46 protein-coding genes and 1 tRNA gene (2 of these 47 cut by a window edge) are annotated in these 57,671 nt (G+C 37.0%); 27 read left to right on the forward strand and 20 right to left on the reverse strand.

Translation table 11 applies throughout. The annotated features are described in order from the left end of the window. From C3K47_RS04025 to C3K47_RS04045, 5 genes are all read left to right on the forward strand, one after another. Window positions 1-461, forward strand: the 3' portion of a protein-coding gene (locus C3K47_RS04025; RefSeq protein WP_103787828.1) for a DUF4136 domain-containing protein. Its footprint begins 196 nt before the window's first position; 461 of the gene's 657 nt are visible here — the last part of the coding sequence; its start codon lies off the left edge, out of view; it ends in the stop codon at window positions 459-461. Window positions 462-479: 18 nt separating this feature from the next. Further along, a complete protein-coding gene (locus tag C3K47_RS04030; protein ID WP_103787829.1) occupies window positions 480-1,091 on the forward strand; it encodes an outer membrane beta-barrel protein in 612 nt (203 codons plus the stop codon). 76 nt (window positions 1,092-1,167) lie between these two features. Then, entirely contained in the window at window positions 1,168-1,497 is a 330-nt protein-coding gene (locus tag C3K47_RS04035) for a tRNA-binding protein (protein ID WP_103787830.1), read from the forward strand. A gap of 228 nt (window positions 1,498-1,725) precedes the next feature. Continuing rightward, window positions 1,726-2,367, forward strand: a complete 642-nt coding sequence (locus tag C3K47_RS04040) for a hypothetical protein (RefSeq protein WP_103787831.1) — start codon at window positions 1,726-1,728, stop codon at window positions 2,365-2,367. Window positions 2,368-2,502: 135 nt separating this feature from the next. Then, a complete protein-coding gene (locus tag C3K47_RS04045; protein WP_103787832.1) occupies window positions 2,503-3,135 on the forward strand; it encodes a peroxiredoxin in 633 nt (210 codons plus the stop codon). A 128-nt stretch (window positions 3,136-3,263) separates the two neighbouring features. Here C3K47_RS04045 and C3K47_RS04050 read toward each other — a convergent pair whose 3' ends face one another. After that, window positions 3,264-3,506 (reverse strand): DUF6952 family protein, encoded by a 243-nt coding sequence (locus C3K47_RS04050; RefSeq protein WP_103787833.1) that lies wholly within the window; start codon window positions 3,504-3,506, stop codon window positions 3,264-3,266. Window positions 3,507-3,531: 25 nt separating this feature from the next. Next, window positions 3,532-3,855, reverse strand: coding sequence for a thioredoxin family protein (locus C3K47_RS04055; RefSeq protein ID WP_103787834.1), 324 nt, complete (start codon window positions 3,853-3,855; stop codon window positions 3,532-3,534). A 205-nt stretch (window positions 3,856-4,060) separates the two neighbouring features. Here C3K47_RS04055 and C3K47_RS04060 point away from each other — a divergent pair, with 205 nt between their 5' ends. The 5 genes from C3K47_RS04060 (at window position 4,061) to C3K47_RS04080 (ending at window position 7,991) form a co-directional block, all read left to right on the forward strand. Further along, window positions 4,061-4,987 carry a DUF2167 domain-containing protein gene (locus tag C3K47_RS04060; RefSeq protein ID WP_103787835.1) on the forward strand — a complete coding sequence of 309 codons (927 nt, stop codon included), beginning with the start codon at window positions 4,061-4,063 and terminating at the stop codon, window positions 4,985-4,987. A 243-nt stretch (window positions 4,988-5,230) separates the two neighbouring features. Then, the gene (locus tag C3K47_RS04065; RefSeq protein ID WP_103787836.1) at window positions 5,231-5,455 is read left to right on the forward strand and encodes a hypothetical protein; all 225 of its coding nucleotides are present in this window, start codon (window positions 5,231-5,233) and stop codon (window positions 5,453-5,455) included. 145 nt (window positions 5,456-5,600) lie between these two features. Beyond that, window positions 5,601-6,278: an endonuclease III gene (nth, locus tag C3K47_RS04070; RefSeq protein WP_103787837.1), complete on the forward strand. Its 678-nt coding sequence runs from the start codon at window positions 5,601-5,603 to the stop codon at window positions 6,276-6,278. 75 nt (window positions 6,279-6,353) lie between these two features. Further along, window positions 6,354-7,373, forward strand: a complete 1,020-nt coding sequence (gene recA / locus C3K47_RS04075) for a recombinase RecA (protein WP_103787838.1) — start codon at window positions 6,354-6,356, stop codon at window positions 7,371-7,373. 90 nt (window positions 7,374-7,463) lie between these two features. Beyond that, window positions 7,464-7,991, forward strand: coding sequence for a uracil-DNA glycosylase family protein (locus C3K47_RS04080; protein ID WP_133159325.1), 528 nt, complete (start codon window positions 7,464-7,466; stop codon window positions 7,989-7,991). 57 nt (window positions 7,992-8,048) lie between these two features. Here the strand turns inward: C3K47_RS04080 and tsaD are convergent, their stop codons facing one another. After that, window positions 8,049-9,050 (reverse strand): tRNA (adenosine(37)-N6)-threonylcarbamoyltransferase complex transferase subunit TsaD, encoded by a 1,002-nt coding sequence (gene tsaD, locus C3K47_RS04085; protein WP_103787840.1) that lies wholly within the window; start codon window positions 9,048-9,050, stop codon window positions 8,049-8,051. A gap of 92 nt (window positions 9,051-9,142) precedes the next feature. Here tsaD and C3K47_RS04090 point away from each other — a divergent pair, with 92 nt between their 5' ends. Then, window positions 9,143-13,651, forward strand: a complete 4,509-nt coding sequence (locus C3K47_RS04090) for a translocation/assembly module TamB domain-containing protein (RefSeq protein ID WP_103787841.1) — start codon at window positions 9,143-9,145, stop codon at window positions 13,649-13,651. 15 nt (window positions 13,652-13,666) lie between these two features. Here C3K47_RS04090 and C3K47_RS04095 read toward each other — a convergent pair whose 3' ends face one another. The 3 genes from C3K47_RS04095 to C3K47_RS04105 form a co-directional block, all read right to left on the reverse strand. Next, entirely contained in the window at window positions 13,667-14,878 is a 1,212-nt protein-coding gene (locus C3K47_RS04095) for a bifunctional 3,4-dihydroxy-2-butanone-4-phosphate synthase/GTP cyclohydrolase II (RefSeq protein ID WP_103787842.1), read from the reverse strand. 69 nt (window positions 14,879-14,947) lie between these two features. Continuing rightward, window positions 14,948-16,381, reverse strand: a complete 1,434-nt coding sequence (locus C3K47_RS04100; RefSeq protein ID WP_103787843.1) for an LptF/LptG family permease — start codon at window positions 16,379-16,381, stop codon at window positions 14,948-14,950. Window positions 16,382-16,419: 38 nt separating this feature from the next. Continuing rightward, window positions 16,420-16,800: an START-like domain-containing protein gene (locus C3K47_RS04105; protein ID WP_103787844.1), complete on the reverse strand. Its 381-nt coding sequence runs from the start codon at window positions 16,798-16,800 to the stop codon at window positions 16,420-16,422. Between the two features lie 120 nt (window positions 16,801-16,920). On the opposite strand from C3K47_RS04105, the gene C3K47_RS04110 reads away from it, so the two are divergent. From C3K47_RS04110 to C3K47_RS04140, 7 genes are all read left to right on the forward strand, one after another. Then, window positions 16,921-16,994, forward strand: a tRNA-Met gene (locus C3K47_RS04110). A gap of 1,215 nt (window positions 16,995-18,209) precedes the next feature. After that, window positions 18,210-18,983 carry a hypothetical protein gene (locus C3K47_RS04115; protein ID WP_103787845.1) on the forward strand — a complete coding sequence of 258 codons (774 nt, stop codon included), beginning with the start codon at window positions 18,210-18,212 and terminating at the stop codon, window positions 18,981-18,983. A gap of 527 nt (window positions 18,984-19,510) precedes the next feature. After that, complete coding sequence (locus C3K47_RS04120; protein ID WP_103787846.1) at window positions 19,511-19,975, forward strand: JAB domain-containing protein; 465 nt, start codon at window positions 19,511-19,513, stop codon at window positions 19,973-19,975. Window positions 19,976-20,351: 376 nt separating this feature from the next. Continuing rightward, window positions 20,352-21,722: a kinetochore Spc7 family protein gene (locus C3K47_RS04125; RefSeq protein ID WP_103787847.1), complete on the forward strand. Its 1,371-nt coding sequence runs from the start codon at window positions 20,352-20,354 to the stop codon at window positions 21,720-21,722. Between the two features lie 72 nt (window positions 21,723-21,794). Next, the gene (locus tag C3K47_RS04130; RefSeq protein ID WP_103787848.1) at window positions 21,795-22,283 is read left to right on the forward strand and encodes a hypothetical protein; all 489 of its coding nucleotides are present in this window, start codon (window positions 21,795-21,797) and stop codon (window positions 22,281-22,283) included. A gap of 159 nt (window positions 22,284-22,442) precedes the next feature. Next, entirely contained in the window at window positions 22,443-23,201 is a 759-nt protein-coding gene (locus tag C3K47_RS04135) for a formylglycine-generating enzyme family protein (protein ID WP_103787849.1), read from the forward strand. Window positions 23,202-23,266: 65 nt separating this feature from the next. Next, entirely contained in the window at window positions 23,267-24,049 is a 783-nt protein-coding gene (locus C3K47_RS04140) for a DUF2971 domain-containing protein (protein ID WP_103787850.1), read from the forward strand. A gap of 203 nt (window positions 24,050-24,252) precedes the next feature. On the opposite strand, the gene C3K47_RS04145 is transcribed toward C3K47_RS04140, so the two are convergent. Further along, window positions 24,253-24,681, reverse strand: coding sequence for a hypothetical protein (locus C3K47_RS04145; RefSeq protein ID WP_103787851.1), 429 nt, complete (start codon window positions 24,679-24,681; stop codon window positions 24,253-24,255). A 217-nt stretch (window positions 24,682-24,898) separates the two neighbouring features. On the opposite strand from C3K47_RS04145, the gene C3K47_RS04150 reads away from it, so the two are divergent. After that, window positions 24,899-25,426: a VOC family protein gene (locus C3K47_RS04150; protein ID WP_207765230.1), complete on the forward strand. Its 528-nt coding sequence runs from the start codon at window positions 24,899-24,901 to the stop codon at window positions 25,424-25,426. A 176-nt stretch (window positions 25,427-25,602) separates the two neighbouring features. Here C3K47_RS04150 and C3K47_RS04155 read toward each other — a convergent pair whose 3' ends face one another. From C3K47_RS04155 to C3K47_RS04190, 8 genes are all read right to left on the reverse strand, one after another. Further along, window positions 25,603-26,964 (reverse strand): TlpA family protein disulfide reductase, encoded by a 1,362-nt coding sequence (locus tag C3K47_RS04155; protein ID WP_103787852.1) that lies wholly within the window; start codon window positions 26,962-26,964, stop codon window positions 25,603-25,605. A gap of 135 nt (window positions 26,965-27,099) precedes the next feature. Further along, window positions 27,100-28,638, reverse strand: a complete 1,539-nt coding sequence (locus C3K47_RS04160) for a PKD-like family lipoprotein (protein ID WP_103787853.1) — start codon at window positions 28,636-28,638, stop codon at window positions 27,100-27,102. 24 nt (window positions 28,639-28,662) lie between these two features. Beyond that, the gene (locus C3K47_RS04165) at window positions 28,663-29,409 is read right to left on the reverse strand and encodes a DUF4843 domain-containing protein (protein WP_133159326.1); all 747 of its coding nucleotides are present in this window, start codon (window positions 29,407-29,409) and stop codon (window positions 28,663-28,665) included. A 105-nt stretch (window positions 29,410-29,514) separates the two neighbouring features. Then, window positions 29,515-30,951 carry a RagB/SusD family nutrient uptake outer membrane protein gene (locus C3K47_RS04170; RefSeq protein WP_103787855.1) on the reverse strand — a complete coding sequence of 479 codons (1,437 nt, stop codon included), beginning with the start codon at window positions 30,949-30,951 and terminating at the stop codon, window positions 29,515-29,517. A gap of 13 nt (window positions 30,952-30,964) precedes the next feature. Continuing rightward, entirely contained in the window at window positions 30,965-34,312 is a 3,348-nt protein-coding gene (locus tag C3K47_RS04175; RefSeq protein ID WP_165784624.1) for a SusC/RagA family TonB-linked outer membrane protein, read from the reverse strand. 225 nt (window positions 34,313-34,537) lie between these two features. Then, on the reverse strand, window positions 34,538-35,959 hold the full coding sequence (locus C3K47_RS04180; RefSeq protein ID WP_103787857.1) for a M60 family metallopeptidase: 1,422 nt from the start codon (window positions 35,957-35,959) through the stop codon (window positions 34,538-34,540). A 140-nt stretch (window positions 35,960-36,099) separates the two neighbouring features. Continuing rightward, window positions 36,100-37,257, reverse strand: coding sequence for a FecR family protein (locus tag C3K47_RS04185; protein ID WP_103787858.1), 1,158 nt, complete (start codon window positions 37,255-37,257; stop codon window positions 36,100-36,102). A 69-nt stretch (window positions 37,258-37,326) separates the two neighbouring features. After that, window positions 37,327-37,893, reverse strand: a complete 567-nt coding sequence (locus C3K47_RS04190; RefSeq protein WP_133159327.1) for an RNA polymerase sigma factor — start codon at window positions 37,891-37,893, stop codon at window positions 37,327-37,329. Between the two features lie 758 nt (window positions 37,894-38,651). On the opposite strand from C3K47_RS04190, the gene C3K47_RS04200 reads away from it, so the two are divergent. The 5 genes from C3K47_RS04200 to C3K47_RS19445 all read left to right on the forward strand — a co-directional run bounded on the left by C3K47_RS04200 (window position 38,652) and on the right by C3K47_RS19445 (window position 47,226). Then, entirely contained in the window at window positions 38,652-40,289 is a 1,638-nt protein-coding gene (locus C3K47_RS04200) for a tetratricopeptide repeat protein (protein ID WP_165784625.1), read from the forward strand. Between the two features lie 41 nt (window positions 40,290-40,330). Then, the gene (locus tag C3K47_RS04205) at window positions 40,331-41,992 is read left to right on the forward strand and encodes a tetratricopeptide repeat protein (protein ID WP_103787862.1); all 1,662 of its coding nucleotides are present in this window, start codon (window positions 40,331-40,333) and stop codon (window positions 41,990-41,992) included. A 314-nt stretch (window positions 41,993-42,306) separates the two neighbouring features. Beyond that, on the forward strand, window positions 42,307-42,672 hold the full coding sequence (locus C3K47_RS04210) for a response regulator transcription factor (RefSeq protein ID WP_103787863.1): 366 nt from the start codon (window positions 42,307-42,309) through the stop codon (window positions 42,670-42,672). Window positions 42,673-42,877: 205 nt separating this feature from the next. Further along, a complete protein-coding gene (locus tag C3K47_RS04215; protein WP_133159328.1) occupies window positions 42,878-43,780 on the forward strand; it encodes a HEAT repeat domain-containing protein in 903 nt (300 codons plus the stop codon). Then, window positions 43,777-47,226 (forward strand): sulfatase-like hydrolase/transferase, encoded by a 3,450-nt coding sequence (locus C3K47_RS19445; RefSeq protein ID WP_165784626.1) that lies wholly within the window; start codon window positions 43,777-43,779, stop codon window positions 47,224-47,226. The genes C3K47_RS04215 and C3K47_RS19445 overlap by 4 nt, the downstream gene beginning before the upstream one ends. Before the next feature lie 199 nt (window positions 47,227-47,425). Here C3K47_RS19445 and C3K47_RS04225 read toward each other — a convergent pair whose 3' ends face one another. Beyond that, window positions 47,426-48,679, reverse strand: coding sequence for a YaiO family outer membrane beta-barrel protein (locus tag C3K47_RS04225; RefSeq protein WP_103787865.1), 1,254 nt, complete (start codon window positions 48,677-48,679; stop codon window positions 47,426-47,428). A 21-nt stretch (window positions 48,680-48,700) separates the two neighbouring features. Further along, complete coding sequence (locus C3K47_RS04230; RefSeq protein ID WP_103787866.1) at window positions 48,701-51,598, reverse strand: hybrid sensor histidine kinase/response regulator; 2,898 nt, start codon at window positions 51,596-51,598, stop codon at window positions 48,701-48,703. A gap of 176 nt (window positions 51,599-51,774) precedes the next feature. On the opposite strand from C3K47_RS04230, the gene C3K47_RS04235 reads away from it, so the two are divergent. Both C3K47_RS04235 and C3K47_RS04240 read left to right on the forward strand, forming a co-directional pair. After that, window positions 51,775-52,158 carry a hypothetical protein gene (locus tag C3K47_RS04235; RefSeq protein ID WP_103787867.1) on the forward strand — a complete coding sequence of 128 codons (384 nt, stop codon included), beginning with the start codon at window positions 51,775-51,777 and terminating at the stop codon, window positions 52,156-52,158. 165 nt (window positions 52,159-52,323) lie between these two features. Next, complete coding sequence (locus C3K47_RS04240) at window positions 52,324-53,259, forward strand: AraC family transcriptional regulator (protein WP_103787868.1); 936 nt, start codon at window positions 52,324-52,326, stop codon at window positions 53,257-53,259. 305 nt (window positions 53,260-53,564) lie between these two features. Here C3K47_RS04240 and C3K47_RS04245 read toward each other — a convergent pair whose 3' ends face one another. After that, entirely contained in the window at window positions 53,565-54,719 is a 1,155-nt protein-coding gene (locus C3K47_RS04245; RefSeq protein ID WP_103787869.1) for an acyltransferase family protein, read from the reverse strand. Window positions 54,720-54,831: 112 nt separating this feature from the next. Continuing rightward, a complete protein-coding gene (locus tag C3K47_RS04250) occupies window positions 54,832-57,051 on the reverse strand; it encodes a glycoside hydrolase family 3 C-terminal domain-containing protein (RefSeq protein WP_103787870.1) in 2,220 nt (739 codons plus the stop codon). Between the two features lie 137 nt (window positions 57,052-57,188). Here C3K47_RS04250 and C3K47_RS19450 point away from each other — a divergent pair, with 137 nt between their 5' ends. Further along, window positions 57,189-57,362, forward strand: coding sequence for a hypothetical protein (locus C3K47_RS19450; RefSeq protein WP_165784627.1), 174 nt, complete (start codon window positions 57,189-57,191; stop codon window positions 57,360-57,362). Window positions 57,363-57,402: 40 nt separating this feature from the next. On the opposite strand, the gene C3K47_RS04255 is transcribed toward C3K47_RS19450, so the two are convergent. Then, window positions 57,403-57,671 carry the final stretch of an endonuclease/exonuclease/phosphatase family protein gene (locus tag C3K47_RS04255; protein ID WP_103787871.1) on the reverse strand. Its footprint extends 553 nt past the window's final position, so the window shows 269 of its 822 coding nt (coding positions 554-822); its start codon lies beyond the right edge, outside the window; the stop codon is at window positions 57,403-57,405.

Here is a 57,671-nt window from a genome sequence, read left to right on the forward strand (position 1 = left end):
ATGATGACATTCCACTTCCAGGAGACACCTTACCCGCAGCTGTAGCCAATCCAATTCTCGAAAAAATACGGGCAAATATGACGGCAAAAGGTTACACCGAGATTAAACCGGGAAGTCCTACAGTTCCAGATGTGGCCCTAACCTCTTATGTGATCCAAACAACTTATACCGGTGCCTATTATCCATATTGGTGGTACTACTGGGGTTATTATCCATGGGGCAGCTGGGGCTACCCTTGGGGACCTGGATGGTATCCTGGAGGTGCTTACTACTATTCATTTGATGTTGGTAGTTTAATCATTTCAATGAGTTCACCCGACAGTAGACAGGACAACCAGATCAACACGGTTTGGATATCAGCTATAAGAGGTGTACTAAATGGAACCACCTCAAATGTTCAACGGGCAACGGCGGGAGTTGATCAAGCTTTTGCTCAATCTGTTTATTTGAAAACAAATTAACCCCAAAGCCACAAAGTCATGAAATACATTTATAAACTACTTAGTCTGGCCTTCATTGTCTGTTTGCTTAGTGCCAAAGCTAATGCTCAATATAAATACTACACCAATTTCTCTTGGAACACAGCCCTGCCTATGTCACCTACAAGTGATTATATAAGTAAATACAGTGTTAGAGGAGCAGGATTTGAATGGGGTGGATTTGTAAAACCGCGCGTAAGTTTATCAGGATTTATAGGATGGAACGTGTTCTATCAGGCCAAAGGACATCAAACCTATATTTCACCAGAAGGCGGTGCGGTAACCGGTACTCCTTACAACTATATTAACGCTATTCCGATTTTTGCAAAAGCAAGTTATTACTTTAAAGACCCTACATCTGAAAAAATTGCTCCTTACTTTGGTATAGGAGTAGGTACCACCTGGCAAAAACAAAATACCGATTTTGGTTTGTATTCATTTTATCGCGATGGATGGATGTTTGGATTGTTTCCTGAACTTGGATTGGAATACAGTGTAAACCCCATTTCAGCTATCAATTTTAATGTGCGTTATAATCAGAGTTTTGAAACCGATCAGGTGGATAAACTTGGTTATTTAGGATTCAATATCGGCTTTGTTTATCGGTATTGATTCAACTCTTGCCTTTTCTTTATATAACTAATAATTAACTTGGTCTGTCGTGAGACACGCCAAGTTTTTTTATTTTATGATAACATACCACGATTTTGAAAAAATAGACATTAGGGTAGGAACAATTATTAAAGCCGAAGAATTCCCAAAAGCTAACAACCCTTCATATCAGCTTACAATTGACTTTGGACCATTAGGTATCAAAAAGTCTTCAGCTCAAATCACTAAACATTATCCTCTTGAGTCGCTAATTAACAAACAAATTATTGCTATTGTTAATTTCCCTCCTAAACAAATAGCCAATTTCATTTCCGAATGTTTGGTCTTAGGAGTTTTGGGAGAAGAAAAATCGGTTACCTTATTGACTCCTGACCAAATGGTTGAAAACGGTCAAAAAATAGCTTAATGTCTGTTTCGTATAATCAGAAAATAATAATCGAAGAAGCTACAAATCATATCTTAAATCCATCTGGCTTCTGCAAAAGCATACACAAGTTTGCTAAAAAACACTCATAAACAGCTATTGTACAGGGATTTTATCATAATTTTCGAACTATCTTAAGGCGGAATGATTTATGTATAGCATAAACCGATACTTATTATTTTGATTTAATCTTAATACGCTTTCTATTTTATGCGACAGCTTTTTAAGCTATTGGCCCTATTTCTATTTGCCCTTGCAGTGCTTACAGTTTGTTCCAAAAGTCAGTTGAAACCGAATAACGACATTAGGATAGTAAAATACCCCCTTGACAATTCAAATGGGATACTGACTTTTGCACTAGCGGATGGCTTTTATATAGCTTTTGATACTGTTCAATGTGGCCTATATAAAGTTTGGCGTGGAGGATTAGCGGCGAACGACTCAACGATTACTGCCGTTGGTGATCTGTATTATGAAAACTATTTATTAAACAGCGACATAAAACTGATCGATACCAGCGGACAAGGATACAGTCCTGTTGTAAAATTCAAGGGGTTTAAACTCTCAGATAACACCATTAAACTTTTTTACCAGGTAACCGATGAGGACATAGAATTTACGCTCGAGGAAAGCATTGATGGAGAATCTGAAAAAAGCGCTTATAATCTACATCGCAACTATATTTCAAACAATCTCCCTGATAATACTCGAATTGGCATTTACATTCCCAACTCATCTATTAGAAAACCATTAACTATTGATGCAATAAAGGGAGAGGTGGCTTCAGGCATTGATAAGCTGTTGCTTCCGCAAAAAGGCAAGTCCAAATTCATTTTATCGTTTTCGGAATAGGCATAAAAATCGGAGTATCTTTTAAACTGTGTGCCATTTTTGTTATCAACTGTTTTTTTAAGGCGTTTATTAGTATGTTTGCGCTGCTTTTAAAACAAGCATAACAAGGTAATAATCAATAAAAACACATAAAAGATGTCAGTATTAGTTGGAAAAAAAGCGCCTAAATTTGTTGCTCCTGCTGTAATTAACGGCGAAGAAATTGTTGAAGATTTTTCATTAGAACAATACATTGGCAAGAAGCACGTCTTGTTCTTCTTCTACCCTAAAGATTTCACTTTTGTTTGCCCTACCGAATTACATGCTTTCCAGGAAAAATTAGCTGAATTCGAAAGCCGCAATGTTGCTGTTGTTGCTTGTTCAACCGATACAGAACAATCACACTGGGGTTGGTTACAATTACCTAAAAAACAAGGTGGCATTGAAGGAATCACTTATCCACTTGTAGCTGATACTTCAAAAGCTATTTCAACTAACTTTGGTGTATTAGCAGGTGAATATGAGTACAATGAAGAAGGTTTTTTAACTGCTAAAGGCCCAATGATCGCCTACCGTGGTTTATTCTTAATCGACAAAGAAGGTGTGGTTCGTCATCAAATCGTAAACGATTTACCTTTAGGCCGTAATGTTGATGAAGCAATCCGTATGGTTGATGCTTTACAATATTTTGAAACCAAAGGTGAAGTTTGTCCTGCAAACTGGAAACAAGGTGAAAAAGCAATGGACGCTACTTTTAGTGGAGTTGCTTCTTATTTCTCAGAAAACTAATTAGGATTTCACAGATATTGAAATTCATTTCACTGATCTAATCTTGGTCATAAAAAAACGGGACTCAACCATGAATCCCGTTTTTTTATTATCTGTGTAATCTTTTAGAATCAGATGAATCATTCACTTTACGATATCGAAGTACGCACTCTGGATGTATACGCTCGCAAAGCCAACGGAAAAGCATCGCCGGTTTTCTCTATTTCCTGTTTGATCCAAATAGCGGCCAAAATATGGGTAAGTTGTTCGCCTTCATCATCCCCCTCAATTTCAATGGCAGGCATTTGCTCTTCCATCAATGCCTCTTCAGCCAATTGCAATGAAGCCAAATCATAAGCTTCAACCAGTTTTTTAATTACAGGTATTTTCATCTTATCTGAATTTCATCCCTATGGATTATTTCTCTAAAAGAGTTTCAATCATTTTAACCACCACTTCTTCTTTTGAAGATGCTGAGCTTTCAACCAATTCGCCATTGCTAAAGGTGGCAAAAAAAGGAAGATTATCTACTCCTGCCAATTTACGGGCAGCTTCATTTTCTTCGGCATTAACATCCAAAAAAGCAACGTCCGAAAAACGCCCGTCATTTGAAAGACGTTTATACTTAGGCGCAAACAACTTACAAGAGCCACACCAATCGGCATAGTACTTTACTATTACTTTACCGCTAGCGGCTAAGGTATCTTTAAAATCCTGGTCGGTACTAACAACTACTGCCATATTTATTAATTTAATTTTTGAGCTGCAAAAATAGGCATTACACTTAGCTTAGCGAAAAGTGTTTAACATTGCCTATCATATCATCTTCTCCATGTTATCGCTAATTCTAAATGCGTTTATCCTTAAACTTGAAAATAAATTTATATTAGCCCATACAATTTAGGCTCTACCGTTTTCGGCTATTAAAACACACAACTAAGAATAAATGAAAAAATCTGTACTACTATTTCTTGGCTTAATGCTTACCACATTTGCCTATTGTCAGTCAGCCGATGAGCAAAAGAAGATCGATTCGATTGAAAACGCTTTCACCTACCAGCATGGAACAATTACACTAAAAGGCGGCATCGGCATCCTTACCGTTCCTAAAGGCTTTAAGTACCTAGATCCTGAACAGGCTGAAAAAGTAATTGTTGATCTATGGGGAAATCCTGGAGGCGAAAATGTTACCTTGGGATTACTACTGCCGGAGAACCAAAAAATCCTTGCCAACAAGGGTTATGTTTTCAACATTCAATACGATGAAATTGGATATGTAAAAGATGATGATGCTGATGATATTGACTATGCCGACCTACTAAAAGAAATGCAGGAAGGCAGTATTGAAGAAAATAAAGAACGGCAAAAAAACGGCTATGAACCTATAACCGTTATCGGCTGGGCCAACCAACCTTTTTACGACAAGGAAAACAAGATTCTCCACTGGGCTAAGGAGCTAAAGTTCGGCGATCAAAAAGTTAATACCCTAAATTATAATGTAAGGGTTTTGGGCCGAAAAGGTGTTTTAATTTTAAACGCCATTGCTACCATGAATGATTTACCGCAGGTTAAACAAGATATTTCGCAGGTATTAAACATTGTTCAGTTTTCTGATGGTTACGCTTATAAAGATTTTGATCCAAAAGTGGATGAAGTTGCAGCGTGGACAATTGGCGGATTAGTGGCAGGTAAAGTATTAGCCAAGGTTGGTTTTTTTGCCATTATAGCCAAGTTCGGTAAAATTATTGTTTTCGGCATTATTGCCTTTTTCTCCGCAATATGGAAACGGTTAAGAGGAAAGAGAAATGAAGAACCAACAACCGAACCTGAAGAAGAACCTGTAACACAGGAATTTACAGAACAAAATTCATAAGTCTATAACTCCGGTAATAATTACCGGAGTTTTATTGTTCCCATCGGCTTTCATGTTATTACAGCCATCATCCCTCCTACAGCAACAATTTCTTTATGGCTAATTTGCATTCTCTGCTTTTTGTTTGAATACGCTTATAATCAACTCTTTCAATATTGAAAAGGTTTATTTATTTTTTATAATTCTATAAAATAAACTGCAACAAGGGTCGTTAATAAAATAATCACGCTAACAATATTTTATATGACCGAAACCTTTACCCAGCAAAACCCAAAAACCGAATTGCATACTCAAGAAACATCCGAAGAAGCTGAAATGATGGAGAAATCCCTGGCAGCGGAAGAGGCTTATACCGAAGGATATGAAAATCTTGTAAGTATAAAAGAAGCCTTAAACCAATTTTTGGTAGAACCTGGCCAGCACACGGTTGAAAACATTTTGAAATATTCGAATTCAACTCGCAAGTAGTTCAGCTTTCTTATTATTCGTAGAAGGTTTAAGTCATAAGATGGCTTAAACCTTTTTTAGTAAAGCCCCCTTCATTCAAGATCCTTCACATGGCACTTTACGTTTCATTTATATGAACTATATCTCCTAAGACTTATCTTTGACCATGCTCAAAAAAGACCGTTATAAAGCTTTTATCGATTATTTTTCAGAACATCAGCCTAACGCAGAAACAGAATTGCATTACACCAACCCGTATGAATTGTTGGTTGCTGTTATTCTTTCAGCCCAATGCACCGACAAGCGCGTGAATATGGTAACGCCTGCTTTGTTCGAACGCTATCCTGCTCCAGAAGTTTTGGCCGAATCAACCTCGGATGAGGTTTTCGGTTTTATCCGTAGTATAAGCTACCCCAATAATAAAGCGAAGCATTTGGTAGGTATGGCCAAACTATTGGTTGAAAAATTTAAAGGCATTGTACCCTCGAGTGTTAATGAGTTACAGGAGATGCCTGGCGTTGGACGAAAAACGGCCAATGTTATTGCATCAGTAGTTTACAATATGCCAGCAATGGCTGTTGATACTCATGTATTCAGGGTTTCGGCTCGAATAGGCTTAACCAGCAATGCTAAAACTCCCTTAGCAACAGAAAAACAACTGGTTAAATATATACCTAAAGAATTGATACATATAGCGCATCACTGGCTGATCTTACATGGACGTTATATTTGTTTGGCTCGAAGTCCTAAATGTGAGTCTTGTGCCCTAACTTTTTTTTGCAAATATTTTGAGCAAAATCATCTTAAAAAGTCTAAAAAGAGTAGCGCTGCTGAAATATTTTGAAAAAATTTTTAGCATTTTTCAAAAATAATATTCTATTTTTATCTCACTATTTTCAACAAAAGAAACTACTTGATAATGAGCGATAATAAACTTGAAAAGCTAAAAGCTTTACAACTTACCTTAGATAAACTAGAGAAATCATACGGAAAAGGAACCATTATGAAATTGGGCGATACGGCAATTGAGCCTATCGAAGCTATTTCAACCGGTTCTTTAGGCTTAGACATTGCCCTTGGAATTGGCGGTTTACCAAAAGGTCGTATCATCGAAATTTACGGTCCTGAATCATCGGGTAAAACTACATTAGCTATTCATGCCATTGCCGAAGCGCAGAAAAAAGGTGGTATTGCCGCTATCATTGATGCGGAGCACGCTTTTGATAAATTTTACGCAAAAAAATTAGGCGTAGATGTTGACAATTTATTGATCTCTCAACCTGATAACGGTGAGCAGGCGCTTGAAATTGCCGATAACCTGATCCGTTCGGGAGCCATTGACATCATTGTTATCGACTCGGTAGCAGCCCTTGTTCCTAAAGGTGAAATTGAAGGCGAAATGGGTGAATCGAAAATGGGTTTACAAGCCCGTTTAATGTCACAAGCGCTACGTAAACTTACCGGTACCATCAACAAAACAGGTTGTTGCTGTATTTTCATCAACCAGTTGCGCGAGAAAATTGGTGTAATGTTCGGTAACCCTGAAACTACTACAGGTGGTAATGCTTTGAAGTTTTATGCCTCTATCCGCCTTGACATTCGCAGAACCGGACAAATTAAAGACGGAGAAGAAGTATCAGGTAACCGTGTGAAAGTGAAAATCGTTAAGAATAAAGTAGCTCCTCCTTTCCGTTTAGCCGAGTTTGATATTATGTATGGCGAAGGTATTTCAAAAGCCGGAGAGATCATTGACTTAGGAGTTGAATACGAGATCATTAAAAAATCAGGCTCATGGTTCAGCTATGGCGATAGTAAATTAGGCCAGGGTCGTGATGCGGTTAAACAACTGATCTTAGATAATCCGGAATTAATGGAAGAACTGGAAACCAAAATTCGCGCTGTGGTAACCGGTGAAAATATGGCAGATGCCAATGAATAATAGTTTTAAGGAACTTCAAAGATTCTAAAACGATTATAACGATAACGACTCCGGAAGATTAGATTTTCCGGAGTTTCTTATTTTAAAGCTATGTTAAGAGAATATCATCCATTCCCGGCTTTTATACCTGTCAATGCCCGTTTTTTGATAATGGGTAGTTTTCCAGGTCGTGACTCGACAATGAACCCACGGCCCCAGATATGGACCTATGAAAGTGAACGCAACCAGTTTTGGAAATTATTCAGAGCAGTTTATAATCGCTCTTTAAGTAATAAAGATGAAAAACAGGAATTGTTCGCCGACTTGAAAATGGCTAATACCGATATCATTTTAAGTTGTTCGCGTAAAAACGGGGGCAATCTCGACAGTAATCTGATCAATAAGATTTATAACACGGATGTTATTACGGCAATTTTAAAAGAAAACCCTATTGAGAAAATATTCTTTACAGGCAAAGGAGTGGAACTAGAGTTTCGGGCGAAATTTAAAGAACTATTATCTGTTAATTCTCATGTTGCAATTGTGGCTTTACCCTCTCCTTCTCCAGCCTATGCCAGCTTAAGCTTTGAAAAGAAACTGGAAATTTACAAAGCAGCGTTGCCTGCCTTAACTGGTTAAGAACAAATTGATAAACCGTTATAACAATGTCAATATAACCCTATATCAATTGTATTATTAAACACTCCATCTTGCCAACGGACTTACTTCTTGTCCTACAAATTCACCTTTCAGATATTTATGATAACCGGCAATAGCAATCATGGCGGCATTATCGGTACAGTATTCAAACTTTGGAATAAACACTTTCCATTTCCACTTTTTCTCAGCCTCCAATAAGGCATCTCGTAACCCTGAATTTGCCGAAACCCCTCCTGCAATAGCCACCTGATCAATTCCAGTTTCCTTGACCGCTTTTTTTACCTTATTAATTAAAACCGTGACAATACGATGCTGGATAGACGCACAAACATCTGCCATATGTTCCTCCAGAAAACTCGGATTTACCTTTTGTTTATCTCGCACAAAATAAAGAAATGCCGTTTTTAAGCCACTAAAACTGAAATCAAGTCCAGGTATTTGAGGTTCGGGAAATTGATATGCTTTGGGATTTCCAAGCTTGGCATACTTGTCGATCAATGGGCCGCCGGGATAAGGCAATCCCAGCATTTTTGCCGCTTTGTCAAATGCTTCACCTGCTGCATCATCAGTAGTTTGGCCAATTAGTTCCATATCAAAGTAATCATTCACCTTTACTATTTGAGTATGACCACCGGAAACTGTGAGGCATAAAAATGGAAATTTCGGCTTTGGATCATCGATAAAATGAGCAAGAATATGCGCCTGCATATGATTTACATCAATTAGTGGAATATTCAAACCTAAAGCAAAGGATTTAGCAAACGAAGTTCCGACTAAAAGTGAGCCTAAAAGCCCCGGACCACGGGTAAAAGCAACAGCATTTATATCTTTTTTACTTACTTTAGCATCAATTATGGCCTTGTGAACGGCGGGAATAATATTTTGTTGATGAACACGAGAAGCTAACTCAGGCACAACGCCTCCAAATGCTTCGTGAACTGTCTGATTAGCAATCACATTTGACAAAATGTGACCATCAACACAAACTGAAGCAGAAGTTTCATCACATGATGATTCGATTCCCAAAATCACTGGCATAACTATAACAAAAACTTAAAAAACAACGTTAAATAAAGGATATCGGCAAAGTTATTAAAATATTAGGCAAAACGCTGCTATACCTCTTCAGCTTGATCATCATCTTGCTGGTGGCTTTGTATTTTGCCGGCCAAACCAAATGGTTTCAAACTAAAGCCGCCAAATATGGAGCCGAATATCTTTCTGAAAAATTAAAAACCAAGGTTCAGATCAAGGGCCTATATATTAAGTTTATTAAATCAGTTGTTATAGAGGGCCTTTACATTGAAGATCAAAAGCAAGACACCTTGCTTTATACTGGTCTTTTAGAAGTGGATGTGAATAAATTGAATCTGAAAGGCGGAAAGATAGAGGTAAACGATCTAAAACTTCATGATGCATATTTTGCCTACAAAGAACTAAAGAATAAAAAGACCAACCTCAGTTTTATAATCGATTTCTTTAGTGGCAGCCCAGATACAACACAAAAACCACCCTCAGAGCCCCTTAAACTGGGTGTTAATAATGTAGATATTAAGAATCTCACTTTTATTTACTACGATGAAGCCGATACCTCTAAAACAACAGGTATGCATTATGGCGATATTAAAGCGTCGAATGTGAATCTACAGGCCAGAAATGTAAGTATTGATGGCAATGTGATATTGGCTGATTTAAAACACCTGAGCGCTCGCGAAAAATGTGGGTTTGTGCTTAATAAGTTAGCCGGACAGGTGAAATATACGCCCAAAGAAATCGAAATAAATCACCTGAAAATAGTAACACCTAACAGTAACATTGGAAATTATTTAGCCTTCCGGTTTAATAGAATTGGCGATTTTAAGCACTTTGTGAGCAAGGTGTATATGGATGCCGATTTTAAAAACTCGCATCTCGATTTTAAGGATATTACCTATTTCGCCCCAGAAATAAAGAAATACACCTTAAAGGTTAATATGAACGGCAGTGTTAAAGGAACGGTTACCGACCTGAGAACCAAAAACATAACTATTGCAGCAGGAAAAGAAACGCTGATAAAAGGTAATGTTTCAATAAAAGGCTTACCTGATATTAATCAAACGGACATGAATATGGAATTTGCCCGTTTGATTACAAACAGGGAAGATATTAACCGAATTTTGGCGAGCATTGACCAGGAAGAAGTAGCCTTGCCAGAGGTTCTATCGACTATTGGCACTGTGGATTTCAAAGGAACTTTTAAAGGGCAATACAATAATTTTAAAGTAAAAGGAGAACTTATAACCGGTGCCGGTTCGGCACTTACCGACCTTTCAATGGACATGCGCAACATGAAAAAACCATTGTATAAAGGTTTTGCCAGCACTACGAATTTGGATCTAGGCAAATTAACAGGTAATGCTGATTTAGGAAAAACTACATTTAAAGCAAATGTCGACGGTAATGGCTTTAAAATGAGCGAAATGAAGGAAGACCTTACCGCACAAATTGCATATTTTGACTTCCATGGTTATCGATATCAGAATATAACTATCGATGGCAATTTAGATCGTAAAAAGTTCAATGGCTCATTTGATATAAACGATAAAAATATTGCCATTGACTTTGACGGCAAGTTTAATCTTGCCACTCAAGATCCTTCTTGTGATTTCACTGCTGATGTAAAACATGCGAATTTCAAGGCTTTAAAATTAGTAAAAGACACCCTTTCTGTTTCGACTTATATTTCAAGTAATTTCTCCGGAAACAACCTTGACAATATCCTAGGTTCATTACTTTTAAAAGACACCCGCTTAACTACTGATAAAGGCCTATTTAATATTGATACTGTAAGTTTAATTTCGGGGATGAAGAGCGATACGGCGAAATCATTGGAACTAAAATCCGACATGCTCGATGCCACATTTACCGGTAAATATAAATTAACTCAACTCGAAGGTGCTTTAAAAGGAATGCTTTCTGCTTATTTACCATCGTTCAAATGGAAAAGCACTAAAACCGCTGTTTATCAAAATTTCACTTTTAAGATCGATCTAAAAGATATGGAGCCCATTACCTCCATTTTTATTCCTGATCTTCAAATACCTGAAAAAGCTATGTTGGTTGGAGGGTTTAATAGTTCTGAAAACCAGATGTCAATTAACGGTTTTTTTCCAAAAATTAAATTCAAAAACTTTGAGACCAACAACCTTATCATTGACCAGGGAAACAGCTCGGAATCATTGTTTTTGAACTTGGCCTTTGGAACTTTTGCAATGGACAGCCTGAAGTTTAACGATGTAGCCATGTCGAACTTCATGAAAGACGACCGGGTAACGTCCAACTTAAAACTGGTTGATCCATCAAAGTTGAATGCGCTCGACCTGAACTCGGAAGTACTTTTCTCCAGAGATTCCACCATATTCAGTGTTTTACCATCGGAATTGAAGCTTAATAATGAGAGCTGGAAGATAGACGACCGATTCAGGATATTATTTGAGGAAGAAGGTTATAAGATCGAAAACTTTACGTTGCATAATAACGAGCAGCAATTAACTGTTGAAGGAGCTATTTCAAAAAACGATAGTGAGCCGCTAACTGTAAATCTCCGCAATCTTAATCTCAACATATTTAATCCGTTTATAAAAGGTGAGGGGATTGAGTTAAAGGGCTATGCAACAGGAAATGCAAGTACCACGGCGGTATTAAAGGCTCCCAAAGTTAGTTCAGATTTGATGATCCATGAGCTGGGCTTGAACAATAATTTGCTTGGGGATGCTGAGATTTCGTCACGTTGGTATAGTGAGTCAAATGATGTTAACTTTTCGATGAACGTAACCAACAACAATATTACCACCATTAGTATTTCAGGTAACGTACAACCCACCAAAAAGGAAGATAATTTATTTGCCGATATAGAACTGAACGAAACCAGTTTAGTCATATTCCAACCATTTTTAACGGGGCTCGTGTCTGATCTAAGCGGACAAACTTCGGCCAATTTATTAGTTAGAGGAAGTACCTCTAAACCCCAGCTTAATGGTTTCATTAGTTTTAACAATGCCGGTGTAAGGGTTGATTACCTGAATACCCATTATACCATTAATGATAAAGTGGGGGTTGAAAATGGAAAGATTTTATTTGATGGCTTTACGCTTAATGATGTAAACAAGAACAAAGCTACCGCCACCGGATCATTAGACCTTTCTGATTTAAATAACCTTAAGCTCGATATTCGTTTAAATGCCACCCGTTTTCAAGCGCTGAATACCACTTTTAAAGACAATGAGATTTATTATGGAACGGCTAATGCTACCGGCAACTTCCTGTTTAAAGGTACACTAAGAGATATGCTCATTGATATTAAGGCAACTACTACCGAAGGAACCAAATTCTTTTTACCAATTTCAAGTGAGAGTAGTATAGGCAGTGATGACCTGGTAACATTTTTAACCCGCGATACAATTGCCAGCCTGAACAAAAAACAGGACTCGGAACGTAATCTCCGTTTGAACTTTGATCTTACCGTAAATCCTACTGCCGAAGTTTCCATTCTTTTAGGAGATAATGAAGGGGGTACAATGACCGGTAAAGGCAATGCCAGCCTGCAGCTTCGTATTAATACCTTAGGCGATTTTCAAATGTTTGGTTTATATAGCCTTACTGAAGGAAAATATGACATGAGCATTCCGGGCATTAAAAAAGAGTTCCTAATTAATAACGGAAGTACGGTTCGCTTTAATGGAGATCCTTATGATGCAAGATTAAATGTGAGTGCGCATTTTCCGCTCCGAACAAGCTTGGCCAATTTATATTCTGATGCCCGAATGACAGAGCCGCAAGATGTTATGAATCAAAAGGCAAACGTTAATACTGTTATTAATGTAACCGGCAGCCTTGAGGAAATGACTTACGACTTTAAAATTGAATTTCCTCAAAATGAAAATTTAGACAACACGTTCGCTTCTTATTTTAGCACTGAAAGTAATGCCCAAAAACAGGCGTTTGGTTTAATTACCATGGGAGGTTTTACAAGTGATGCCGGATCTGACAGTTTCTCACAACAGATTCTTACAAACTCGGTAGTTGATGCTGCAAGCAATAAATTCACTTCCCTTTTAAATGAAGCGATCGGCTCACAAAACTTTGATATCAACGCCAACATTAATGCCAGCGGTGAAGCTGAATTTGGCGGAAATGTGCGCTTGTTAAACGAGCGACTGATCATAAACGGTTCATTTTCTTCAAGAGATAAAAACGTAACGGGCAATAGCAATTACAACACCAACAACAGTTCGGCGTTGAGTAGTGATATCGATATAGAATATTTGATATTCCCTGACGGAAACTTGCGTTTAAAAGCCTATAATCACTCAAATACCACTAACAGCACCAACAATCTTACTTATGACTCGGAATATAAGCAAGGTGTAGGTATTGTATATCGAAAAGATTTTGACAGCTGGAAAGAGTTTTTTGAGAACAGCCGTAAAAAAGCCAAAGAGCAAGAAGCAAGAAGACAACAACGAGCTGAACAAAGGAAAAAAGAAGAAGAAGAAAAAGCGCGGCTCGAAAAAGAGAAAAAAGAACAGGAAGAGAAAACCAAGCAGAAAGACATTAACAATGGCGGCGATTTGGATAGTGAACAAATCGAGTTTGAATAAAAAAAACGATCCTGATTATTCAGGATCGTTTTTCATTATGGCGTGACCCATTTTATCACGCTTTGTCAATAAATAATTTTCGTTATGCTCATTATGAATCACTTCAATAGGAACCGATTCAACCACCTCCAAACCGTAGCCAATTAAGCCGGCACGTTTAGTAGGGTTGTTCGACATCAGACGCATTTTGGTAACGCCCAGCGAACGGATAATTTGCGCTCCCACACCGTAATCACGCTCATCCATTTTAAATCCTAACTGAAGATTAGCTTCAACGGTATCCAGACCATTTTCTTGCAAATGATAGGCTTTAAGTTTATTGATCAAGCCAATACCGCGACCTTCCTGGTGCATATAAATAATAAGTCCTTTGCCTTCTTTTTCCACCATCTCCATGGCCTTATGCAGCTGAGGGCCACAATCGCAACGGCAGGACCCAAAAATATCGCCGGTAACACATGAGGAGTGAACACGCACTAAGATTGGCTCGTTCGGCTCCCAGGTTCCTTTAACCAGCGCCAAATGATGCTCACCCGTATCTAATTGGGTAAATGCTACCATTTCAAAATCGCCCCATTCCGTTGGTAGATTAACCGAAACCTCTTTCTTGATCAACGATTCATTACCTAAGCGATAAGATATAAGATCCTGAATAGAAACAATTTTAATGTCGAACTTTTCGGCCATCTTAATCAACTCTGGCAATCGGGCCATTGTACCGTCTTCGTTCATGATCTCACAAATAACACCAGCCGGATACAAGCCTGCCATACGTGCAAAGTCAACTGCCGCCTCGGTATGCCCTGCCCTACGCAAAACGCCACCTTCTACAGCACGCAGTGGAAATATATGCCCCGGTCTGCCCAATTCATTCGGATCAATACTCGGATCAATCATCGCTTTGATGGTTTTAGAGCGATCTTGTGCAGAGATACCGGTGGTACAACCATGACCCAATAAATCAACTGATACAGTAAAATTAGTTTCGTGTGTTGCCGTATTACGCCCCACCATCATTTCGAGCCTCAGTTCGTCGCAACGCTCAACCGTAATTGGCACACAAACCAGGCCTTTACCATGCGTGATCATGAAGTTAATGGCTTCTGGAGTAACCATTTCAGCGGCCATCAAAAAGTCGCCTTCATTTTCGCGATCTTCATCATCCACCACAATCAGCATTTTGCCGGCCTTAATATCTTCAATCGCTTCCTCTATCGTATTAAGCATTAGTATAAAGTTTATTGATGAACAACACAAAAGGCAATTAAGTTTTGTGTTGTTCAGGAGTATAGTAATTTATTGATTTTGTTTTTTGGAAAACAGCTTGATAAAAAAGCGCTGGTATTTCTCGATATCAAAAAGGGCTGAATCAGAAGCGGCTTTATAGGTTAGGAATATTCCTATTGGCACCAAAACCAATGTTGCCACCCACATACCCTGGTAAGGCTCAAGTTTACCCTGACGGGCAAATTTTTCACCTCCAATTGACAAAACGTGAAACACCAAAAAGAACAGTATGGATATAACTACGGGAAGTCCCAAACCACCTTTACGTACAATTGCTCCCATTGGCGCACCAATAAAGAACAAAACGATACATGCAAATGACAAGGTAAATTTACGATGAAACTCCACCATGTGCTTTCTTAAAATTTCAAACTGCGCAGTTGACTCGTCTTTAGCAGAAGTGAGATAGCTCTTCACATTTCGCATGGAATTGATCGCATCATCAACCACCTGCAACCTGTCGACCGCCGGAAAGTTCATGAGAACATCTTTATTTTTCCACTTCAGGTCCTTCTCAGGTATAATTTTTTTATAGTTGGCGTGAGGTCTGAAAATTAAAAAGGTTGGTTCTACATAAGCATTCAGGTTTTGTTGCTTGGTTGCTATGAGATTTTGTATCGAATCTTCTTTAACCAAAAGCTGACGAACATTAAGCATTTGGTAATGATCTTTAAACAATTCTTCTTTTGTGCGGGAAAGATTAAATCCTGACAAGTCGAACTTTAATCCATATTCTTTAAATCGAATACGAACTTGACGCTGCCGGTCGTTATAACCGTTTTCACCAGGATTTTCCGAATAGCGAACCCCTTCATAAAGGTTTAATACCAGATACCTGTCGTCATCTGATTTATACATCTCTCCTTTTTTGGCCAGCACCACATTCATATTGCCATTACCCTGGGTATGATCATAGATCATTAATCCGTAAAGTGTTTTCCCATCAGCATCTTTCTTTTCAGCCCTTATTGAATAGCCATCCAAATCGTTATAAAAAACTCCTTCAGGAATACTGAAAGCAGCTTTCTTTTGACGAACATCGTATAGCAAAGCCCCCATTTTTAAAAATGAATGCGGCATAATAATATTAGAAAAGTAAAAAGCGGCAATACTTAGTAAAACCATCACAAAAACCAAGGGCACCATGGCACGCGAAAGTGAAATTCCCGATGCTTTGATAGCAACGAGCTCATACTGCTCACCGAGGTTACCAAAGGTCATGATTGAAGCCAAAAGAATGGCTAAAGGCAACGCCAGCGGAACGTTTACAGCAAAATTATAACCCAGAAGTTGTAGAATGGTGTACCATTCCAAGCCTTTTCCCACCAACTCGTCGATGTACTTAAATAAAAAAAGCATCAACAAGATGAAAGAAACAATAAAAAAAGTGGCAACAAAGGGCCTTAAATATGAAATTACAATTAGTTTATGGAGTTTTTTCATTCCACATGTTTGAGGCACAAAGGTATCACAAATTACGTTTATGCGCCAATAACCCCTAAAAGATTATCTACCTGGCTGTCCCATATTAATTTGCGTTCACCTTTTTCGTCTTCGGTGGTAAAATCGGTAACGGCGAGGGCAACATCGCCAGTTAGTTCATCTTGTAATATTTCAAGTTCGAAATAACAGTAGGGTTCGTCGTCTTCCCACTTAAACTTAACTGATTTGTTATCCCGGAGACCCAATAAACGTGCTCGTTGTTGCTCATTATCCCACTTAAATGTATACATATCATCTCTAACGGTAACATCATCAGCAAACCATTGGGATAAACCATTAGGGGTACTTATGAAATTAAATAAAATTTTTGGAGACGAATGTATCTCATATTCAAGGTTGTATTTCTTTTTAGCTCCCATCCAGCACAAAAAATTAAAATTTTCGGTCAATAATGTTTTTAAAGTACGTGATTTCCTCTTATATTTGCAAACCTTTTCAGAAAAGGGGTATCGATAAAGATACAAATAAAAACCATAATTGGCGGGGTAGCTCAGATGGTTAGAGCGCAGGATTCATAACCCTGAGGTCACGGGTTCAACTCCCGTCTCCGCTACGAAAGATAAAGGCTTTTAGAGAAATCTAAAAGCCTTTTTTGGTTTTTATATGTCCCGTCATGAAACAAGTTGACACCCAAGTTGACTCATTATGAACTACAAAACAAGAACATCTTAAGGCAGAATGAAATTTTGGAGAATAACATCACCTACCTCGATCTTATTAAACAGCAGTACTCATTCGCTATACATACGGCGGTGACTAGACGCATACTCGACGTATACTAGACGCATACTAGACGTATACTAGACGTATACTAGACAGCATGACCCGTCCTGAAATAACTATACAGATTAGTGAATAAATCCTGGATTAACTATACACTGGATGTTGTTAATCCTAAATGAGCGATACTCTATAAATAAGATAAGCATGCATAGGCAATGTGAATGGACATGATGATTGCTTGAACCCAATAAGATCTTTTAAAATTAATGACAATTATCATTACTTACTAAAAGCGATTTGGATGAATATCACTTTTATATTAATAAATAAACTCATTCAGTAAAACCATTGAAGGAAGTGTTGGATCATCTGATTTTAACGCAGGAAGGATATTATTATTTTTATTATTTGTTAGCGTATTATCAATTGTTACCATAAAGAAAATAAAAAAGGAAAAAGTCCATTTTATTTATTACATCCTGCTAGTTCTATTGATTTTTATAGAATATGCTCTACTAACTTTTACCGTAAACGGTCCTCATGAAACCACTATAACCATAAGAAGAACTAGTGGATTAATGAAGCAAAAAACATGTAAGTTATCAGCAAACGATTGCAGACAACTCTTTTCGAATAAGGAGCTCAGAAAGTTAGAGCACAGGATTTGCCCCCCTGAAATCAGAGGATCAACTCTATTCTCCGACACGAAAATAAAAAGGCTTTTAGAGAAATCTAAAAGCCTTTGTGGGTTTACAGACTACCAGCTTTTTTTACAGTTGCTTTTTATTCCGTTTCTGTTTTGTACCCATTGATGCACCAACATGTACACAGATCCTGAGATCTAATCCAAGTAATAATTTTATTCTTCTCATAAAGAAAACTCTAGATATTTCACACTCGAAATTCTTTCATCTTATAAGTTAAAACTATTAGTTTAGTGTTTTAACAAAAAATAATCTTCCTTTCGAATAAGAATATCCTTTAAAGTTGTTAGCTAATTAAAAATTTTACCTAATCAAAGACCTAAAAATTCCAAATCACAATCATGAAAAGAATTCTATTAATGGCCGTAATGGCAATTACCATGTTTAATGTAGGTTGCAGTAAAGATGATCTTAATCCTGATGGAAAAACCTATTTACTAAAGAAGCTAACAAATAAAGGCGCAAATTATGTGGTGGAATATTCTTATGATGATAAAAACAGAGTTACTCTGGTCAATCAAGATGGAGTAGAAGGTAAATACACTTATAAGTTTACTTATGATGCTAATAATAAACTGATAAAAGAAGAAACCACATACCCAAACATGGTGCAGCCCTCACCCAACCCCATCGGTACTGATACTTACTTATTTACCTATGCTGAAAACTCCATAACAATAAATAATCAAGAAGGAAGCACCGTTGCTACATTATCCCTAAATGACAAAAACCAAGTAATCAGCAGACTACAGAAATCGCTCTTTTCTAGATGGAATGAAAGTGATCTTACTGAATATGGCTATGATGAAAAAGGAAATATAATATCCAGGAAAATATCGAGGATAATTGATAACACCATTGTCTCGGTAAGGAGCTCGGAGCAATATCAATATGATGACAAAAACCATCCCTTATCAAAAATAGGAGCCACTTATCTGGATTGGATTTCTGACGACAGCAGAATTAACAATTCGGTTAAAATTAATAGTGTTAACCCTATTGATGATAGTCGCAATAGTAAAAATTATTATTATGAGTACAATAAGGCTGGCTTTCCAACTAAGATGTCAAATGGAAGCGGGTTTGAACAAACCTTTGAATACATTGATAAGTAATCCGCTATTCTTTTAGGGAAACTCCGTAGTTCATAGCTATGGAGTTTTTTCATTTAACTCCCTTCGTTGCTAACCTGACAAATCCAGCTTTTGCCTTACCCTCATTGGTTGCTTACAGAGGGATAAGCCAAAAACTGATTTTCGGAAAACTCATTCTATTTTCTTTTATAAAGATGAGAAGATTACTTAATGGCTTATATAATGTGTTACTGGTTCGGAATATATAACTGAACGGGAAATAGGCGTTCCTCATTACGCAGCTACCTAAAATTCCGCCAGATTCGTAAAGCTACACTTTACAAGCCCTAATGCTTTTCAGCTTGGAACAATATGTTCCAGGCTTCAATCCCGTCCTATTCACAACCCAAAGTCAAAAACACCGCCAGTTCTTCGTGTTCTTCGAACATATCACTACACCGGCTTATCAGCCTCTTTTGCAGTGACCCTACACTTAACTCGCAGCGGCGCGTTCTGTCAGTGCTATTAATCAACGCTATCACAAATCATCCATTAATCTTATATTTATTATGAAAAAACAAGCTACTACCCATCCGTTAGTTTCAGAAATCTCATTAAGCTATCATCCTAAAGTAAAGTCATCTGAAATGAAAATGATCCGAACCTCTAAAGATGCTTATGACATCTTTATGGAAAGTTGGGATAAGGGTTTAATCGAGTTTCTGGAAGAGTTTAAAGTTTTATTATTAAAGCGTAATCAAAGAGTAATTGGACTTTATCCTGTCTCGTTGGGTGGTGTTTCGGGAACAGTAGTAGATGCTAAAGTAATCTTTGTTGCAGCACTATTATCTCATGCTTCTACTATCATTCTCTGCCATAATCATCCTAGCGGAAATTTACAACCAAGTGAACCGGACTTAAGAATAACAAAGCAATTGAAAGAGGCTGGAAAGGTATTGAATATCGATGTGTTGGATCATTTGATTGTTTCTAAAGAAGGTTACTTTAGTTTTGGAGATGAGGGGCTTTTATGAGCTCCTCTTTCCCAGTCTTTGTTCTGCGAACATATCACAGAATCGCCCTGCGGGCTTTACTGCTGGATACCTCCCTCAATTCGCGACAGCTCGCACGTTTTGGCAGTACTAAAAACATCAATCATAAATAAAACTGTATAACTTTTACAATAAACAATTAAAATTCAGCAGAGTATTAATAAGTAATATTAAGGATTTTTAACCTAAAATTGAAAGTAGTAAATTGCCAAATTGAGAATTCTTCAATAAGGATGATAATCACCCTTGCTCAGAAGAGAATTAAATCTCAATGCAATCAATATTTTTAAAAAATGATGGATTCAAGGAACTCCATACCAAAAAAGAATTTCAATAATCTACCTATTACTATATTATAATGCAAAAGCAATACATTGACCTGATTAAAGGATTAATAACAGAATTTAAAACAATTAACCTTGAAGAACTATTTGCCCTATCCTATCCTGATAGAACTGATATTGGAAGTATTCAAATTGACAGGTTAAGCATAAGTGAATATATAAATATTAGCAAACGTTTCTTCGAACAACTTGAGGTAGAAATAAACTCAGATAATGGTTTAATATTGCCATTATATTTTACCTCTCCGGAATTTGGCCAGTCAGATGTTCCATCTCTAATTAGAAATTATTTGGCACACACTAAATCAAGAAGTTTCTCTTCTGCGGAGACACAATTAGTGGCCTTAGCCCAATATCAACTACAAAATGGGTTTTATGATAAATCAAAGTATAAATCCCACTCTGTTAATGCACTTGAAATTAAAAAGAGTACAAACGAGCTTTTATTACAAAAAGAAAACATAAAGCACTTAAGGGAACAGTATGATGCTCTGATTGGAGATTTAAATCAACAAAAAAAATCTATTACAGATTTTCAAACTCAAAAACAAGGCGAACTACAGCAGATAGTTAATAATTTAGAAACAACTAATATAAATACACAACAAATTCAAAGCCTTTTGACTACAGCATCTCAATCTCAAACAAAAATTAATTCTTTACTTGAGCAGATTGAAAGAGATAAGCAAAAAAGTGAATCAACTTCTGATGAAATTGATAAAGTTCTTACAAAAAATAAGACCGAATTTGCAGATGTTTTAAAGAAATTAAATGAGACAGAAACTAATTATTTAGACCTGTACAGTGAATTTGAGGGTAAGTTAAACGTTATTGAAAGTAAATTTGATTATTTCAAGGAAAGAAATGAATATCTTGATAATTTGATCGGAAGAGAAGTCGGCGCTTCTCTTTTTGAAACGTTTAAGCAAAGAAAAATAGAACTTACCAATCCATTGATTTTTTGGAGAGCGGCGGTAGGAGTAATGGGGGCATTAACCTTTGTAGTGATATTAGCAATATTTACAAATATTTTTGGTTGGCTGGGTAAGCCTGATAACGTTTTCCATTGGGAAAATATATTAGTAAATGCTCTTAAATCCTCTCCTTTATTTTTTCTATTATACTATACCATCTCCCAATACAATAAAGAAAGAAACTTTCAAGAAGAATACGCTTTTAAATCTGCGGTGGCTCTCACAATAAAAGCTTATTCCGATGTTTTGCATGATGATAAAAATAAAGATGAACTAATTCTTAAAGCAGTTTATGGAATATATCGCAGTCCAATTTATGCGAAAATTAGGGCCACAAAAGAGGTTAATTCTGCATTGGATATGATTCACGACTTAGTTGGAAAAGGAACTGAACTTTTGACAAAAAAATAATACTGATCCAATTACGAATCAGTTACGGTTCGAGTCAGATCAAACATTTTCTAATTTATCAATGCAGTTTAAATGGACAAGAATGTAATAATTGCGGCCCATCATGAGGCTGGCCACTCATTAATGGCATTTATAGTTGGCTGGTCAATTGATTCTATAGAACTAAATATTGAAAACGACACTTTACTGTTTGGAGTAACTAAATATAACTTTGAAGGAGATGAAATAGATAGTTTGATAAATCTAAACAGGAGAATTCTTTGTTTAATGGGAGGACCCATCGCACAAGCTTTATATGAAAACAGTTCAATGATAAACATTGATACTTTAGGACCAGATGGTGAAACAATTGACATTCTACTTACAAATTTGACCCTTCAAGAAAAGGAGTATACTATTCAGAGGTCTATAAATTCAACGGCTAATTTCCTGAATATGAATACCAACAGAAATGCTAGACACCTAATTGTAGATAGACTAATAAATGATCTTACAATTTCTCAAACAGAATTTCTAGACCTTGTTAAAGCCTGCAATGTTAGAAGAATGAACTTTAAATAATGAACAGCATTAAATTCACTTCATATCATTGAGTTGAAACTCAATTAGAATATAGGAAAAACGACATTTATTATAGCCAGCATGATCCAACGAATTGCAGTTGAAACTTAAACATAAAGTGAGGTTTCTGATCTATTCCAATAACTTAATCTGAACAAGATGAAACAAAACTTTATTCTTTTTTTATTCCTGATTTCCAACGCCGTTAGCGCTCAAACTCCCGTACCCGAAATGATATCGGTACTCGGAGGCAGATTTACTATGGGCAGTAATAGTAACGATTTCAAGTTTGACGAAAAATCCACCCCCACCCATACCGTTACAGTAAGCGATTTTAAAATGGCAAAAACCGAAACCACGGTGGCCCAGTACAGAGCGTTCTGCAAAGCTACCGGTCGTAAAATGCCAGGTTGGGGATTAATGGCGGATGGGAAGTGGGAAAGCGATAACCACCCGATAGTAAATGTAAGTTTTGACGAAGCAAATGCCTATTGCAATTGGCTGAGTAAAAAAACAGGTAAAAAATACCGCCTGCCCACTGAAGCCGAATGGGAGTATGCAGCCCGCGGAGGAAAAAAAAGTAGAGGCTATAAATATAGCGGTGGTGATGACCCGAAAGAAGTAGCTTGGTTCAGCGATACTGGAGGCCTAGACCAGGCTGTTGGACATAAGCGACCCAATGAGCTGGGATTATATGATATGAGCGGTAATGTTTACGAATGGTGCAATGACTGGTATGGTGACTATACCGCCAAAGCCCAGTTTAATCCCCGGGGGCCGGCCAGCGGTGTCTACCGTGTGACCCGTGGCGGTGGTTCTATAAATAGCTACGTGGCCTGTCACGTTGCTAACCGCTCCTTTGCCAAGCCAGACATTCGCTACTTCATTTGTGGTTTCAGGGTGGTGCTTGTACAGTAAACAGGGGGCCTTTCGCAATTTCATATAAGCAGCTCCTTTTAATAAATCCATAGTTTATTTATTTTATGTTTAAATTTTACACAATTCCAGATTTAAAAACACTTGAAAATATTATTGGTGAACCTACACTGAAATTTTCATCTGCTTTCAATTTAAATGATCCTTTTGAACTTAAGTTTAATTTAGTGCTAGATCCTTATGCAGAGGGACAAGAAAATGAATTTTTTAAAGCCCACCCTGGAGGCACAATAAAAGACTTTAAAGACTGGCAAGAGTCAGTTGAAAACAATGACGGATTTCTTTGGTATACGGAACAGGTACAGCGGAATTATTTATCAAAATTAATCACCCTTTGTTCGTTTACTGAAATAAACACAAACAATCTAATGTGGTCACATTACACAAATAATCACAGAGGCATATGTGTTGAATATTCTGACGCATTATTTGACAAATTGAAAAATATTAAAGAGTTCTTAGTATTTGGAAATGTTGAATATTCTGAATTACCTCCGGAGGTTGACAGTTTAGAAGATAGATCATCGAAAATCAAGAAAATGCTGTTTAATAAACAAGTGGAATGGAAATATGAACGGGAGCACAGGGTTATCTTACAGAGTGACAATGACACTGACTTTATTTCTATCGAACCAAATGATATTAAAGCAGTTTACATTGGTTCTAAAGCAACCGAGGATATTACAAATAAAGCAATGGAGATTTGCCAATATAATAATTTTGACTGTTTTTATGGCATTTCATTGGGTAAAACATATGAGGTACAATTCAAAAAACATAAAGAAGGTACTTTTCATATGAGAACTTTTTGGAGTGAATTAAAGGAATAATTTTTTAGCCGAATAAATAAGCTTCTAGGAAGAAAGGAAATTAAACTTTAGGTTGTAAAAAGGAACAATTTTTCTATTCGAGACACCTTTTCATTCAGGGGTATAAAAGATACCTTTTTAAGAAAAAGTGTCTCAACATTTATTATCAAAATTGTACTTAAAGGGTTTTCCTCATTCCAGTTTTACAAATTTATTACAGACACTTATCTTAGAACTTGCCCACCTGCTACAATATTTTTATTTCTTAATTCAGCCTCCGAACTGAAGGTTGAAACAACAAATGAAATTTTGAAGTTCTCCAGAAAAATCAACCCTAATGTGAGTTGACCAAAAGTAAAGTTAGACTTTTCTGTGCCTAAATTTTCTTGAAACACTTCAGTTCCATATATTTTGCTTGCACTGAGATTAAAAAAAAATCTCAATGAGTTATTACTTGTTGCTGCATCTGCATAAAAGTCGAGACCAAAAGACCCTCTTCCAGCCCATTTTTCGGTGTTTGTACCAAATGCAGGCAAGTCAGCTGCCCCTTTAGTTATTAAACGAGAAATAAGATTATACTGATTATTGGAACTATGCGCATACATTAGAGGATATTCAATATTTAATACAGTATTTCCACCATAAGCTATCAACCTCTAAAAGCCTTTTTTGGTTTATAACACATTCAGTAGCAAACCCGATTGGGGCTTTCGTATTTAACAGCATACTCATTTACCAGCAGTTCAAACTAAATCCCGATCCATTAAAACAATTGACCCAATCGTAGTTTAAGCAGAGCTAGTCAATTATTTTTTATATTGCTATGCGTTTTTTGACATAGATTCAACTAGTAAAATAAATTCCGGCAAAATGAAAAAGACATCATTAATAGTTTTGGTTATTGCAGCCTCTTTTCTTTCAGGTTTTGCATTTAAGACCATCATTACAAAGCCAGCAAACCATTCTGCTAAACTGAAAAAGGTAACCGGCATTGGTGGTATCTTTTTTAAATGTAAGGATCCAAAAAAGATGAGAGATTGGTATGAAACTAATCTGGGGCTAAGCGTCAACCAATACGGGTCAGTTTTTGAATGGTATCAAGGTGCCGATTCTACCAAAAAAGGATTTTCACAATGGAGTCCGTTCAATGAAAAAACAACCTATTTTGAACCTTCCACAAAGGACTTTATGATAAATTATAGGGTTGAAAACTTAAAAGCGCTGGTTGCAGAATTGAAAACCAATAATGTTACGATACTCGATACCATCGCAACTTACGATTATGGTAAATTCATCCATATTCTTGATGCCGAAGGAAACAAAGTAGAACTATGGGAACCCAACGACATTGAATATGAAAAACTGGGCAAACAACTGGGAGCAAAGACAACTAAATAGTACTACCAAAAGATAAAGGCTTTTAGATTTCTCTAAAAGCCTTTTTAGTTGACAGTATCATTAAAAGTTCATCCACGTCCGTTCAGATAGCTGAAGTGTAATGGTCAATAAATAACAAAACCACCTTGATTTACCAAAGTGGTTTTGCTGTTAATGGGTTGTATCAAGTTCCAAAACTACAATGCTTTATTCAACCATTCGTTCAATAGTTCTTTCAGTTTTGGATCGCTTGGGCGTGGAGCGTCAACATCAATAATATTACCGTTTTTATCAAACAGCATAAATCGAGGAATGCCTTTAATTGCATAGGCTTGTGTAATTTGCGACCATCCACTGGCAAACAACTGCACACCTCCTAATTGTCCATCGGCAATAAACTTCTGCCACTTCTCTTTATCTTTCTCTTCATCAACCGAAACACTTAAGAACACTACGTCTTTTCCATGAAACTCTTTCTCAAGCGCCTTTAGCGAGGGTATCTCTTGCTTACACGGACCGCACCAAGTGGCCCAAACATCCACCAATACTATCTTACCTTTGAAATCGGTTAACGACACCTGGTTGCCTGAAAGGTCAGGATAGGTAAAACTGATTGCTCTTTCTCCTTGCTTGAAAGTGGCTAAGCCCGCCGCGATCTTTTCAGCGCGAGTTTTTTGATCCGCTGTAAGAAAATATTTATTGTATTTATCAGCTATTTCAAGGTACTTGGCATAAGAGGTTTCTCTTGCTGCGCCTGCTAATACATATTCTCCTTTCAGTTTATCACTAGGTATAGACATTACGATCTTATCAAAATCAAATTTGACCAAATCCTTATTCTTAAACATTACCAAATTACCCAGTACACCCATTCCGTATGGAAACTTATACAAGTCTTCATTTTGCAAAAAGTGATCGGAACTAAAGTTTTTCAAATAAGAGGTATAATCTGCTTTTGTTGGATGCACGGAACGAGGTGTAAACAAAAACGTCATGGCATAATAAGCCAGATCATAATCCATTGTTTTCTTCATTAATTGATCAAAATCTGCATTGCCGGTAGCTTTACCGTTCATCCAGCTTTTTGACTTAGCAGCAACTGATTCTAAAGCAGGAAAGAAATCAACATAGGTGCTTTTAGTATTAAAAAAATACACCGATTTATGTTCGAGCTGATAGGTTAGTTTATACCACTGCTCCAAAACCTGGTTTTCTTTTGTATTTACACCTGTAAGCACATAGGTCGAATCATTCAACACCAAATTGATCTTATCATTTCCTTTGGCATACACCTTTATCTTATCTTGCATACCCTTACGAGGATCACCTGTTCCAATTACATAATACCCCTTGTAATCGGGCTGAAAGCTGAATCCAAAGGCTCCATTAGCAGCTGGTGTAATAGATGCAATTTCTTCCATGCGACCATAAGCTACCTTATATAGTTTTACAGTTGCGGGTTCTGATCTCTTAAATACACCTTTAATTTCGGTGAATTGCGCCTGAGCTGTACAAACAGCGCTCAATAAAATTACGAGCAGCGTACTGAATTTGTTCATTGTTTATGAGCGGTTAAATGATTCTGAGAAATGAATATGCAATATGGGCGAGAAGAGCCTTTACAGCTATTGGAATTGATCTGTTAAAAATAAAACCGGTGGCAGTTGCCACCGGTTTTATTTGAAAAGTATGGCTTAGCGTTCTCTGTAATGCAGACTTACTACTTTACCAAAACCACTATATGAATCAAAAAGCACTAAATTTCCATTACCTGTTGGCACTGTAAACCGTTCCATTTTTCCATTAACTCCTTCAGCCAATGAAGGATCATAGCTACAAACGATCAATTTGCTTCTGGTCGTATATTTAATATAATTATGATAAGCTTCAAACTTGATCAAGCTAATCTTTTGTGCGCCCTTATCAAACATAAGCTTAGTTGTTTTCAGAGACATATCATATTCATATAACTTACCATCCACACTGTAAAAGATGTACCCTAAATCAGGGCTTACTGTAATATGCTGAGCTTTATCAAAATCAGTAGCTACAATTTCATCATAATATGATTGAATATTATTAGCAGCCGAAAAGCGAGCCAGGTATTGTTTTAAAGTACCCGGATCTTTTAATATGCTAAACACTTCACCTCCATTAAAAGGAACCTTTTCCATATAGATTAAGTCCTTACCAGTAGTAAAACTAAACAACTTATTAGCAGGATCAGGGATAAGCGTACATGAGCCAACACCACTATGCCTTATGAAACGTTTATTTGTAACATCATAAAAAATAGCTGGCTCAAGAGCAAAATCTGCAGCTTCGTCATTCCCAATAAATGGCGCAATCTTGAATGGTTTTTTTTCGGCATCGATATAATTTATTGGCACGCTAAATCTCGCCATGTTATTCCTATCATATAAATAGGCATCTCCATTCGAGATCATATATGAACGCCAAAAACCAGCTTTTTTTACCAAATCAGCATGAAAATCAGCTGGTACCGGATTACCAAAGATTTCGTTTTTGATGTTATAAGCACTTAACCATTTAAAGGTTTCAGGGCTTAGTCTATCGGTACTCTTATCGGTACCGACATATATGGCATAAGGAAGATTTATTCCAGGTCCACTAAACGGTCCTGTATCATAACTGTAAATCATTACAGGTTTACCATTGAGTTGCAGGCCCGAACCGGTTGATGCTAACAGATCCTTTACTACACTAAACTCATCGGTCAACCCTTTTGCAATCATATCTACCCGGGCGTTGCCATTTACATCTGTCATTAGCAACCAGCCTTCGTTGATCTCATTTACCACTTCCAGCGAAAACTCTTTACGAAATTTAACACCAGTTTTATTATCGGTTACCCCATAATAGGCTTTATAAGTTCCCGGTGCAATTGGCAAAACAAGATCCAGGTTCTTAGTGGTAGCAAATACTTTTATTTCTTTGGCACCAACGTCATTTGGTTTTACATAGGCCCATTCGTAACTATAATCGGCTTCAGCTCCAACTGCATCCTCAGTAAAAGTTAGTTCAGGTTTTACAACGAGGCGCTGAGCGAATAATGCTTTAATGGTATTTGAATTCGGGTTTTCGGTATTAATCGCGCCAAATTCAACCTTATTTATAGAATTATAGTCATAATTCCCTATGTCTTTTTGACAAGAATAGGCGGTAGTAATTACAATTAAAGCAATTATATAGTGATATATATTTTTAAACATAATAATCTATTTTAAAAGTTGACTTTAAAGGTATTGAGCATAAGGACCCATGGTCATTTCCGTATTATCATCCTCCAGAATCGTATTTCCTGCTGCTTTTTGCTCGAGAAAATACCTGTTCATTACCCTGGTATAGAGTGACATTTCGGTAGGTGACATTGTAGGTTTGGTAAAAATTTCCGGACTCACATTCAATACTTCTACCATTTTGAACATTTTCTTTCTGGTAAAATTTCCTAAAAAGAATTCAATCCAATATTGTGGTTTCTTGATCTGATCACTTACCGTAACCGAATACTGAAGGCAACTAATTTTATTAGGGCCTTGAGTCTTTTCCATCAAATTGGTATTGAAATTTTCATTCGGATTCAAGTCTAACACTATAGAGAAGTTATTAGTCAGCATATCGGGCGTCCGTTTAATCCTGAGCTTAATCGTATCTCTAAGGGCATTTTTCTTAATAACCAGTTTCTCCGGCAATGCATCGAAATGAACGCCTGCCTTAGCAGTTGAACCTGGATTAACACTTACTTTATACTCTCTATCCCAATTAACAGCCGTACCGGTTACACCTACAATGATCGACTTAATAGAGTCTTGCCCCTTAGCAAAAGTAAATGTGATATCTGATGAGTTAGTATTACCTAAATCTTTAACTGCGTCGCTAAAGTAAATACTAGATTCACTATCATAAGTCATTAACTCCTTTTCACAAGAAGCAAATACTAAGGGAAGCATTAATACTGCTATTGTATTTATAATTTTTTTCATCTGTTTATCTTTTAATGATCTTTGATCAGATGGAATTCTCCCGGAAACATCGCTTTGGTTAAAACCAATAATTATTTCAGGGCTAATTACATTTGACAATAAATATTATCGATACTGAATTTCTGACAATGGCAATGGCAACACATAAGTAGCGGCACCCATCGTTTGGTTTCCGGATATTTGGTTACCAGCAGGGATTGCAGTCATATTCTTTCTTTTATAATAATAGAATAGTTGTCCCTCGCCAAAAAACTCTTTTTGATACTCCTTCTGTAACTCTGTTGTTAAGCTAACGGAAGTTTCAAGGCTCGTTAACCCACGATTACCTCTTACAGTATTCAAATAAGCAAAGGCTTGATCAATATCTGGTTCACACTCAGCCGCTATATAATACATTTCACTAATTTTCATTAAAGGAATAGTAAAGCGGAAGTTTTTAGTCTTGTCTACAATATCAGCATACTTATAAAACACACGAAATGACTTACCTCCATTAGTTGGAATGGACCAGTTAAGATTATACCTGAAATCGTTCTCATTTGACTCGAACACATTTTGCAAACGAGCTGAAAGAGGAGCTAGTATAGCCGCATCGGGAAGGTCTGGAGAAAAAGTATTAAGATAATTTGAATATAACTGAGAACTAAAAACTCCCATTATCATTTCGGTACTGAAAACTCTGTCAGGATTAGCTTTTTCTTCCAGTGCATTGCTAGTGGTTACCCAGGCAAATTTATCAGCATTATCAATTAGTACTTTTGCTGCCGCTAACGCTGCTACTTTATTGCCTCTGTACATATTAACCCTGGCCTGTAGGGCCTTCACGGCGTAATAGTTCAAGCGATAATTTCTGTTTCGCATAAAATCTGCTCCGTCACCTTGCAATGTCGACATTACTCCTTGGGTGATGATCGGATCTTTTTCCAGCAAACTTGCAGCCTGGCTCAAATCAGCACAAATAAGATCCATTACTTTATTAGCAGGCAACAGCTCTTTAATTTTAGTTTCCGTTTTAGAATAATATGGAATACTTGCTTTAGTTGAGTCTGCAGAATTATACATTGGACCGTATAGGCGCAAGAGATCAAAATGCAACATCGCTCTAATTGCCAAGGCTTCTCCCTTATAAATTGACTCCGTTTCTGAACTAACTGCTCCTTTGTATTTTTCAAGTTTTTCTACAAACAAGTTAGCATTTAAGATCGTACCGTATGCATTGGTCCAAATTGAATCAATTCTCTCAACAGCAGGTCTTTCTGTATAGGCATAAGTAGCTATCTTATATAAACCATGCTGAGCGCTTAAATTATAGCGTTGAGCCAATATATCAACCGTACTCAAGGTTAAATTACCGCCATATAAACCTTGTTTTGCCAGGCTTATATATAAACCATTTAAAGCTGCATTTACTCCATGCGGAGTAGAAAAAGCCTGATCTTCTAAAATTTTATCATCAGGTCGTACATCCAGGTATTCTTTACAGGAAAATAAGGTAGACAGTAAGCCTGCAGCTACCATTAATTTTATATAATATCTTTTCATTATTTCCTCAATTTTAGAATGATGCTCTTAAACTAAACGAAACCGTTTGCGCGAATGGATAATCAATTCCTCTTTCACGTTTAACTGTAGAGATCCTGAAAACTTCATTTCCTATTGCAGAAAGATTCAGGGAACTCATTCCAATCTGTTTCATCCATTCACTTCTCTCGAAAGTATAGCCCAAGGTGATAGATTCACAGGCAAGTGTGTTTTCTTCCTGAACAAATCGTGAAGACATTGGAGTTAAACTGGTTTGCGAGATTGCTTTGAACTTGGTCACATCACCAGGATTTTTCCAACGCTCATATAAAGCTCTTTTATCCTGATTTAATGAAATACTGGTGTATGAAATATTTTCTACTTTATTATATAAAGCCGAATTAAAGATGTCTCCACCTAAACGATATCTAAGATTAATACCTAAATTAAACCCTTTATAGGCTACATTATTACCAAAGATCCCTTCAACAGTTGGAGCGGTATTTCCAACGGCCTGAACTTGTGTAGGGTCAAAATCAAAAGAAGAGCGACCGTCTGCAGTTAAGAATAACTCACGTCCTGTAGCAGGATCAATTCCTAATGATCTTACAGCCCAAATAGCATCAGGACTGTATCCGTCTTTGAATCGAATTAACGACGAGCTAAGCTCTTGTTGCTTGTTGGTAGATCCTAAACTGTTACCAAATCCTTCATATTTACTTTTGTAAAGACTACCTGTAACATTTACAGTCCAAACAAAGCGTTTCTGATAGTTATTGATTGGAGAATAGTTAACTCTTACTTCCAATCCATTGGTATTTAAATTACCTACGTTCATAGGATAAGCCAATACACCTGTAGAAGAAGGTAAATCAACCGGTACAACCAAAGAGCTGGTATATTTATTATATACGCTAATAGATCCGCTTAAACGATTGTTGAATAAGGCATAATCAAGTCCACCACTAATTTGTGTAGTTTTTTGAGGTGCTAAATCTGGATTACCTAAGGCACTTAGACTTAAACCTTGCCCAAATTGATTATAGCTTGTGTTAGTGTTATAATCGAAAACCGAAACAGAACTAACACTTCCAAAATTTTGATTACCGGTAACCCCAATATTTGCGAATAGTTTTAAACGGTCAATTTTATCTGAACCTTTCAAAAATGATTCATTATGCAAGTTCCATCCAATACCAGTTGACCAATACGGCGAAAATTGCTTATTACTACCAAAAGCAGTTGAACCATCCAAACGATACGAAGCATCAAAAAGGTAACGGGAATCATACACGTAATTAGCAGATAAGGTAGCATTTACGGTACGATAAACTCTTAACGAAGCAGATGGAGCACTGTTATTCACATAACTATAGGCAAACCTTGGGTTTCCGGTACTTCCTTCAGGAAAGCCTTCTGCTTCATAAGCAGTAGCTCTAACATCATTGGTACTAATCTCTGCACGAGCATTTGCTGTTAATGAATGTTTTTCGTTGAACACTTTACCGTAGTTCAACAATACATTTGCCTGGTAAGAGAAGTTGTCCACTTTATTATTAGAATACCTTCCTTTTTGAAGCGAACTCACCCCTTCAAACTGACTGTTCTCTGGCGCGAGAAAAACTTCTGAATTAACAGCACCTTTAATTACTTGCAAACCACCTCTCAGTTCTAATTCAGGTCTTAAAGCATAGTTTATAAGCAGGTTATTTTGTACTTCTAAATTATCACTAGCATTTTTATTCGGTAAGCTAGCGTCAAATAATGGATTTCTTACCACAAGGCCAATTGCAGAGGCAGTACGACTTTGCTCCAAATAACGTTGTGATGCATCCTTAGTATAATAAGGGTTCGTATTCACAAAATTGGAGAAGGAACCATAAGGAGACTCTGTAGATGAGTAACCTCTTACATATACAATGTTATTAATATTGAACTTTGATTTTCTGTAGGTAAGATTGATATTACCACTCCAAGAGTCGCGACCAGAACCTTTCATTGCTCCTGATTGAGACTTATAATTTACTCCCACACCATATCTTAATGCGTCATCACCACCCTGAGCAAAAACTGAGGTATTATGAGAGAATCCGGTTTGAACAGGCTCATTCAACCAATAGGTATTAACACCTTGTTTCACCATGCCCAAATGGTCATTATATAGCTGCTCAAGGTATACTTGTTGGTCAGGATCGACAAAAATAGGGGTATATCTTCCTGAAAGGCGTTCAAACTCCAACTTTTCTGTAGCATTCATCATGTTATAATCTGAAAGATCAGGTGTCTCAACACGAAAATCATTGCTGTAGGTAAAGTTCATTTTTCCAGCCTTAGGTTTAATTGTCTCTACTACAACCACCCCGTTTGAAGCTCTGGCACCATAAAGTGCGGTAGATGCAGCATCCTTAAGAATAGTAACAGAACCTACCCTGTTCATATCTAAATCAACAATGGTTTGCAGGGTAGTTTCAAAACCATCCAGGATGAATAAAGGCTGGTTAGGATCTAAAGCAAATTGATCTTTTAATGAACTTGATGGAACGCTGGTTTTCCCTCTTATTTCGATATTAGGTAATACGTTAGGATTAGCTCCTGCAATATTGTTTTCCACCATAATAAACGAAGGATCCAACGTACGCAAGCTCTGAAGGATGTTATTATTTCCTACTGCTTTTAATTGGTTACCGCTAATTGTTACCGTACTGCCCGTAAAGCTATTTTTATTACGGTTGATACCTGTACCAGTTACCACTACTTCGTTAATAGTAACTTTCGCTACCTTCATGGTTATACTGAAGTTAGTTTTTCCAGCTACTGAAACTCTTTGAGGAACCATGCCTAAATAAGTGATATTTAGCTCCGCGTTTGGGGCTACTTTTAACTCAAAGTGTCCCTTTTCGTCAGTAAATGTTCCATTATTAGTACCCACTTCAGAAACGCTGGCTTTAAATAAAGGCTGTTTATTTTCATCCTCTACAGTACCGGAAATCAATACTTTTTCCTGGCTTTTTGAAGTACTTGCTTTTGATTGCTTTGGACCAATTACAATGGTGTTTGATTTTAAGGTAAAGTCTAATCCGGAACCATTAAGTAGTTGATCCAGAACTTTATCCAGTGGTTGGTCTTTAACTTTTAAAGTAACTTTAGGTAAAGCATTTACCTCTTCATTGGTGTATACAATGTAAAGTTTTACTTGTTTTTGAAGCGCGTTCAATGCTGTTGATAATTGAACGTTTTTCACGTTCAAACTCACATTTTGCATGGCATTCGCCATACTACTTATTGAAAAGGCTAAAAATAGAAGGGTTAAAAGCGCCCCTCTTTTAAAACCGCTTTTCAGGTTGTTTTTAATGTTAATAATTTCTTCGTAACAATTTTTCATTAGATTTGAAATGGTTGAGTTAGACATAATAAATCCCTGTTGCTTGACTGAAGCATATGATTTATGAAAACTTACCTCTACGGGCGATGGTTGCAACATTGCCCGTTTTTGTTTATTTAGTGGATTTTTTTTACAATAATTCTCCTTCCTTTAATAGTGAATTTCAAGTTTGATGTTCCTTGAATTATATCAAGAATATTTTTATTGTTTATACCGCCGAAAGCATTAATCTCTTAATGTTGTTATATCATCAGCTTTAGGAAGGTACAACTCAGTTATAACTCTATAAGCATCATCCGTTCTGGAAGGGGTTGAACATTTTAGTCCCCACTTTTTAAAGAAATCGGTTAAATCTTTCCCTGATACTTTACATGCGGCCATCATAAAGTACTTAATGCGATCATCGTCGTCCCTCATTCCCACTTTGTATTTACGAAACCATTTATGCAGGTCTGGATAAAACTTATCGCCATAGGCTTTGCGCAATTGCTCAAACATGCACAAGCGTGCAAAAACATCTTTTAATGGTGATTTAGCTACATAAATATCATTTCCCAAAGCATCTTTGCCATTGGTATAAGCGTTGAAGTCTTTATCCGCCTCAGGCAAGGCCAAATAAGTAGCGGCTAAGTTCCATGATTTTTCAGCGACTAAACGATTTTCACCGGGAGTGAACGAACGCTGAACAGCTAAACTATAAATATTTACAGTTACTTCGCCTAAGGCACTCCATCTCCAGGCATGCTGCTGATGCAAATGACCTATTTCATGCCAAGGGCCCCAGCCATCGGTTCCAACTCCTTTTACAGTAAGGATCTTATCCATTTCAGCTGCAGCAAAAGCCGTTCTATAGAGAAAAGCATACATGAAGGCATTAGGATCGTCATGCTGTGTCATCAAAATGCGCAAAGGACTTGGCTCATTTTCTGGAGAAGAACCGTCTAATCCGGAAATGGCATTTTCCAGCTGACGCATTTGATCTAATTTGGTCAATACCGCATCCTGATCTTCGTTTTTATATTCAATTGCTTTAGCTAAAGAGGAAACAACAATTACGCTTCCGCCAACCAGCTGTACATCAGGAACATTATTAAGCGTACTCAGCATCTTCAACCATTCGGCATGAGTAGTTTTACCCTTAACATAGAATGGAACCGGTTTAAAACCGCTGATAAACGAAACTTTTGCCGTTGAATTAGGGGCAAAGCTCGAATATCGAATGTATAATAAACCGCCATTGCCTTTGGTATCTGAAATTATGTTCTCCCCTTCTTTCAACTGAACTTCAGGAATGTCAGATGATCCACCACCGTATATACCTGATGCCAAATACCTTGAATAAGTGCCAATCATTAGCTTGGGCAAATTAGTTCCGGTAACTTGTTTAACATTCAGCTTTACGGTTCCGTTAGGAGGCAAATAAAATCCCGTGGGTTCAAAATCTGTATGTGGAAACTGTACACCTAAACGTATCCTCTCCATTTCGGCCGCAGGCATTTCCGTTACGGTTAAAACGGAGTCGATCTTAAACCCCAATGAAGGCGTATCGGGCTTGTTTGGCTCAATACCCTTTTCTTTACCACAAGCACTTAACAATAAAGTTCCAAGTATTGTACTATATAATATATACTTAACTGATCGATTCATATTGATTTACATTTAATGTTGTTCCTTATTTATCAGTACCTGAAAATGAAAATAAGGCCCATCGATTTCTTAAAAGCTGAACTAAAATTTATGATTACCTACCTCTTCGGCAATGGTTGCCACACTGCCCGTTTTAATTTCTATGTTTTAGCTGATCTCTCCACAATAATGCTCCTTCCTTGAATAGTGAATTTCAGGTTTGATGTTCCCTGGATTATATCAAGAATATTATCTATTGATTCTGATTTGTCGGCCCGACCGGTGCAATGCAGTTGTTTTAGTGCTTCGTCTTTGAATATAATTTCATAATCATACAAACGTCCGATCTGCTCCATCAACTCCGACATTTCCATCGTTTGAAAAACAACTACGCCCTCTTTCCAAGCGACAAAAGGATAAACGTCTACATCCTGTTTCTCAAAATTTCCGGTTGATCTTTCAAAATTGGCTTGTTGGCCGGGGATAAGCACTAATTTTTGTTTAGCACCAGCGAAGTTAACCTTCACCTTTCCCTCAACTAATGTGGTTTGGAACTTGTTGGAATAGGCATTAACGTTAAACGAAGTACCCAATACCTGAACATTCATATCTCCTTTATGTACAATGAAAGGTTTATCAGGGTTTTTAGCTACTTGAAAATAGGCTTCACCACTTTCTAAGTAAACCTCGCGGGTATTGAATTTGCTCATGTTAACCTGATACTTGATCTGGGTTTCAGCATTCACCCAAACCTCTGTCCCATCTTCGAGCACCAACTTATAGTCTGTACCACGAGGAACTACTAAGGTGTTAAACACGGGATTATCTAAACTTGAGGTATTGGTGGTTTTTGTGTAGTCAAGCGTGCTATTTTGATTAACAAGTCCTGAGAGACCTTTTACAGTTTTTGCCTGCCTCAAATCAACATTTGAGCCGTCCTGAAGAATTAATGTTATTTTTTTCTTTGGCTGATGCTGATACGTTTGAGCTATTGAAACCTTAGTTTCCGGACGATTATACTTAAAAAAGAAAACTGCTGCGATTAAAAGAGGGGTAGCTAAAAGGGCCGCATATTTCAAGTATTGCCTTAAGTCAATGACCGAAAACGATCTAGATTTTCTTAAAACTTGCTCCCAGTCAGCGTTTTCATCAATTTCATCGGCATATTGAAGATGCAAACCAGATTCATTAAGCAACTTTTTTTCCCGATCTAAAATCACTGAATCACTGATAGGAAATAATTGCTCCTCAGAAGATCTCTCATCTAAGATATCATGTATTCTTTTTTTGCGCTTGAAATTGCCTTGATTTTCATTCATACGACCATAAGTCGTAAGGGGCACAAAAAAGGGTGACAAATTTTTAAGAAAAAAAAGAAAGAAATTTTCTTAACTATTCTTTTTGAAAAATAACATTAGGCTAACGAGGGAAATTTCCGAAAGTTCTGCACGAAGAGCAGCGTATGATCTTTTAATTTGAGTTTTTACGGTATTAATCGAAATCTCATTTTTCTCAGCGATTTCAGCATAGCTGAGTCCTTCAAGATTACTCATTAAAAATATTTTGAGCCTTTCTGAAGGTAGTTTTTGTAAAGCAAGATTCAACTTGAAAACAATTTCAGATCGTTCGTTTTCATCCTCAATTAACCCGTAGGGATCAAACGCTATGTCAGGTAATTCTTCTACCTGATAATTTGTATTAGTATATTTTTGACTTCTTAGATGGGAAATGCAGAGGTATTTAACAGAACGGACAGCATAGGCCTCAAACGAACCCTTCAACTGAATTTGTTCATGCTTACTTAATAAATGCACAAAAAACTCTTGAACAATATCTTTCGCCAGATCAATGTCATGCAAATAACGCACAGCGATCAAGCATAAATTTTTATAATTAGCATGAAACAACCCCTCTACCTCTCTCCGAGTAATCATTTGATTTTCAAATTCAGTCACAATTACAGCCCACCTTTATAAAAGCTGCGTAATTTACCTCCTCAGTCTCGTAAAAACAACGACCATTCAATTATTTGATTAATATCAATCTTTCCTTTTTTGGTTTCAACTCATAATGAATCAATAAGCAAATAATAATTCACAGATTTTTTACTAAAAAATGACAAAATAAAATTGAGAAATTGACGTTAATCCATGCTTTTATCAAACAGTATTAAATGCTTTGATCTTAAAAACGCCCAAACACACATAGGTTAGTATGCCCATGAAAAAAAGCATTGCTAAGGTTTTCAGAAAAATCGACAGGCATTTTTCATTGATTCCCTGCTACTTGAATTCCCAAAATGTGCAAACAGTTCTCCAAATGTTTACCAAAGCAGAAATTAACTTCTTCAAACATGTTAATTTTATTTTGAAGCACCATCCGACACGTTCAATGGAAATGAAAGCTGCTGCATTAAACCAAGCGATCTCGAATTTCTCTCTGCTATAATAGAAAAAAGGCTTTTAAAGAAATATAGAAGCCTTTTTATCTACAAGCCTATAACTCACTACCATAGCATTGAATAATAGATGACATACCATCCGCCAACCTCCTATTAACGAACTGTCTTAAGTAATTTCAGCATAAAGATTTGTATGTTTATGGGTAAGATTGCTTTCATCCAATGTTAATTTACAGGCTTAGCCACTTGTCTTTCTTTTTTCCAAAAGCTGCGTGTCGGCTATCCGTTTTTTTGATCTTAGTGCTAACTCTTTTGTTTCAACAAACAGTTAAGGCGCAAAGCAATTCAACGGTTGACAGCCTTACGAAACAGTTAAACAAATCAACATCGGTTGAAGAAAAGCTTCGTCTACAGTTGCTTTTATGCGAACAGCTTTATAAAACAAATTCAACCTTAGCCTTAAAGTATGCCTATGAATCGGAACAACTGGCAACTGAGATCAATTCCGATTCATTATTAAACCAAGCTTATTTACAACAAGCTACTGCTCATTTGTATTTGGGTAATCATCCTACGGCCCTTAACCTCTTTCTCAAATCCATAACAGGCGCCCGGAAGATGGACGATTCGAAGGCTTTATTCTCCGCTTATGAAAACCTGGCCATTTTGTATTATTATCAGAAGGACCACAACAATGCATTGAAATACTTATTTGAAGCGCTGAACCAATATAACCGCACTAAACCTGCGAGTAGTTACCAGAATGAACGAAGGGTATATGTACTCAATAATATTGGCATGGTTTATAATGAGACGGGAAGATTTAATGAATCGGCAAAGTACTTTAATGAGGCCCTTACGCTGGCAAGGAAACTGAACAACAACGAACTTATAGCCAATGTATTAAGCAATCAAGGCAACTTGTTTAATAACCAGGGGATGAAAGACTCGGCCTTAAAGCAATATACCCATGCCCTTGAACTAAGAATAAAGGACCAAAACAAATTTGGGCTTAGCCAGTCGTACCTAAGTTTAGGGCAGTTTTACATAAGCACTAAAAATTACAAAAAAGCCGAATTGAATTTAAAGGAGGCCGTAGCCTTAGGAAAAGAAGTTAAGTATTGGCAAAACGTAAGCATTGCCTCCTCCTTGCTTTTTCATATATATGAGCAAATAGGCGATTATAAAAATGCATTAGCCACGCTTGAGCTTAACAAAAGCACTAGTGACAGCCTGTATAATGAGCAAAACACCCGAAAAATTGCCCAGCTTGAAATGCAACATGAATTTGATCATAAGCATGCAGAGATAATGAGCAAACAGCGGGTAAAAAACCTCTATTACGGATTGGCAGGAATTAGCCTTGCCCTTTCCATTATTATTTTAGCTCTATTTTATTATTTGCAGCGTACAAAAACGCAACGATTACAGTTTGAAAAAGCCAGTTTGGAGCATGAAAAACAAAAACTCGAAAGTGACATTATTTACAAAGACAAGGAATTAGGAAACAACATTTTACATCTTTCTAATAAAAACGAACTCATCGAAACCATTTCAGGAAAGTTAATCGATATTAAACAAAACATTGAAGAAACTGCCAAACCTGCGGTGCAAAAAATACTCAGCGAACTTCAATCTAATTTGCAGCCCGACTTAATGCAAGATTTTGAATTACGCTTTAAGCAGGTTCACGTAGAGTTTTATTCTGCCCTTAATAAACGATTTCCTGATCTTACCCCTAGCGAACAACGTTTATGTGCATTTTTAAAGTTGAACATGACTTCCAAAGAAATTTCAACTATTACCCATCAAAATGTAAAGTCAATTGAAACGGCCCGCACCCGTCTTCGTAAAAAACTGAATTTGACCGATTCAGACCAAAGCCTGACAGATTTCCTATCTCAAATAGATACCCACTCCGCTGAATCTGAAATGCCAAACAGAAAATAATTTGAAGATTTGTATGTTTACTGAACTTAACGTTTTGTACTGTGCTTACTAATTTGTTTGCCAATAAAAGGAATATATTGATTTTAAAATTCATTTTAGCGGCATTTATCCTAACGCCGACCCTTCATTCATATTGTCAGTCAATAAATTCAGACAGTTTAAAAGCTTTACTAAATCAAACCAGTAATAATGAAGAGCGCTATAAAATAACGGCTCAATTATCGGAGGCATTACTATCTACTGAACCGCTTCAGGCTTTGGAATACGGAGAAGAAGCTGCGCACCTTGCTGCCGACTTGAAGCACGACTCATTATTAAACAATGCTAATCTGAACTTAGCCACTGTTTATTTTCAACTCGAAAACTTTCCGAAGGCCTTACAACTTTGTTATACCGTTATTCAAACCTTGCAAAAAGACCCTGATGCTAACCAACTTTTTACTGCATATAACAACCTGGGTATCATCTATCAATTGCAAGGTGATTACAAAAATGCCATTTTAAACTTTAATAAAGCACTTACCTATTTAAGTCCGAAAACAGAGGCATACATTTCTCGAAAAGCAGGGGTGTTTAATAATCTTGGTGGAACTTATAAGCAACTATCTGAATTTGATAAAGCGACCTCTTACCTTAAGGAAGCGTTGAAACTAAGTAAACAAATAAATGATAAGGATAATACAGCCCGAATATTAAGTAACCAGGGGCAGATCAACCAACATTTGGGTAGATATGATTTAGCACTTAGCAACTATTTGGAAGCTATGGAGATCCGAAAAAAGCTTAATTATAAAGCGGGGATAGCTTCCTCCTACTACCGACTAGGAACACTTTATTTCGACAACAATAATACACAAGCTGCAGAGTTACATTTGAAAAAGGCAGTGGATATGGCCCAAAAGGCAGGCCCATTGCAAATTGTAAGCTATTCCTCAGACCTGTTATATACATTATACAAGCAGCAAGGAAAGTTTAAGGAGGCATTTCAAGCATTAAAACTGCATCAACAAGCCAATGATAGCTTGTTTAACGAAAAACGTACCCGGAAAATCGCCCAACTTGAAATGCAGTTTCAGTTTGATCTTAAACAAAAGGAGTTTACGGCCACACAACATGAAAAAGACCTCTATTATTTGCTAGGGGGAGTTACGCTTGGATTATCGTTGATCATTATCACTTTACTTTTCTTTTTACAACGAAATAAGGCCCGAAAATCAGAACTTGAACAAACACACTTGCTTTTTGAAACGAAAAACCTGGAAAAAGACATAGAAATCAAAGACAAGGAACTTACCACCAATATTTTATATCTGATTCAAAAAAACGAACTGATTGATAACATCTCAGAAAAACTGCTCGAAATTAAACAGAGTGTTGCAACAGAATCCCAACCGGGCATCCAAAAGGTGGTAACCGATTTGCGCTCTACTCTTCAACCAGAGCTATTACAAGAGTTCGAACACAGCTTCCAACAGGTGCATGAAGAGTTTTATGCAATATTGAATGAAAGATTCCCTAACCTCAGTCCAAGTGAACGACGGCTATGTGCTTTTTTAAAACTGAATATGACCACCAAGGAAATTTCGGCCATTACACATCAAACTACAAAAACCTTAGAAATAGCCAGAACTCGCCTACGCAAAAAGTTAAAACTTACCGGCACGGACCAAAATCTGGTTACCTTTTTATCGCAATTGCAATGATGCAAATAGCTGCTTTCTATTGCAGTGGAAATAAAGGGGTTATTAAGAAGTCTGCCTTACTATAAATAAACTTTCCTTCAGAAACTAAAAAATGAATCCTATTTTACCTGTAGTGGTTTATTTATAATCACTTCCCCTTTGAGTAGTGATTTTGTAGTAACCTTTTTTTATCAAAACCCATCTTAAAGCTGTTAATTAGATTTCCGAAAGTGAATTAGAAAATGGGGGAAACTGCGAGGACCATTTTATATATAAATCAATTGCATCAAAGATGATTCCCCTGTAAAGATGAATACGTATTAATTTTTGTTTGTATGACAATTTTAGTTGCGGAAGACGAGCCGATCATGTTAACAACCATTGCTCTTCGCCTAAAAAAAGATGGCTTTAACGTTATTACTGCCAAAGACGGTAAAGAGGCTTTGGATAGGTTAAATGAAATCAAACCTGATTTGATTATAACCGATATGATGATGCCTTATATTTCAGGGTTGGAGGTCATTCAACAAGTAAGAAAAAAATACGAAGAGCAGATTCCCATCATTATCTTATCGAGCATGGGACAGGAAAATATAGTAGTGGAGGCATTTCAGGCAGGAGCCAATGATTACCTCACGAAGCCATTTAGCCCTGCAGAATTGACAATTAGAGCAAAGCGGTTAATAAAGTTAACTCCCTAAGCTGTAAAACGAAAGCTGAAAAATGGGAGGAGGGGAATTATATGCAATACTTAAAAATTTATCTTTATTAGAGGGTTTATTTTTCACTTGTTTTGCATGCTTATTGTTGGGGGTTACTTTCACTTTTTTTTATTTATTAACTGTTAATTGGCACCATCGAAGAAAAAAACAACAGAGAGACTTTATCGAGGAGTTTATTTGTAATGTGATCTTAGAAAGTGATGAATTAGCTGATACAGACATTTCTATTCCACCTGCGATTTCCGAATTATTGACCCATAATTATTATAAGGAATTCATCCTTAATGAACTACTTATTGCCAAAAAAAACCTTCAGGGATCTGCTGGACATGTGTTGAAAAGTTTGTATGAACAATTGTCTTTGAATAACTATTCCCAATCGAAATTAAAAAAACATGGATGGCACCATAAAGTTAAAGGTATCCAGGAATTAGCAGAGATGGAGCAAGTTTCTGCCCTTCACCAACTTTACCCTTTAATTAATAGCAAAAATGAAGCATTAAGAGGGGCGGCTCTGTCGGCAATAGTGAAACTCTCCGGTTTTGAAGGTTTGAAATTCATAGAAAATCTCTCCTATCCCCTAAGTGAATGGTTGCAAATAAATTTGCTAAATGACTTGCCTAAACACGCCGGAAACCATTTAAAAGGGATAGAAAAATGGCTATTGTCTTCTAATACTTCAGTGGTGGTTTTCGCATTAAAGCTGACCAGGGTTTACCAGTTATTCGAATTATATCAGCAAGTTTCAGACTGCTTAAAACATAAGGAAGAAATTGTAAGAATTGAAGCCGTTCGGAGTTTACAGTTCATTTACAATGAATCAACTCCATCGTCACTCATCCAGAGTTATCATAACCAGGAAAATAAACGGTATCAATTAATAGTGCTAAGTGCATTAACTGAAATGGTTACCAATGAAGATATTCCGTTCCTGCTAAGCGAATTTAAAGCAAGTGATGATGATATAAAACTCGCGGCGGGCCGTACGTTGCTTAAAAGTAATGAGATTGATTTGGAATCATTGTCCTATTCAAATTTACACCCTTGGAGCAGCATTATTAAGCAAATAAAAAGTGAGGTAGCATGATTGTCGTTGATTGGGTTCTTTATATTATAGGATGGGGTTTGTTATTGTATGCTATCTTTTTATTTGCCTCCTATTTCTTTATTGCCTATTGTTCAATTGCCGGAATTAAAAGCTATTTAAGAAAAAGAAGCGTTACCGACTACCGACTTATTGCCACGTCTGATATGGCGCCTCGCGTAAGCATTTTAGCACCTGCTTATAATGAAGGAGCGACAATTGTTGAAAACGTGCGTTCACTTCTATCTATTCATTATAACAACCTGGAGTTGGTAGTTATTAATGACGGAAGTAAAGACGATTCACTGCAAAAACTTATTGACACTTATGATCTGTATAAGGCTGAACATTATGTTCAGGAAAAGATAAAAGCAAAAAATGTAAGAGGAATTTATAAAAGTCGCAATCCTGTATACCATAAGTTAATTGTTGTTGATAAAGAGAATGGAGGAAAGGCTGATGCATTAAACGTTGGCGTTAATGTATCAAGCAACGATTATATTCTTTGTATTGATGTGGATTGTATTTTGGTACAGGACACCTTGTTGAAAATCATTAAACCTTTTCTTGAAAGTAGCAATGGGGAGCGCATTATCGCTTCAGGTGGTGCTGTGCGCATAGCTAACAGCTGTGAAATTGAAAATGGCAGGCTTAAAAAAGTGAATTTACCCCGTAATTTTCTGGCCAGAATACAGTCGTTAGAATATATACGTGCTTTTTTATTGGGTCGAATGGCATGGAGCCATATAAACGGATTATTACTAGTATCAGGTGCTTTCGGCATTTTTGATAAAGAAATTGTGATCAAGTGCGGAGGATATAATCATAATACCGTAGGCGAAGATATGGAGTTGATCGTGCGCATGCGTCGATACATGATGGACCGAAAATTACCTCACCGGGTAATTTATATTCCGGATCCACTTTGCTGGACCGAAGCTCCTGAATCTTATGAAATTTTAGGCCGGCAACGCAATCGCTGGACCAGGGGTACTATGGAAGTACTTTGGACACACCGTCGAATGTTTTTTAATCATCGATATGGTATTTTAGGACTCCTTAGCCTTCCATTTTGGTTTTTATATGAATATTTTGCCCCTATTCTGGAAACAATAGGCTGGATCACCTTCGGAATAATTGCCATTAAAGGCGATTTTCTAATGTATTATGTATACCTCATTGCTTTTGTCATATTTTTCAATTTTACCTTTTCTGTATTTGCCATTTTGATGGAGGTAGCCACCTTCAATCAGTATAAAAAGCCTTCTGAGGTTTTGAAATTAATTGGAACAGCAGCAGCAGAGCCTTTTGTTTATCATCCATTTACAGTTTGGTCTGCTCTTAAAGGTAATATTGATCTAATTAGAAGGAAAAACTCCTGGGGGGAAATGACCAGAAAAGGGTTTGTAGCCAACAGCAATGGCCAAAGTGCCGCAACCGAACCTAAGATTCCCATCTTCAAGCAACTCATTCAACAACTCACAACTGCTTTCAGTGTTTTTGCGGCCATTTCATTGGCATGGTTGCTGATAATTATAGGCTTAAGTTCTTATGAGTTTATCTTAGATGGTCTTCGACATCAATTCCCCGAAAGGATGATGGATGTGGGCGCGCAAAAACTATTCAGTGACTTGCTTTTCTGGCTTAAAGGCACCCTTTGCATGTGTTTACCATTTACACTTATCAGTTTTCTTTCTTTAAAACTCGCCAGAACATTTTATATCGCTGTGGTTACCCTGCTTAGCCTGGGACAATTAATACTCACAAACTACTTCATTACAGCCCTTTCTCCACTGGGAGCAGACTTGTACGGTTATGCATTAATTGATATAAAGCAAACGCTTGTCGCCTCCGGAAGTGTCAACATCCAAATGATCGTTACAATACTGGCAGGGACGTTCGTTGCATGGCTATTGTTGCAGGCCATTTCGGCCAGAATTAAGGTAAACCGATGGGTAGCTGCTGTTGCTCCCCTATTATCACTTGGAGTTTTATTCTCCGGTTTTTCAGGCATTAAACATGCCCCGCAATTGGAATATATTAGTAACCTAACACTCAACAAAACCGGTTATTTCATCGGTGAATCGGTATCTCATTTCTTACCGGCAAAAGAAACTGATATACTTAATGCTAAAAAAGTTCCCGACAACTTCAGCTATGTTAACGAGCAACAATATCCGTTTTTACATGTCGACAGCACAGCTGATGTTTTAACCCCTTTCTTCAACCTCAAAAGCGAAAAACCCAATGTGGTAATTCTTCTGGTTGAGGGTTTAGGCCGTGCATATACTAATGAGGGCGCCTACCTGGGTAATTTCACACCATTTATAGATTCCCTGTCGAAACAAAGCTTGTACTGGGAAAACTTTTTAAGTACCGGTGGACGAACGTTCGCTGTACTGCCTTCAGTGCTTGGCTCATTGCCGTTTCTGGAAAAAGGATTTCTGGAGGCTGGTGAAAAAATGCCGGAGCATCTGTCCTTATTAAGTTTATTGAAGTTAAATGATTATCAAACGTCTTTCTATTATGGAGGTTATTCTCACTTCGATAATATGAATACGTTTTTGAGAAAAAACAATATAGATGAGATTCACGACATGGGAACCTTTCCCGAAGGCTATACCTGGCTGCCCAAAAATAGTGAAGGTTTTTCATGGGGATATAATGACAAGGAGCTTTACCGGTTATATCTGAATACCAAAAAAGAAACGACTAAACCACAGTTAAGTGTTTTGCTGACCATATCTTCACACAGTCCGTTTTTGATCAATGAACAGGAGACTTATAACCAGCGTTTCGAACAACGCTTAACGGAGTTGCAGTTTGACGAGAAAAGTAAAAAGGAACACCGCAACTATAAAGCACAGTATACCAGCATACTCTACACCGATGATGCCATCAAGGGATTTTTTGAAGGTTATGCCAAACGTGCCGACTTTAACAATACCATATTTCTGATTACTGGTGACCACCGTATGTCTGAAATACCACAAAGCACAACTATTGATCGCTTTCATGTGCCGCTGATCATCTATTCTCCTTTGTTAAAACGCAGTGCGAAGTTCGATGCGGTATCAACGCACTTTGATATTACGCCAAGTTTATTGGCGTTCTTAGCTGAGAATTATTCAATTAAAAAACCGTCGTTGGTGAGCTGGATAGGAAAAGGACTGGATACAACCCGACAACAACGAAATAATCATGCCTATCCAATAATGTTTACTAAAAATACCCTCTATGATTTTGTAGCAGGTGACTATCATTTAAACAAGAATACATTGTTCAAGGTTCTTCCAGATATGAATGAAGTAGAAGTGGAAAATCAGCATATAACAAGTCAATTAAAATCGGGTTTTAATCAATTTAAAATGCGCAATAATCGGGTTATTAACGGAGCCAAGTTGTTGCCAGACTCTATCTATAATGCTTATTTTCCAACAAAGAAATAAGGGTTGAATTAAGTGAAGTGTTTTACTGCTATTGAAAGCTTTTTTATTTGGTTAGTATTTAACTGCCCGATGGTATCAGTACTCTCAATTCGGCCAGTATTATTAAACTGAAGTCCTATAAAGGATTATTGTTAACAAGAGGCAATGGAATTCGAATGAATTCAATTATGGCTCTCGCCACTTTTTGACTGATTTCAACCTAAAACTTATGTTTAAAGCCAATACCGATATCGTATTGATTTCCCTTAACTCCGGGCAGGTACTCCTGATTTATCCACCCAAAATCAAGTGATAATTGGTTAAACTTATTTAAGGAATAGATATATCCCCCATTAAGTTTAAAAGAATACAATTGGGTATTATTTCGATACAAAATATAGTTAGTTTCATCAGGACTTATCCCGCTTCCGATGCCTAAACTGAAATAATCGGATCCTCTATAATAATACCGGATATTGGCCGAATAAGATTGTGATAATTTAGATTCTCCGGGTGTAAGATATGTACGAAAGGTAAACAGGTAACTTTTGTAATATTTACCAATAGAGCCTGTATACATCAAGGTAGAATTACTAAAATACATATACCTAAAGCCAACCGAAGCTTCTATGCTGTAAGGAAGGTTGGCAAAAAGAGAAAAACCGCCTCTGTATTTAGGGAATATGCCCACATCATTTGAATAACCGGCATTTACATACGCATAAAACCTTTCTGAAATATGCGGATAAAAATCAGTTTCGAACTGTAAGCCGCCTCTACCAAACTTATTGGCATACGTAATCCGCGGCACCACCGATCCTATTTTGGTCTGACGTGAATAATCAACACTCATTAAATGCCATGGAGTGTCGAATTGTTTATCAAAACCGGTATAAGTATAGTTAACACCCACTTGATTTTTAGACGTAAATTCTCTTAGCCGCTCTACTATGGAACGGACTTCGGTATCCTTAGGGTAACGACTCACCAGCTGAGTAGCAATGGCGTTCGCCGCTTCAAATCTTTTTAAATCGGTGAGCACTCTTGTCTTAAGCAACAAAAAATCATGTTCATCAGGATAGTTATTCAAGGCAGTATTACATAAAGCCAAGGCTTTTTCTGAGCCATTGTTCCAATACTCCATAGAAGCATAGGCGAATAAGGCTTCTTTGTTTTGAGGGTCTTTTTTCAAAACATCGTCAAACACAATTCGAGCACTATCTAATTTATTTGTCCATGAATAAATCCTCCCCATAAAGATCTGGATATCCAGGTAATCCGGATTTTTTTTCAAGGCTTGTTTGGAATGCGCTATGGCTTGCGGATATTTTTTTTGAGCAAAAGCCGATTGCTTCGCCAAGGTGAACAAACTATCTGCTGATAACTCTTGGGCCTTAACCTGATTTGGAATAAAAACAATACCCTGAAAAAATATATTAAAAAACACTAATTGTAATAACAGCTTCCCTTTCATGAAATATTATTCTTTTTGTTATTATAAGGCCGTTCTATTTAGTTGAGATTGAATGCATTGCAAATCGGCGGTCAACTGCAATTCTATCTGTTGATTAATTCGTATTGCTTCTTGTATCCAGCCCAGGCATTTATCAGTATCAACTTTTTCAAGGGCAGATTTTTCTAAGTTTTGAAGCAATCCGTGTAATGAGCTTGCTTGAAATAAGCCTACCGGACTTTTAGCTTTATGAGCATGAAAACGTACATCATCCCAATTATTTAAATGAATAGCTTCCTCAATTTGGCTTAAAATCACTGGGACTGTTTCATTGTAGGTTTGGATTATCTCAGCCAGATATTCCATATCATCCAGTTCAGCTAACTGTCCTAAATCATACAAATCTGTTGGTATTTCAGAAGCTGTAGCTGTAAGCTCCAAATTGGCACCCAGTAATTCATTGATCTTTTTATAAAAAACTGCAAATTCAAATGGTTTCGAAAGGTATTCATCCATCCCATTAAATAAACAATACTCTCGCTCTCCTTTCATGGCCGAGGCAGTCATAGCAAGAATTGGAATCTTCAGTTTTAATGTTTTACGTATGTATGAAGTAGCTGTAACACCATCCATTTCTGGCATATGGAGATCCATGAATATTAAATCGAACTTATCATTGGTCTCAAGAATATGAACAGCTTCTTTACCATTTTGAGCGATAACAATTTGGCCTCCTGTTTTTTTAATCAGATTGAAAATAAGTTTTTGATTAACCTCCTGATCTTCTACCAATAAGAACTTCCTCCCCTTAAATGAAGATGAAGAAATCGTTTCTTCCTTTGTTTTAGTAACAACTTTTGTTTCATCACCTAAACCCAAGGGAAGTGTAAAACTAAAGGTTGATCCTTTCTCGAGTTCACTACTTACATCTATAGTTCCACCTTGTAATTCGAGTAATTGTTTAGTGATTGACAATCCAAGACCCGTCCCTCCATATTGGCGGGTAATTTCGGCTTCGGCTTGCACAAACGGCTTAAAAATTTCTGTGATCTTGTCTTCTGAAATACCGATACCTGAATCAGCAACCGAACCCTTTAACAAAATTCCATTAGCATTCTTTTCAGAGGTAATAGTAACTACGATTTTACCTTCAGCTGTAAATTTTATTGCATTGCCAATTAAATTGACCAGAACCTGGCGCAGTTGCAGTGGATCTCCCAGCAAAACTTTAGGTAATGATGCATCAATGTTTAACTCTAACTGAATACCTTGTTTTAAGTTTAGTTGAAAACTTCGATTAAGGTGATCCAATATCTCGAAAACATCAAAGTCAATAGTCTCAAAAGTCATTTTTCCTGCCTTAATTTTAGAAAGGTCAAGAAGGCCATTGATAATATCCAATAAGTTAGTTGCCGACGTTTTTATAGAATTGGCAAAGTCGCGCTGTTGTTCGGTTAAATGCGTTTCCAGCAAAAGGCGATTCATACCTGAGATACCATTTAATGGCGTACGAATTTCATGACTCATGTTCGCCAAAAACTGTTCCTGCATTCTTTCGGAGTATTCGGCGGTTTCTTTGGCTGCTATAAGCTCCTCCCGTCTGTGTACCTCTTCCGTAATATCATTGGCAATAACACCGACACCATATATTTCTCCGGTTGAATCAAAAAGAGGAAACCTTACCATCAGAAAATGAGCAGGCTGAATGTTCTCCTCATTGATATATTCGAACTTTAAAATTTTTCTTGAGTTAATGACCTCATTATCTAATGTTTCGAAGTGTTTGGATTTCAACTGAGAAAAAAAGTCGTAGTTATTTTTTCCGACAGGGTCCATTCCAAAGAACTTTTTAGCTGATGGGCTAGCAAGCAGATAGGTTCCTTTTAGATCTTTCACATAAACTATGGTGGATTCCAGGTTTTGAAAGATATCTAATAGTAAATTCAAGGTTTTTTTACGTTCCTTTTCAGATGCTTTCAATTCTTCTTTTATACTTCTCGATTCTGTAATATCCTTTACTGTATGCAAAAAGCCTCTTTCTCTTCGATCGGGGTCTATTTTTGTTGATTTTAATTCTACCCATACCATTTTTTCATTTTTAGAAATAAATAGCACTTCGGACACTACGGGCACTTGAGAAGTTTTTAATTTATGTTTGTGTGCCTTCATTTCTTGAATGGAATCTGAGGACCCCAATTCAATGATATTTTTACCAATCAATTCTTGTGTAGTGTAGCCAAACATTGTGGAAAACTTGGAACTGGCGAACGTAATGTATCGATTTATATCTGTGGCGACTACCGCGTCAGCCAGGTTTTCAACGAATTCTAAATACTGCTTTTCGTTTACACGCGTTTGCTTTAATTGTTTCTGGGTACGAGAAAGTAAAACAGACTTATTAACAAAAATAATTGCAGAAATAAAGGCTAAAACAGCAAGGAATAATGTATAGTAAAAGTGGATCTCTTGTGATTTTTGGTGTTCCAGTTTTTCCCTTCTGCTAAGCAGCGCATTGGTGACGTGATAAAATTCTATCGTGTTTATATCGGTTTGCCGTAGAAATTCTTTCTGTAATCCTTTTGCCGGTTTAGCCAGCAGATCAAGTTGTAATTTTTTTCTTTTTTGAAATAGGTCCGAGATGGTATCAAGTGTTTTTCCTTCTCCCTCCAGCGTATTTTTTAAAAAAATTAATTTGTTTTCTATCGAACCATGAAGCCCATTTACTTTCTCTTTCACCGTATAATCGTTCCTAATAATGGATTCTCGGACAAAAAAGGCTGTAGACAAAAACTGGTAGTTAATTTCTTTTAAGGTATTTATTTGCTTTAGGGACAATGATGTCGATCGACTATTCTCTTTAAAATTCCCAATGTTAATAAACATGTAGGAACCGATAACCACCATTGCAAGTAATATGATTACTATGTTTTTCCGATTCATCTGCACAACTCTTCCCGTAATATGTTTTATATCAAGTCTTTCCAGCGGTCGAAATTAAATGAATTCGATCGCTAAAAACTTGACATAAATCAGTTTTTCAATGTACAAGTGATAATAAATACGCTATCTGCAAGCCGTTTGTACTAAAAAAACCAATAGAAGAGAAGTTGAAAACAATGGTTCGAAAAACAAAGGCAGATCTGCTCTCAAAGCTTCAACCTGCATGGCCGCAAAAGTTTACATTCCGTTTCGCAGGTTTACACAATATGACCGGTAATGACTCCAAGAACATTTTTCTAATCCTTTACCAAGCGAACGAATACTATGTGATTTTTCACATAAGCCCGAAGGAGATTTCGTCCATTACTCGCCAGCGCAAAAAGTTAAATCTCACCGGCACCCACCAAAATCCGGTTCCTTTTTATAGCAGTTACAATAATCTCAATAGCTTGTTGCCAGTAGTGGTGGCAACAAGCAAAAAAAAGAAGCACCAAACAGCTCGTCTAATTGTAAAAAACTCTCTTTCAGCAACTAAAGAGCGACTAACTCCTCAATTGTAGTAGTTTATTTATGGTCAAAACCCCATGTAGTAGTGGTTTTGTAATGGTGCTTTCTTACTTAATAACCATCCTAAAGCCCGTATTTAGTACTTCGAAAACCAATCAGTTTTAATTGAAAAGTAGTGTACGTTCTCTAAGAGCATTTTCTATTTCAATGAATTAACAATGGAAGGAAATAAAAAGAATAACGGATTTGTGGGTGAAAAACTAATTAGTGTTCCTGACAGAGCATTAAACAAATATGTGCTCAATAGCTCTTTTATAAACGCACTATATCTTACTCAAATTGGATATTACCCGAATGCTGACCTGCATTATCGCAAAAGAGAAAAAGGGAGTACCGATTATGTTTTGATTTACTGTTTAGAGGGTAAAGGCCACGTTGAGACACCAAGAGGAGTTTACAGCTTACAGTACAACCAGTTTATTTTATTACCTCCTGATCAGTACCATAGTTATTGGGCCGACAGTGAAAGTCCATGGACCATTTACTGGGTACATGTTAATGGTAATATGCTTAACGAATTGAATCATAACCTTAAGCTGGCTGTTTATGAAGCGCCAACAAATTTGCCATTTAACGACCAGATAATGGAATTGTGGGATGAGATGTATTCTAGTTTGTCGGACGGATTTACGGAGGAAAACTTAGGCTACACGAATCTTTGTTTATCTCGCTTTATGTCTTTTTTCCTATATCCGAGTAAAGGCACTAAGGTACAATCGGAGTTAATGAAGGAAGATCAGCTTGATCAATCTAAATTATATATGAAGGCTAATATTCATAAGCGCCTTACAGTAGATGAGATTGCCAAGAAATTTAATTATTCGCCCTCTCATTATTCTACATTGTTTAAGCAAAAAGAAGGGGTAGCTCCTATTGATTATTTTATCAGAATAAAAATAAGATGTGCTTGTCAACTATTAGCACAAAGCAATCTTATTATAAAAGAAGTAGCTGAAAAGATCGGCTATGACGACCCTTATTACTTTTCAAGAATTTTCAAGAAAGTAACGGGTAAATCTCCTCATGAATACCGTCTAACAACCAGTAAAAACAGGTATTCGACTGTTATAGAGGAACTGGCTTTAGCTATTTAATTTAACCCAAATCATAGCGTGCGTTTGCTAAGAATAGGGGCTTCGGCCCCTATTTCTTCAAAATGCTTGATTTTATTTATAGGCGCCTTCATATAACTAAATATATAAACTGAGCTTTATTGTTGTCAATTAGCTCCGGAATTAAACTTAATTATTGATTTTGTTGATTAAGCCTAAATTCCAAACAAAAAGAGTTTCCTCGCGGAAACTCTTTTGTTTTTAAGCCAACTGATTCGTAATTAAACAAATAAAAAGTGCAGCTCTTAAAGCACCGCACTTAAAATTTCATTTTAATACCGCCATGGTTACAACTGAACGTTAGCGGTAGTTTTTGTTTTTTTCATGAACCTATTAGACAGCCAATGTCTTACTGGTTCGTCATAAAGTTTCAATATAACATAAGAGATCAGCACCATAAGAATTAGCAATCCAAACCCTAACCAGGCTCCGAGTTGAAGCGGTATGTTATTCTTCATTATCCAGGCATAAAATGCATAGATGAATGGGTAGTGAATTATATAGATCGGATAGGATACATCGCCCAAAAATTTGCATACTTTCTCAGCGACCTTGTTTTTTACATCTCCGATAGCACCTAAATAAATGATTATCGGGAAAATCAAAATTACGATCAGCGAATCATATATCCCGTTCATCCAAACGTTGTCATGTCCTCCAACCCGAGGGAAACTTAACACGGCTACCAGCAATAAACTTGAAACTAAAAAAGTGCTTTTAGTTTCTATTACTTTTATGGTTCTTCTAAGCAGCATTCCTGCCATGTAAGGAAACAAAAGACGGGTAAAACCAATTCTTAGTTGTTCAGGGTCAATAGACCAGCCCCCAATAATATCTCCGTTTTTACTTGTTACCGCCAAGTGTATCAAAGCCGCCCCGGCAATAAACACCAAAACACCCAACATTACCTTTGACAATCTTCTTAAAACTAATGCATGAAGGATGTTGGCAATGTATTCAAAAAACAAGGACCAGGCAGGACCATTTAAGGGATGCATTTCACTCCACCCTCTTATATCCATAGATGGTGTAACCGGAATTAAGGTACAGCCAATTATGAAGATTAAAAGTAATTGCCAAATTGAAGTACCTTCAATCTTAGGAAACATTGGTGATTCTCCGAAAAAGAAAAGTATAGCGCCAATGATCATCCCCACTATTATCATCGGGTGAAGCCGGATAATTCGTCTTTTGAAAAAGTCTTTCAGAGACATGGTATTCCATCGGTCGTCATAGGCATGTGCCATAACATAACCTGATAGCATAAAGAAGAAATCAACGGCAAGATAACCATGGTTTATTAGTTGTTGAACATGGTCTCCATTTGAATAATACTCCAAAACATGAAATAAAACAACCGTAATAGCAGCTACACCTCTTAATGCATCAAGGATTAAAAAATGTCTTTTAGAGTCGACGAAAGAAGAACTTGATGTAATCATTTTTTTCGTTTTTTGGTTTAATTAATTGTTTTAGGAGCGCTATTATTTTTTGGTTTAAAGCTTATTTAGAAAATCGAATTAAAAAGCCCCTATTACAGGGGCTTTCCAATTGTTATTTTAATTTAAATGCTACTTTAGTTTTAATATCCGAAGATGAGGCACCGATCAATGCTTCAAAATCACCTGGCTCAGCTACCCAAGCATGTTTTTTATCATCAAAGAAACTCAAGGCTGATTTATCAACCGTAATAGAAACAGTTTTGGTTTCGCCGGCTTTAAGGGCTACTTTTTCAAAACCTTTAAGTTCTTTAACCGGGCGAGGCAATGACGATTTTAAATCAGTGATGTACAATTGAACCACTTCGGCACCATCGCGCTTACCAGTATTTTTCACCTCAACATTAAAGGTAATTTTATCATCGGCAGTAAGCTCTTTTTTATCAGCAGTTACTTTACCGTATTCAAAAGTGGTGTAGCTTAAGCCATGTCCAAAGCTGAACAAAGGCTTAATTTTTTGCTTATCAGCATAACGGTAGCCTACAAATAATCCTTCACGGTAAGTTTGCTCATTATTTTTTCCAGGGAAATCACCTAAGGCATGTGCACCATTATCGGTTAATTTAACCGGGAATGTGAAGGTTAATTTACCCGAGGGGTTTACATCACCTACTAATACTTCAGCCAGGGCATTTCCTGCTTCGGTACCTAAAAACCATCCCTGTACAATACCCGGAACTTCATTTACCCATGGCATTGCCACTGCATTGCCCGAAATATTTACAAATACCAGGTTTTTATTCACCTTCACCAATTCACTAACTAATTTATCCTGATCATAAGGAAGCTCAAGACCTTTACGGTCAGCACCTTCAGCATCCTGATGGTCACTTTTGTTCAAACCACCAATAAAGATCACAATATCAGCCGATTTAGCCACACTGATAGCCTCGGCCTGTAACTCCGCTGCAGAACGTTTTTCTGCTAAATTCTGTCCCGAAACAACACCATTATAGCTACCCGAAGCATCACCTACATAACCGCGAGCATAAACGATCTCGGCTTGAGAGCCAATTCTTTTCTTTAGCCCATCCAATGGAGATACTTCATATTTTGCTTTCAGCGAAGAACTTCCTCCACCTACAGTCATCATCTTAATAGCATTCTCACCAATTACAGCAACTTTCTTTGTTATATTCAGATCAATTGGAAGAATATTGTTCTTGTTCTGTAAAAGCACAATCCCCTCTTCTGCAATCTTACGGCCGGCTAAAGCATGCTCTTTAGTAGCAAATGAGCCAAAAGGTCTGTTCCGGTTCATCGTGGTTAAAAACGATAAACGAAGAATACGGCGAACCTTTTCATCCAACTCCTCTGTTCCTACTTTACCCTCTTTGATCAATTTTAAATAGGGTTGGGCTAGATAGTAGTTATCGTAGGCATTACTTGTTCCCCATGATAAACCATTTGTCCAGGTACCAAACTCCATATCCAATCCATTATGAATTGCCTGATTAAGATCGTGAACACCTCCCCAGTCAGAAATTACCACCCCTTCGAAACCCCATTCTTTACGCAAAATATCTTTCAATAAAAACTCGTTGTGACAGCATTGTTGTCCTTTGTACTTATTGTATGAACCCATAATTGCCAAGGCACCACCTTCCTGAACGGCTGCTTTAAATGCCGGCAGATAAATTTCATACAATGTTCGGTCATCAACATTTACATTTACAGTATTACGATCGGTTTCCTGGTTGTTCAATGCAAAATGCTTAACACAAGCTGCTACACCATTTTGTTGCACTCCCTTAATATAAGGCACTACCATTTGACCTGATAGGAACGGATCTTCGCCCATGTATTCGAAATTCCTTCCGTTTAATGGAGAACGATAAATATTTACACCCGGACCCAACAACACGTTTTTATTACGGTAGCGAGCTTCTTGCCCAATTGAATTACCATACAACGAGGCCATATCTCTATTCCAGGTAGCGGCTAAACACGTTAGCGCGGGAAATGCCGTACATGAGTCATTCGTCCAACCTGCTTGCGACCATTCATCCCATAAAACCTCTGTACGAATACCGTGAGGACCATCGGTCATCCAGTTTTCTGGAATTCCCAAACGAGGAACTCCAGGAGAGCTGAATTTCGATTGCGCATGACACATGGCTATTTTCTCTTCCAATGTCATTTTAGATAGAGCATCTTCTACACGCTCCTTAAGCGGTTTGCTATCATCTAAATAAACGGGAACTTTATTTTGCCCGAAAACACTAACAACGCTGCCAAACAACAAGGCAACAGCTATAAGAGTATTTTTTTTCATAATTATAGAACTAACAATAATTTAATATTTTTCAAATTGGTTGCAACTCAGCTATAGGAGTAAGGGAGCTTAATTAATGAAGTTAAAACTAGAGAAATAAAGTAACGACCAAAGGTGCTAAAGAAAAAAAGTAGTAAATGAATATACTTAAACCACTGACCAACAATCAACTAAACACCAAATTCAGTTGCAAAAAAGTAGTAAATCAGGAATCAAACACGCTACTTTCAGTGGTAATTGAAGCAATATTCATCACTGATTTCCAAAAAAAACACCCCGATCAAATGACCGGGACGACTAAAGTTAATTGAAGAAATTCTTTAAGGTTATTACATGCCTGCTTGTAAGGCTTTATCGATATAACAGTTCTGCATATACAGGTCGGTGATCCGAAGCATAGGTATCTTCAATTACAGTATGCTTCACAACTACGATCTTCTTAATCAATCGCTTTTCAAAAGCAATAAAATCAATAGTTTGATTAGGAATATCCTGAGGAACAGTAGGCTCGCAATCCAAACAGCTGCGCTGGAAATCCTTATCTAAAAGGTTGATGACCAAGCTATTTGGAGTATCGTTAAAATCACCCCCAATTAAAAAAGGCACCTTGTTGCCACCTG

The sequence above is a fragment of the Solitalea longa genome (assembly GCF_002920915.1).
GTDB classification, from domain to species: domain Bacteria; phylum Bacteroidota; class Bacteroidia; order Sphingobacteriales; family Sphingobacteriaceae; genus Solitalea; species Solitalea longa.

Excerpts from the sequence above, each read along its gene's own strand:
- C3K47_RS04030 (WP_103787829.1), top strand. The coding sequence starts at position 480 with ATGAAATACATTTATAAACTACTTAGTCTGGCCTTCATTGTCTGTTTG.
- C3K47_RS04035 (WP_103787830.1), top strand. The coding sequence starts at position 1,168 with ATGATAACATACCACGATTTTGAAAAAATAGACATTAGGGTAGGAACA.
- C3K47_RS04040 (WP_103787831.1), top strand. The coding sequence starts at position 1,726 with ATGCGACAGCTTTTTAAGCTATTGGCCCTATTTCTATTTGCCCTTGCA.
- C3K47_RS04045 (WP_103787832.1), top strand. The coding sequence starts at position 2,503 with ATGTCAGTATTAGTTGGAAAAAAAGCGCCTAAATTTGTTGCTCCTGCT.
- C3K47_RS04050 (WP_103787833.1), bottom strand. The coding sequence starts at position 3,506 with ATGAAAATACCTGTAATTAAAAAACTGGTTGAAGCTTATGATTTGGCT.
- C3K47_RS04055 (WP_103787834.1), bottom strand. The coding sequence starts at position 3,855 with ATGGCAGTAGTTGTTAGTACCGACCAGGATTTTAAAGATACCTTAGCC.
- C3K47_RS04060 (WP_103787835.1), top strand. The coding sequence starts at position 4,061 with ATGAAAAAATCTGTACTACTATTTCTTGGCTTAATGCTTACCACATTT.
- C3K47_RS04065 (WP_103787836.1), top strand. The coding sequence starts at position 5,231 with ATGACCGAAACCTTTACCCAGCAAAACCCAAAAACCGAATTGCATACT.
- nth (WP_103787837.1), top strand. The coding sequence starts at position 5,601 with ATGCTCAAAAAAGACCGTTATAAAGCTTTTATCGATTATTTTTCAGAA.
- recA (WP_103787838.1), top strand. The coding sequence starts at position 6,354 with ATGAGCGATAATAAACTTGAAAAGCTAAAAGCTTTACAACTTACCTTA.
- C3K47_RS04080 (WP_133159325.1), top strand. The coding sequence starts at position 7,464 with ATGTTAAGAGAATATCATCCATTCCCGGCTTTTATACCTGTCAATGCC.
- tsaD (WP_103787840.1), bottom strand. The coding sequence starts at position 9,050 with ATGCCAGTGATTTTGGGAATCGAATCATCATGTGATGAAACTTCTGCT.
- C3K47_RS04095 (WP_103787842.1), bottom strand. The coding sequence starts at position 14,878 with ATGCTTAATACGATAGAGGAAGCGATTGAAGATATTAAGGCCGGCAAA.
- C3K47_RS04100 (WP_103787843.1), bottom strand. The coding sequence starts at position 16,381 with ATGAAAAAACTCCATAAACTAATTGTAATTTCATATTTAAGGCCCTTT.
- C3K47_RS04105 (WP_103787844.1), bottom strand. The coding sequence starts at position 16,800 with ATGGGAGCTAAAAAGAAATACAACCTTGAATATGAGATACATTCGTCT.
- C3K47_RS04115 (WP_103787845.1), top strand. The coding sequence starts at position 18,210 with ATGAAAAGAATTCTATTAATGGCCGTAATGGCAATTACCATGTTTAAT.
- C3K47_RS04120 (WP_103787846.1), top strand. The coding sequence starts at position 19,511 with ATGAAAAAACAAGCTACTACCCATCCGTTAGTTTCAGAAATCTCATTA.
- C3K47_RS04125 (WP_103787847.1), top strand. The coding sequence starts at position 20,352 with ATGCAAAAGCAATACATTGACCTGATTAAAGGATTAATAACAGAATTT.
- C3K47_RS04130 (WP_103787848.1), top strand. The coding sequence starts at position 21,795 with ATGGACAAGAATGTAATAATTGCGGCCCATCATGAGGCTGGCCACTCA.
- C3K47_RS04135 (WP_103787849.1), top strand. The coding sequence starts at position 22,443 with ATGAAACAAAACTTTATTCTTTTTTTATTCCTGATTTCCAACGCCGTT.
- C3K47_RS04140 (WP_103787850.1), top strand. The coding sequence starts at position 23,267 with ATGTTTAAATTTTACACAATTCCAGATTTAAAAACACTTGAAAATATT.
- C3K47_RS04150 (WP_207765230.1), top strand. The coding sequence starts at position 24,899 with ATGAAAAAGACATCATTAATAGTTTTGGTTATTGCAGCCTCTTTTCTT.
- C3K47_RS04155 (WP_103787852.1), bottom strand. The coding sequence starts at position 26,964 with ATGAACAAATTCAGTACGCTGCTCGTAATTTTATTGAGCGCTGTTTGT.
- C3K47_RS04160 (WP_103787853.1), bottom strand. The coding sequence starts at position 28,638 with ATGTTTAAAAATATATATCACTATATAATTGCTTTAATTGTAATTACT.
- C3K47_RS04165 (WP_133159326.1), bottom strand. The coding sequence starts at position 29,409 with ATGAAAAAAATTATAAATACAATAGCAGTATTAATGCTTCCCTTAGTA.
- C3K47_RS04170 (WP_103787855.1), bottom strand. The coding sequence starts at position 30,951 with ATGAAAAGATATTATATAAAATTAATGGTAGCTGCAGGCTTACTGTCT.
- C3K47_RS04175 (WP_165784624.1), bottom strand. The coding sequence starts at position 34,312 with ATGAAAAATTGTTACGAAGAAATTATTAACATTAAAAACAACCTGAAA.
- C3K47_RS04180 (WP_103787857.1), bottom strand. The coding sequence starts at position 35,959 with ATGAATCGATCAGTTAAGTATATATTATATAGTACAATACTTGGAACT.
- C3K47_RS04185 (WP_103787858.1), bottom strand. The coding sequence starts at position 37,257 with ATGAATGAAAATCAAGGCAATTTCAAGCGCAAAAAAAGAATACATGAT.
- C3K47_RS04210 (WP_103787863.1), top strand. The coding sequence starts at position 42,307 with ATGACAATTTTAGTTGCGGAAGACGAGCCGATCATGTTAACAACCATT.
- C3K47_RS19445 (WP_165784626.1), top strand. The coding sequence starts at position 43,777 with ATGATTGTCGTTGATTGGGTTCTTTATATTATAGGATGGGGTTTGTTA.
- C3K47_RS04225 (WP_103787865.1), bottom strand. The coding sequence starts at position 48,679 with ATGAAAGGGAAGCTGTTATTACAATTAGTGTTTTTTAATATATTTTTT.
- C3K47_RS04230 (WP_103787866.1), bottom strand. The coding sequence starts at position 51,598 with ATGAATCGGAAAAACATAGTAATCATATTACTTGCAATGGTGGTTATC.
- C3K47_RS04235 (WP_103787867.1), top strand. The coding sequence starts at position 51,775 with ATGGTTCGAAAAACAAAGGCAGATCTGCTCTCAAAGCTTCAACCTGCA.
- C3K47_RS04240 (WP_103787868.1), top strand. The coding sequence starts at position 52,324 with ATGGAAGGAAATAAAAAGAATAACGGATTTGTGGGTGAAAAACTAATT.
- C3K47_RS04245 (WP_103787869.1), bottom strand. The coding sequence starts at position 54,719 with ATGATTACATCAAGTTCTTCTTTCGTCGACTCTAAAAGACATTTTTTA.
- C3K47_RS04250 (WP_103787870.1), bottom strand. The coding sequence starts at position 57,051 with ATGAAAAAAAATACTCTTATAGCTGTTGCCTTGTTGTTTGGCAGCGTT.
- C3K47_RS19450 (WP_165784627.1), top strand. The coding sequence starts at position 57,189 with ATGAATATACTTAAACCACTGACCAACAATCAACTAAACACCAAATTC.